This is a genomic window from Zhengella mangrovi (assembly GCF_002727065.1).
In the GTDB taxonomy this organism is placed as follows: domain Bacteria; phylum Pseudomonadota; class Alphaproteobacteria; order Rhizobiales; family Rhizobiaceae; genus Zhengella; species Zhengella mangrovi.
This window is the reverse complement of record NZ_PDVP01000021.1, coordinates 1-55,554: the sequence shown is the minus strand read 5'-3', so window position 1 is coordinate 55,554 and position 55,554 is coordinate 1. Positions and strand designations below refer to the sequence as shown.

General features: G+C 67.1%; 54 protein-coding genes and 1 tRNA gene. 23 read left to right on the top strand and 32 right to left on the bottom strand.

Annotation, left to right across the window (positions count from 1 at the left end):
• Nucleotide 1: 1 nt before the first annotated feature.
• Nucleotides 2–78: transfer RNA gene (locus tag CSC94_RS22190), tRNA-Ile, on the bottom strand.
• A gap of 107 nt (nt 79–185) precedes the next feature.
• Between CSC94_RS22190 and CSC94_RS22185 the strand changes: the two genes are divergently transcribed.
• On the top strand, nt 186–920 hold the full coding sequence (locus CSC94_RS22185) for an SIMPL domain-containing protein (protein WP_099308569.1): 735 nt from the start codon (nt 186–188) through the stop codon (nt 918–920).
• 75 nt (nt 921–995) lie between these two features.
• Here the strand turns inward: CSC94_RS22185 and CSC94_RS22180 are convergent, their stop codons facing one another.
• The 5 genes from CSC94_RS22180 to CSC94_RS22160 all read right to left on the bottom strand — a co-directional run bounded on the left by CSC94_RS22180 (nt 996) and on the right by CSC94_RS22160 (nt 3,666).
• Nucleotides 996–1,343, bottom strand: coding sequence for a hypothetical protein (locus CSC94_RS22180; protein ID WP_099308568.1), 348 nt, complete (start codon nt 1,341–1,343; stop codon nt 996–998).
• Between the two features lie 277 nt (nt 1,344–1,620).
• Nucleotides 1,621–1,968, bottom strand: a complete 348-nt coding sequence (locus CSC94_RS22175; RefSeq protein ID WP_099308568.1) for a hypothetical protein — start codon at nt 1,966–1,968, stop codon at nt 1,621–1,623.
• Nucleotides 1,969–2,129: 161 nt separating this feature from the next.
• On the bottom strand, nt 2,130–2,720 hold the full coding sequence (locus CSC94_RS22170) for a GNAT family N-acetyltransferase (RefSeq protein WP_099308567.1): 591 nt from the start codon (nt 2,718–2,720) through the stop codon (nt 2,130–2,132).
• The gene (locus tag CSC94_RS22165; RefSeq protein ID WP_099308566.1) at nt 2,710–3,126 is read right to left on the bottom strand and encodes a ketosteroid isomerase-related protein; all 417 of its coding nucleotides are present in this window, start codon (nt 3,124–3,126) and stop codon (nt 2,710–2,712) included. Before CSC94_RS22165 ends, CSC94_RS22170 begins: the two co-directional genes overlap by 11 nt.
• 90 nt (nt 3,127–3,216) lie before the next feature.
• On the bottom strand, nt 3,217–3,666 hold the full coding sequence (locus CSC94_RS22160) for a YcgN family cysteine cluster protein (protein WP_165784554.1): 450 nt from the start codon (nt 3,664–3,666) through the stop codon (nt 3,217–3,219).
• 181 nt (nt 3,667–3,847) lie between these two features.
• Between CSC94_RS22160 and CSC94_RS22155 the strand changes: the two genes are divergently transcribed.
• Nucleotides 3,848–5,707 (top strand): OmpA family protein, encoded by a 1,860-nt coding sequence (locus tag CSC94_RS22155; protein WP_099308565.1) that lies wholly within the window; start codon nt 3,848–3,850, stop codon nt 5,705–5,707.
• A 348-nt stretch (nt 5,708–6,055) separates the two neighbouring features.
• A complete protein-coding gene (locus CSC94_RS25095; protein ID WP_099308564.1) occupies nt 6,056–6,424 on the top strand; it encodes a hypothetical protein in 369 nt (122 codons plus the stop codon).
• Between the two features lie 97 nt (nt 6,425–6,521).
• Here the strand turns inward: CSC94_RS25095 and CSC94_RS22145 are convergent, their stop codons facing one another.
• The 6 genes from CSC94_RS22145 to CSC94_RS22120 all read right to left on the bottom strand — a co-directional run bounded on the left by CSC94_RS22145 (nt 6,522) and on the right by CSC94_RS22120 (nt 12,932).
• Nucleotides 6,522–6,848, bottom strand: a complete 327-nt coding sequence (locus tag CSC94_RS22145) for a hypothetical protein (RefSeq protein ID WP_099308563.1) — start codon at nt 6,846–6,848, stop codon at nt 6,522–6,524.
• 59 nt (nt 6,849–6,907) lie between these two features.
• Nucleotides 6,908–7,330 carry a secondary thiamine-phosphate synthase enzyme YjbQ gene (locus CSC94_RS22140; protein WP_099308562.1) on the bottom strand — a complete coding sequence of 141 codons (423 nt, stop codon included), beginning with the start codon at nt 7,328–7,330 and terminating at the stop codon, nt 6,908–6,910.
• A 1-nt stretch (nt 7,331) separates the two neighbouring features.
• Nucleotides 7,332–7,607, bottom strand: a complete 276-nt coding sequence (locus CSC94_RS22135; protein WP_099308561.1) for an HlyU family transcriptional regulator — start codon at nt 7,605–7,607, stop codon at nt 7,332–7,334.
• Between the two features lie 159 nt (nt 7,608–7,766).
• Nucleotides 7,767–9,797, bottom strand: a complete 2,031-nt coding sequence (gene rpoD, locus CSC94_RS22130; protein ID WP_099308560.1) for an RNA polymerase sigma factor RpoD — start codon at nt 9,795–9,797, stop codon at nt 7,767–7,769.
• A 330-nt stretch (nt 9,798–10,127) separates the two neighbouring features.
• Nucleotides 10,128–12,056 carry a DNA primase gene (dnaG, locus tag CSC94_RS22125; protein ID WP_099308559.1) on the bottom strand — a complete coding sequence of 643 codons (1,929 nt, stop codon included), beginning with the start codon at nt 12,054–12,056 and terminating at the stop codon, nt 10,128–10,130.
• A gap of 105 nt (nt 12,057–12,161) precedes the next feature.
• On the bottom strand, nt 12,162–12,932 hold the full coding sequence (locus tag CSC94_RS22120; RefSeq protein ID WP_133123003.1) for a hypothetical protein: 771 nt from the start codon (nt 12,930–12,932) through the stop codon (nt 12,162–12,164).
• A 453-nt stretch (nt 12,933–13,385) separates the two neighbouring features.
• Between CSC94_RS22120 and CSC94_RS22115 the strand changes: the two genes are divergently transcribed.
• The 3 genes from CSC94_RS22115 to CSC94_RS22105 all read left to right on the top strand — a co-directional run bounded on the left by CSC94_RS22115 (nt 13,386) and on the right by CSC94_RS22105 (nt 15,430).
• Complete coding sequence (locus tag CSC94_RS22115; protein ID WP_099308557.1) at nt 13,386–13,589, top strand: DUF2061 domain-containing protein; 204 nt, start codon at nt 13,386–13,388, stop codon at nt 13,587–13,589.
• A 75-nt stretch (nt 13,590–13,664) separates the two neighbouring features.
• On the top strand, nt 13,665–14,966 hold the full coding sequence (locus CSC94_RS22110; protein WP_245408458.1) for an SDR family oxidoreductase: 1,302 nt from the start codon (nt 13,665–13,667) through the stop codon (nt 14,964–14,966).
• The gene (locus tag CSC94_RS22105; RefSeq protein ID WP_099308556.1) at nt 14,963–15,430 is read left to right on the top strand and encodes a DUF2269 family protein; all 468 of its coding nucleotides are present in this window, start codon (nt 14,963–14,965) and stop codon (nt 15,428–15,430) included. Before CSC94_RS22110 ends, CSC94_RS22105 begins: the two co-directional genes overlap by 4 nt.
• Nucleotides 15,431–15,497: 67 nt before the next feature.
• Here CSC94_RS22105 and CSC94_RS22100 read toward each other — a convergent pair whose 3' ends face one another.
• Nucleotides 15,498–15,947, bottom strand: a complete 450-nt coding sequence (locus CSC94_RS22100; protein ID WP_099308555.1) for a GatB/YqeY domain-containing protein — start codon at nt 15,945–15,947, stop codon at nt 15,498–15,500.
• A 326-nt stretch (nt 15,948–16,273) separates the two neighbouring features.
• On the opposite strand from CSC94_RS22100, the gene carA reads away from it, so the two are divergent.
• Nucleotides 16,274–17,476 carry a glutamine-hydrolyzing carbamoyl-phosphate synthase small subunit gene (carA, locus tag CSC94_RS22095; RefSeq protein ID WP_099308554.1) on the top strand — a complete coding sequence of 401 codons (1,203 nt, stop codon included), beginning with the start codon at nt 16,274–16,276 and terminating at the stop codon, nt 17,474–17,476.
• Between the two features lie 98 nt (nt 17,477–17,574).
• On the opposite strand, the gene ypfJ is transcribed toward carA, so the two are convergent.
• Nucleotides 17,575–18,507, bottom strand: coding sequence for a KPN_02809 family neutral zinc metallopeptidase (gene ypfJ, locus CSC94_RS22090; protein WP_099308553.1), 933 nt, complete (start codon nt 18,505–18,507; stop codon nt 17,575–17,577).
• 103 nt (nt 18,508–18,610) lie between these two features.
• Nucleotides 18,611–19,660: a DUF2306 domain-containing protein gene (locus CSC94_RS25230; RefSeq protein WP_205853388.1), complete on the bottom strand. Its 1,050-nt coding sequence runs from the start codon at nt 19,658–19,660 to the stop codon at nt 18,611–18,613.
• Nucleotides 19,661–19,768: 108 nt separating this feature from the next.
• Here CSC94_RS25230 and CSC94_RS22080 point away from each other — a divergent pair, with 108 nt between their 5' ends.
• Both CSC94_RS22080 and carB read left to right on the top strand, forming a co-directional pair.
• A complete protein-coding gene (locus tag CSC94_RS22080) occupies nt 19,769–20,614 on the top strand; it encodes a LytTR family DNA-binding domain-containing protein (protein ID WP_099308552.1) in 846 nt (281 codons plus the stop codon).
• 210 nt (nt 20,615–20,824) lie between these two features.
• A complete protein-coding gene (carB, locus tag CSC94_RS22075; protein ID WP_099308551.1) occupies nt 20,825–24,310 on the top strand; it encodes a carbamoyl-phosphate synthase large subunit in 3,486 nt (1,161 codons plus the stop codon).
• A gap of 49 nt (nt 24,311–24,359) precedes the next feature.
• Here the strand turns inward: carB and CSC94_RS22070 are convergent, their stop codons facing one another.
• From CSC94_RS22070 to CSC94_RS22055, 4 genes are all read right to left on the bottom strand, one after another.
• Nucleotides 24,360–24,770 (bottom strand): hypothetical protein, encoded by a 411-nt coding sequence (locus tag CSC94_RS22070; protein ID WP_099308550.1) that lies wholly within the window; start codon nt 24,768–24,770, stop codon nt 24,360–24,362.
• A gap of 103 nt (nt 24,771–24,873) precedes the next feature.
• Entirely contained in the window at nt 24,874–25,500 is a 627-nt protein-coding gene (locus CSC94_RS22065; RefSeq protein WP_099308577.1) for a glutathione S-transferase family protein, read from the bottom strand.
• 76 nt (nt 25,501–25,576) lie between these two features.
• Nucleotides 25,577–26,431 carry a hypothetical protein gene (locus CSC94_RS22060; protein WP_099308549.1) on the bottom strand — a complete coding sequence of 285 codons (855 nt, stop codon included), beginning with the start codon at nt 26,429–26,431 and terminating at the stop codon, nt 25,577–25,579.
• A gap of 30 nt (nt 26,432–26,461) precedes the next feature.
• Nucleotides 26,462–27,472 carry an EAL domain-containing protein gene (locus CSC94_RS22055; RefSeq protein ID WP_099308548.1) on the bottom strand — a complete coding sequence of 337 codons (1,011 nt, stop codon included), beginning with the start codon at nt 27,470–27,472 and terminating at the stop codon, nt 26,462–26,464.
• 214 nt (nt 27,473–27,686) lie between these two features.
• Between CSC94_RS22055 and CSC94_RS22050 the strand changes: the two genes are divergently transcribed.
• A complete protein-coding gene (locus CSC94_RS22050; RefSeq protein ID WP_099308547.1) occupies nt 27,687–28,889 on the top strand; it encodes a pyridoxal phosphate-dependent aminotransferase in 1,203 nt (400 codons plus the stop codon).
• Between the two features lie 585 nt (nt 28,890–29,474).
• Nucleotides 29,475–31,535: an elongation factor G gene (locus CSC94_RS22045; RefSeq protein ID WP_099308546.1), complete on the top strand. Its 2,061-nt coding sequence runs from the start codon at nt 29,475–29,477 to the stop codon at nt 31,533–31,535.
• Between the two features lie 765 nt (nt 31,536–32,300).
• Here CSC94_RS22045 and CSC94_RS22040 read toward each other — a convergent pair.
• Nucleotides 32,301–33,200: a LysR family transcriptional regulator gene (locus tag CSC94_RS22040; RefSeq protein ID WP_099308545.1), complete on the bottom strand. Its 900-nt coding sequence runs from the start codon at nt 33,198–33,200 to the stop codon at nt 32,301–32,303.
• 114 nt (nt 33,201–33,314) lie between these two features.
• Complete coding sequence (gene trxB / locus CSC94_RS22035) at nt 33,315–34,289, bottom strand: thioredoxin-disulfide reductase (RefSeq protein ID WP_099308544.1); 975 nt, start codon at nt 34,287–34,289, stop codon at nt 33,315–33,317.
• Between the two features lie 228 nt (nt 34,290–34,517).
• Here trxB and CSC94_RS22030 point away from each other — a divergent pair, with 228 nt between their 5' ends.
• Nucleotides 34,518–34,994 (top strand): Lrp/AsnC family transcriptional regulator, encoded by a 477-nt coding sequence (locus tag CSC94_RS22030; protein WP_099308543.1) that lies wholly within the window; start codon nt 34,518–34,520, stop codon nt 34,992–34,994.
• A gap of 33 nt (nt 34,995–35,027) precedes the next feature.
• On the opposite strand, the gene CSC94_RS22025 is transcribed toward CSC94_RS22030, so the two are convergent.
• Nucleotides 35,028–35,882, bottom strand: coding sequence for a glycosyltransferase family 17 protein (locus tag CSC94_RS22025; RefSeq protein WP_099308542.1), 855 nt, complete (start codon nt 35,880–35,882; stop codon nt 35,028–35,030).
• Entirely contained in the window at nt 35,879–36,688 is an 810-nt protein-coding gene (locus CSC94_RS22020) for a glycosyltransferase family 25 protein (protein WP_133123000.1), read from the bottom strand. Before CSC94_RS22020 ends, CSC94_RS22025 begins: the two co-directional genes overlap by 4 nt.
• Before the next feature lie 405 nt (nt 36,689–37,093).
• Between CSC94_RS22020 and CSC94_RS22015 the strand changes: the two genes are divergently transcribed.
• Nucleotides 37,094–37,942 carry an FkbM family methyltransferase gene (locus CSC94_RS22015; RefSeq protein WP_114647874.1) on the top strand — a complete coding sequence of 283 codons (849 nt, stop codon included), beginning with the start codon at nt 37,094–37,096 and terminating at the stop codon, nt 37,940–37,942.
• An 11-nt stretch (nt 37,943–37,953) separates the two neighbouring features.
• On the opposite strand, the gene CSC94_RS22010 is transcribed toward CSC94_RS22015, so the two are convergent.
• The 6 genes from CSC94_RS22010 to CSC94_RS21985 all read right to left on the bottom strand — a co-directional run bounded on the left by CSC94_RS22010 (nt 37,954) and on the right by CSC94_RS21985 (nt 42,470).
• Nucleotides 37,954–38,592 carry a sulfotransferase family 2 domain-containing protein gene (locus CSC94_RS22010; protein WP_099308539.1) on the bottom strand — a complete coding sequence of 213 codons (639 nt, stop codon included), beginning with the start codon at nt 38,590–38,592 and terminating at the stop codon, nt 37,954–37,956.
• Nucleotides 38,576–39,337 (bottom strand): class I SAM-dependent methyltransferase, encoded by a 762-nt coding sequence (locus CSC94_RS22005; RefSeq protein WP_099308538.1) that lies wholly within the window; start codon nt 39,335–39,337, stop codon nt 38,576–38,578. Before CSC94_RS22005 ends, CSC94_RS22010 begins: the two co-directional genes overlap by 17 nt.
• Nucleotides 39,334–40,191 carry a glycosyltransferase family 2 protein gene (locus CSC94_RS22000; protein ID WP_099308576.1) on the bottom strand — a complete coding sequence of 286 codons (858 nt, stop codon included), beginning with the start codon at nt 40,189–40,191 and terminating at the stop codon, nt 39,334–39,336. Before CSC94_RS22000 ends, CSC94_RS22005 begins: the two co-directional genes overlap by 4 nt.
• A complete protein-coding gene (locus CSC94_RS21995; RefSeq protein ID WP_099308537.1) occupies nt 40,188–41,246 on the bottom strand; it encodes a glycosyltransferase family 4 protein in 1,059 nt (352 codons plus the stop codon). Before CSC94_RS21995 ends, CSC94_RS22000 begins: the two co-directional genes overlap by 4 nt.
• A 25-nt stretch (nt 41,247–41,271) precedes the next feature.
• On the bottom strand, nt 41,272–41,745 hold the full coding sequence (gene greA / locus CSC94_RS21990) for a transcription elongation factor GreA (RefSeq protein ID WP_099308536.1): 474 nt from the start codon (nt 41,743–41,745) through the stop codon (nt 41,272–41,274).
• Nucleotides 41,746–41,921: 176 nt separating this feature from the next.
• A complete protein-coding gene (locus CSC94_RS21985; protein ID WP_099308535.1) occupies nt 41,922–42,470 on the bottom strand; it encodes a PH domain-containing protein in 549 nt (182 codons plus the stop codon).
• Between the two features lie 157 nt (nt 42,471–42,627).
• On the opposite strand from CSC94_RS21985, the gene CSC94_RS21980 reads away from it, so the two are divergent.
• From CSC94_RS21980 to CSC94_RS21965, 4 genes are all read left to right on the top strand, one after another.
• Entirely contained in the window at nt 42,628–43,761 is a 1,134-nt protein-coding gene (locus CSC94_RS21980; RefSeq protein WP_099308534.1) for a PQQ-dependent sugar dehydrogenase, read from the top strand.
• Nucleotides 43,762–44,102: 341 nt separating this feature from the next.
• The gene (locus CSC94_RS21975) at nt 44,103–44,588 is read left to right on the top strand and encodes a DUF1499 domain-containing protein (protein WP_165784553.1); all 486 of its coding nucleotides are present in this window, start codon (nt 44,103–44,105) and stop codon (nt 44,586–44,588) included.
• Between the two features lie 411 nt (nt 44,589–44,999).
• The gene (locus tag CSC94_RS21970) at nt 45,000–45,884 is read left to right on the top strand and encodes a DMT family transporter (protein WP_099308575.1); all 885 of its coding nucleotides are present in this window, start codon (nt 45,000–45,002) and stop codon (nt 45,882–45,884) included.
• 112 nt (nt 45,885–45,996) lie between these two features.
• A complete protein-coding gene (locus tag CSC94_RS21965; protein ID WP_099308532.1) occupies nt 45,997–46,746 on the top strand; it encodes an extensin-like domain-containing protein in 750 nt (249 codons plus the stop codon).
• 34 nt (nt 46,747–46,780) lie between these two features.
• On the opposite strand, the gene CSC94_RS21960 is transcribed toward CSC94_RS21965, so the two are convergent.
• The gene (locus CSC94_RS21960; protein WP_099308531.1) at nt 46,781–47,161 is read right to left on the bottom strand and encodes an acyl-CoA thioesterase; all 381 of its coding nucleotides are present in this window, start codon (nt 47,159–47,161) and stop codon (nt 46,781–46,783) included.
• 296 nt (nt 47,162–47,457) lie between these two features.
• Nucleotides 47,458–47,844, bottom strand: a complete 387-nt coding sequence (locus CSC94_RS21955; RefSeq protein WP_205853387.1) for a c-type cytochrome — start codon at nt 47,842–47,844, stop codon at nt 47,458–47,460.
• A gap of 587 nt (nt 47,845–48,431) precedes the next feature.
• On the opposite strand from CSC94_RS21955, the gene CSC94_RS21950 reads away from it, so the two are divergent.
• Nucleotides 48,432–48,659 carry an EF-hand domain-containing protein gene (locus CSC94_RS21950; RefSeq protein WP_099308529.1) on the top strand — a complete coding sequence of 76 codons (228 nt, stop codon included), beginning with the start codon at nt 48,432–48,434 and terminating at the stop codon, nt 48,657–48,659.
• A 117-nt stretch (nt 48,660–48,776) separates the two neighbouring features.
• On the opposite strand, the gene msrA is transcribed toward CSC94_RS21950, so the two are convergent.
• Entirely contained in the window at nt 48,777–49,289 is a 513-nt protein-coding gene (msrA, locus tag CSC94_RS21945; RefSeq protein WP_099308528.1) for a peptide-methionine (S)-S-oxide reductase MsrA, read from the bottom strand.
• Nucleotides 49,290–49,408: 119 nt separating this feature from the next.
• Between msrA and CSC94_RS21940 the strand changes: the two genes are divergently transcribed.
• The 5 genes from CSC94_RS21940 (at nt 49,409) to CSC94_RS21920 (ending at nt 55,251) form a co-directional block, all read left to right on the top strand.
• Nucleotides 49,409–50,209, top strand: coding sequence for a bestrophin-like domain (locus CSC94_RS21940; RefSeq protein ID WP_099308527.1), 801 nt, complete (start codon nt 49,409–49,411; stop codon nt 50,207–50,209).
• Nucleotides 50,210–50,377: 168 nt separating this feature from the next.
• Entirely contained in the window at nt 50,378–51,232 is an 855-nt protein-coding gene (locus CSC94_RS21935; RefSeq protein WP_099308526.1) for a TadE/TadG family type IV pilus assembly protein, read from the top strand.
• A 107-nt stretch (nt 51,233–51,339) separates the two neighbouring features.
• Nucleotides 51,340–54,246, top strand: coding sequence for an excinuclease ABC subunit UvrB (gene uvrB / locus CSC94_RS21930; protein WP_099308525.1), 2,907 nt, complete (start codon nt 51,340–51,342; stop codon nt 54,244–54,246).
• A gap of 7 nt (nt 54,247–54,253) precedes the next feature.
• On the top strand, nt 54,254–54,589 hold the full coding sequence (locus CSC94_RS21925) for a hypothetical protein (protein WP_099308524.1): 336 nt from the start codon (nt 54,254–54,256) through the stop codon (nt 54,587–54,589).
• A complete protein-coding gene (locus tag CSC94_RS21920; protein ID WP_099308523.1) occupies nt 54,586–55,251 on the top strand; it encodes a DUF922 domain-containing protein in 666 nt (221 codons plus the stop codon). Before CSC94_RS21925 ends, CSC94_RS21920 begins: the two co-directional genes overlap by 4 nt.
• Nucleotides 55,252–55,554 lie beyond the last annotated feature (303 nt).

Genomic DNA, 55,554 nt, shown 5'->3' with positions numbered 1-55,554 from the left:
GTGGTGGGCCCGGAGGGACTCGAACCCCCAACCAAGCGGTTATGAGCCGCCGGCTCTGACCAATTGAGCTACAGGCCCGCCGGCTCGCTGATTAGTGGCTTTTTCAGGTCGGCACAAGGCGCGTGTGCCGCAATCGCGCTGCAATTGAATGCAGCATGGCCGGATGATTCAGCGAGGAGGCTTCCATGTCCGCATTGGCTACACGTCACCGAATTGCCCGCGCCCTGGCCGCGGGGATGATCCTGGCACTTCCGGCAGGCGCCATGGCCGCCGAGCCCTCCCCCAGGATCGTCGTCAACGGCGAAGGCGAGGTGGCCGTTGCACCGGACATGGCGACCATCACGATGACCGTGCTGCGCGAGGCCGACACCGCGCGCGCCGCCCTGGATGCCAACAACGAGGCCATGGCGGGCGTCCTGGAGGCCATGAAGAACCAGGGAATCGAGGACCGCGACCTGCAGACGTCGGGCTTTTCCATCCAGCCGCGCTATGTCTACCCGAAGCAGTCCTCCACCGGTGAAAGCGAACCGCCGCGCATCGTCGGCTACCAGGTCTCCAACAGCCTGACCGTGCGCATTCGCGACATGGTCCGCGTCGGCGCCATTCTCGATGCCTCGGTCTCGCTCGGCGTCAACCAGGGCGGCTCGGTGTCCTTCGCCAACGCCGATCCGTCCGCCGCACTCGACGACGCACGGCGCAAGGCGGTGCAAAACGCCGTCGCCAAGGCGCGCATCATGGCCGAAGCCGCGGGCGTCAGTGTCGGCCCGATCCTGGAAATGTCAGAATCCTCCTGGCAGCCGGGGCCGCAGCCGATGATGGCGCCCATGGCTCGCGGCGCGGCCGCCGATGCCGTCCCGATGGCCGCCGGCGAAAACACCTACCGCGTCAACATCGCTGTCACGTTCGCCATCAAGCAGTAGCCCGCTTCCACAACGGCAAGGCGCCGGGGTGAAAACCCCGGCGCCACCGTGAAGTCTGGGAGGAGGAAAGCGCTGTCAGCGGATGCGCGGGCAGTGGCGCGTGTTGGCGAACACCATCGTCTCGCGGCCGTCCCACGTGCGGCCCGAAACGGCGATCACGCGGCGGTTGGAGAACCTCACATGCGCCCGGTGCAGGCCCATGCGGCGGGCCTTGTGCAGGGCCTTGCGCGGGCTGCAGAAGCCGCGGTGGTCGCGCCAGCCGTGGTCGCGGCCGCCGCCGAAGCGGATCTCGATCTGGCCGCCGGGGCCGCCGAGCGACAGCGAAGCGGCGTCCGCTGCGGTGGCGCTCATGGTCGAGGCGCCGGCCAGCGTGCCGAGGCCGACGAGGGTGGAAAGGGCGATGGTGCGGATAGTCTTGAACATGGGGTCTCTCCGGGGTTTGTCTGGTCTTCTCTGGGTGGCATGTCCGGTTCGTTCCGGCCATGTTTGGAGACTAGAGCCCCGCGGCTGAACCCGGTCCGAACCCGCCATTCATAAGATGTTCATGTGCTGAAAAAGCTTGGCGCGGACGTTTCGCCGGCTGCCCGCAGCAGCTGGACCCGACCGGTTTGACCGGCCGCCAGGCAAAGACCCCACAACGGCATGGCGCCGGGGTGAAAACCCCGGCGCCGCCGTGAAGTCTGGGAGGAGGAACGCGCTGTCAGCGGATACGCGGGCAGTGGCGCGTGTTGGCGAACACCATCGTCTCGCGGCCGTCCCACGTGCGGCCCGAAACGGCGATCACGCGGCGGTTGGAGAACCTCACATGCGCCCGGTGCAGGCCCATGCGGCGGGCCTTGTGAAGGGCCTTGCGCGGGCTGCAGAAGCCGCGGTGGTCGCGCCAGCCGTGGTCGCGGCCGCCGCCGAAGCGGATCTCGATCTGGCCGCCGGGGCCGCCGAGCGACAGCGAAGCGGCGTCCGCTGCGGTGGCGCTCATGGTTGAGGCGCCGGCCAGCGTGCCGAGGCCGACGAGGGTGGAAAGGGCGATGGTGCGGATGGTCTTGAACATGGGGTCTCTCCGGGGCTTGTCTGGTCTTCTCTGGGTGGCATGTCCGGTTCGTTCCGGCCATGTTTGGAGACTAGAGCCCCGCGGCTGAACCCGGTCCGAACCCGCCATTCACACATCGTTCATGTTTGGGAAATGCCGCCGGAAGCGCCGCCGGTCCCGGGTCATGGCAGGATTTTCCGCCAGTATTCCATGGACTTGGCCGTTTCTCCGGCATCCCCGATATCCCGCCAGGAAAACTGCGTCCGAAGCCCCTCGACACGCTGGTAGCCCCGGTTGCGCCAGAAATCGTCGAGCGGAACGTGGCCGGGCGGACGCATCGGGTGGTCCGGCGGGCGCACCACGGCGGAAAACACGCAGGCCGGAAACCCCTGCTCGCGCGCCGCCGTCTCGCGCGCCTCGAAGAAGCGGACGCCGACGCCCTGGCCGCGATAGGCCGGCAGCAGCACGGATTCGCCGAAATAGAAATGGTCGCCAGGCGAAAGCCCGGCCTTCAGGAACGGGGCGGCGAAGGCTTCGAAGTGATCGGCGAGCAGCGAGGCCGTGGCCGCGCCGACCAGCCTGTCCCGGTCGAACGCGCCGACGATGACCGCGCCCGGCGAATCGAGATAGATCTGGAGATAACGCCGCTCGTAGGCCGCGTCGCCGTCGTAGAGATACGGAAAGGCGCGGAACACCGCGATGCGCAGGTCTGCCAGGGCATCGAAGCGGGCCTCGGCCTCGCCGTGATCCAGCCGCCGGACCTCAACGGTCACCCGACACCTGCGCGGTCCAGTCGGTGAGATTGTAATAGGTGGACACGCGGCTGATCTTTCCCTCGTCGACCTCGAAGAGGATCGCCGCCGGCAGCGAGTAATGCTGCCCCGTCGCCGGCGGCAGGCCGTCGGCGGTTTCGAGATACGTGCCGCGCACGGTGAACTCGGCCGCCGCATGGCGCCCCGACGGGTCGGTCATGATCACGATGTCGCCGAGCGTCTCGTCGTAGTGCTTGCCCATCATGGCGTTGAACCAGCGGAACTTCTCCCGGCCGATCTCGCGTCCGCCCTGGTTGATGTCATGCACCACGTCCTCAGCCAGCAGCGACAGCATGGCGTCGTGATCGGAGGCGTTGAAGGCTTCGAGATAGCGCTCGACCAGCGCGCGGGTGTCCTCGGGGCTCATGGGGTCGTCCTCCTGGGTTGGCGTTGCGGGCAGACAATGCGCAAGCCCGCCCTGCGGTTCAACGGCCTGGCACCTCCACCGGGCCAGGGGTCACGGTTCCTCGTCCAGCATGTGGGCCAGGTAGTCCTCGGCCTCGGCAAGATCGGTCTCCATGGCGCTGATCCGCCCGCGCATCGAGATGCCGGCCTCGTGAACCGTCTCCGCCGAGCCGGAAACCAGCGGATGCCACCATTCAAGGTCCCTGCCTTCGGCAACCAGCCGGTAGGCGCAGGTCGATGGCAGCCAGGGAATGGTGCGCACGTTTTCCGGCGTCAGTTGAACGCAGTCGGCCACACGCGCCGCGCGGTGCGCGTAGTCGGAACACCGGCAGCGCGCCGCATCGAACAGGCGGCAGCCCACGGACGTCCAGTAGATCTCGCCGGTATCCTCGTCTTCCAGCTTGGCGAGGCAGCACTTGCCACAGCCGTCGCAGAGGCTTTCCCACTCCGCGAGGCTGAGCGATTCCAGCGATTTCGACTTCCAGAAAGGCATATCGGTCATGGCCTCTGTGTGACCATGCGAAGCGGTTTCGTCAAGCGTTCCGCGAGCCCGGTCGGTGGCTGGCCCGTGCGCAAGGACGGGCCTGCCATCGCGCGGCCACCGCACCGCCATTCGCGGAACAGATTGCGCTGCCATGGGTTTTCCGCACTTGAAGGGACCCAACCTCCCGGAAGGAGAGACCATGAAACGCCTGATCCTGCTGGCGACCGCCAGCACCTTGACCCTCGCGACCCCTGCGCTTGCAGGCTCGCCGGCAGATACGCTGCGCGACTCCGCCGCGCCCTTGCTGCTCGCGCAGAACAACGCCATCGAGATCAGGAATCCCGATCTCGTCGACGAAAAGCAGAAGCCGGACGAGAAAGCGCCGAAACGTGCGAAGGACGAGGCGAAACAGGAAAAGCAGGCCGAACAGGCCAGACAGCCCGACCGGTCCGGTGACACCGCCGACGTTCGCGCAAAGGACACGCCGAAGAAGACCGACGACGCTGGCCAGCAGGCGGAAGAGAAGCGCCAGAAAGCCGAGGACCGCGCCGACCGGAAGGCCGAGGATGCCCGCCAGAAGGCGGAAGAGAAGCGCCAGCGCGCCGAGGACCGTGCCGAGCGCAAGGCCGACGACGCTCGCCAGCAGGCGGAAGAGAAGCGCCAGCAGGCGGAGAAGAGCGCCGAACAGAAGCGCCAGCGCGCCGAGGATCGCGCCGAGCGCAAGGCCGACGACGCTCGCCAGCAGGCGGAAGAGAAGCGCCAGCGGGCGGAGAAGAGTGCCGAACAGAAGCGACAGCGGGCTGAGGATCGTGCCGCCAGGCAGGAACAGGACCTTCGCCGCCAGGCCGACCGGAAGGACGAGCAGGCGGATGACCGGCGCAAGGCCGAACGGCGTGACCGCGATTCCGGCGAACGCCGCCAGCGCGCCGGGGACGACGCGGCGCCGCGAGATCGCGACGAGGCCGGCAATCGCCGTGACCGCGAGCGCGACGGACAGCGCCGCGAGGCCGGCCGCGAGGATGGCGGCGACAGGAATGCGCGGGAAGACGGCCGCCGGCGTGACCGCCGCGACGACCGTGTCCGCCTGGACGAGCCGGTTGCCCCGATCGATCGCGAGTCCGGTGAACGCGTCCGCGATGGCCGCAATTTCCACGTTCGCTCGGGCTGGCGCGATCAGCGCGGCTCGCGCGAGGTCGGCCGGTTCGAGGACCGCACGGTCATTCGCCTCGGCAATGGGCGCCTCGTCGTCGAGCGCCGCGACGGCCGCGACGAGCGCCTGCGCCGCCAGGGCGGTGAAGTGGAAATCGAGCGGCTCAAACACGGCCGCATTCGCGAGACGGTTCGCCGCGGCAGGTTCCAGATCGTGACGATCTACAGCCGCGACGGCGACATCCTGCGCCGCTCCCGCATCGGCCCCAACGGCCGCGAACGCGTTCTGCTCTACGTGCCCCGCGACCGCTGGGACGACATGCCGACCGGGCGCGATCGCTGGGATCACGACTACGGCCTGCCTCCGATCCGCGTCACCATCCCGCGTGACCGCTACATCTGGGCGCCGCGCGATGCACGGCCGCAGGCCTACTACGACTTCCTCGAGCAGCCGCCTGTGGAGCGCGCCGAACGCCTCTACTCGGTCGACGAGGTGCGCTATTCCGACCGGCTGCGCGCCAAGCTGCCGCGCATCGACCTGGAAACGGTGAATTTCGCCTTCGGTTCGGCCGAGATCCGTCGCCAGGATGTCGATGAACTGCAGTCGCTGGCCGAGGCCATGAACCGGATCCTCGAGCAGAACCCGTCGGAAACCTTCCTCATCGAGGGCCATACCGACGCGGTCGGGACCGAGACGGCGAACCTTGCCCTGTCGGACAAGCGCGCGGAGAACGTGGCCATCGCCCTGACCGATGTCTTCGAGATCCCGCCGGAGAACCTGGTCACCCAGGGTTATGGCGAGAGCGACCTGAAGGTCCAGACCGAAGAGCCTTCGGCGGCCAACCGCCGCGTCACGGTCCGGCGCATCACGCCGCTGGTGACACCGGACAACACGGCTTCCATCGAGTAGCGCAAATGTGGCAGGCGGCCCCCGGCCGCCTGCCTTCGTATTGCCCTGAAATGGTCGAAACCCGTCCATGGCAAAGCCAATCTTGATTTCTATATGAAGCTTATCCCTGCCTCATCCCGTTCAAGCAGGTTATGTCCCTTGCCTGACAACGGGATCGAAGCCCGGCCGGATCCCCCTCCCCGGCCGGGTTTTTCGTGTCCGGCGCCCCGGCTGGCTGTAACAGCCGTTCATCATACGTGACGCGCCGGCCGGAACTTCACCATCATGTCGACAGTTATCCGCACGAGCCTTGCCACTCAGGCAGCGCCACCCGCGACAGACAACAACATCTCACCAAGGAGACCTGTGATGGACGACAACATGCCTCCCCGCCGCGATTATCGCGAAACCCGTGTCGAAGCTTCTTCCGGTGGTTCCGGCTGGCTGATTGCCGGCGTGGCCATCGCCGCCCTCGTAGCCGTCGGTGCCTGGATCTATTCCGGTTCCACGCCGGAGAACACGGTCGCCAATGACGGCACCCCGACCATCACCGAGCAGGCGCCGACCGACAACACCGCGACCGGCTCCGTGAAGCAGGACGAACCCGCCCCGGCGGCCACCGAGCAGGCTCCGGCGGCTCCTGAGACCGCCCCGGCCGAAACGGCCCCGGCCGACAATGCCGCGCCGGCCGATGGTCAGCCCGCCGACGGCACCACGACAACCCCGCCCGCGCAGTAATCGCGCACCGGGCGGATCAATCCTCCCAGGCGAAAGGGCGTTGCCTCCGGGCAGCGCCCTTTTGCTTTTCTGAAACGGTCTCGGGGTGCCGAACGGATCAGTAGCGGCTGGAGGGCACGGGAACACGCCCGGCAGCGGGTGCTTCGGCCGGACGCTCGATCGATCCGGTCATCAGGCTGTCGTCGACGCCCGCGTCATTCCCGTCCGGGATGACCGCCCGGCCCGCGGCGGCCATGCCCCGGCCGGCGGCAACCACGCCGCGCCCGGCCAGCTTCGCCGTGCCGACCGTCGTTTTGACCGCCGCTTTTGTCACGCCGTATGTGGCGCCGACCACGGCGGCGGTGCCGCACCCGGCAAGGCCGGAGACGGAAAGGACGAGGACGCTGATGGTCGCGAGACGCGACAGGGAAGACCGATGTGCCATGGCATCCGGTAACACCGGATTGGCTAACCCCGCGTTAACGATAAGGGCCGCGTTCGCATTCAGGCGGAAAGGTGCAGCACGACGCTGCGCCGGTGCGGCCGGTCGCGGTGCTCCATCAGGTACAGCCCCTGCCAGGTACCGAGCAGCAGCTTTCCGCGCGAAACCGGGATCGAAACCGAGGTCTGGGTCAGCGCCGCCTTGATGTGGGCGGGCATGTCGTCCGGCCCTTCCATGGTGTGCACCACCCAGCGCATCGACGGGTCATCGGACGGCGGAACGAGACGCGCGAAGAACGCGGCCAGGTCGCGTTGCACGTCCGGGTCGGCATTTTCCTGGATCAGCAGCGAGCAGGACGTGTGCTGGACGAAGACCGTCAGCAGCCCCTCGTCCGGGGCCGCCGCGCCGACGAAGGCTTCCGCCTCGCCGGTGAACTCGTAGAGACCCTGGCCGTTCGTGGCGATGGAAAGCCGCGTCTGCGCCATCTCAGGAGAAGAGCTGTTCGCCCTGCTGGTCGATCAGCAGGCGCGCCTTGCGCAGGAAGGCATCGGCCGCATCCTCCGCCGAGGTGAACATGTCGGCGCGGATCAGCATGTGCTCGCGCCGGCCATCGCCTTCGCCCCGCGCAACCAGACCCTGCAGCCGGTACATCCCGTTCTCGGCCTTCGGCATCGGCGTCAGCACGTAGCCCTCGTAGTCGATCGCCTCGACCTTGGGTTCCGGTGCGGCACCGCCGCCAAACAGACGTTTCAGAAAGGACATCGGTCCTGCCTCCTCGTGGTGTCCGGCCAAGGCTTACAGGAATGCGCACCGATTGTGAAATGCTCGCGCCACCGGACCGCGTCCGCCAGGCCCCGGCCAACGAAAATGGCCCGGACGCGGACGTCCGGGCCACCTTGGTGTCTTCGATGAACCGAAGGCTCAGCTGTCGAGGAAGCTGCGCAGCTTGCGGCTGCGGCTGGGATGCTTGAGCTTGCGCAGCGCCTTCGCCTCGATCTGGCGGATACGCTCGCGCGTGACCGAGAACTGCTGACCGACTTCCTCCAGCGTGTGGTCGGTGTTCATGCCGATGCCGAAACGCATGCGCAGCACGCGCTCCTCGCGCGGCGTCAGCGACGCCAGCACGCGCGTGGTCGTCTCGCGCAGGTTGGCCTGGATGGCGGCATCGATGGGCAGGATAGCATTCTTGTCCTCGATGAAGTCGCCCAGGTGCGAATCCTCCTCGTCGCCCACCGGCGTCTCGAGGCTGATCGGCTCCTTGGCGATCTTGAGCACCTTGCGCACCTTCTCCAGCGGCATGGCCAGCTTCTCGGCCAGTTCCTCCGGCGTCGGTTCGCGGCCGATCTCGTGCAGCATCTGGCGCGACGTGCGGACGATCTTGTTGATCGTCTCGATCATGTGCACCGGGATGCGGATCGTGCGCGCCTGGTCGGCGATCGAACGGGTGATCGCCTGCCGGATCCACCACGTTGCGTAGGTGGAGAACTTGTAGCCGCGGCGATACTCGAACTTGTCCACTGCCTTCATCAGGCCGATGTTGCCTTCCTGGATCAGGTCGAGGAACTGCAGGCCGCGGTTGGTGTACTTCTTCGCGATCGAGATCACCAGGCGCAGGTTGGCTTCCACCATTTCCTTCTTGGCGATGGCTGCTTCGCGCTCGCCCTTCTGCACCTGGTTGACGATCTTGCGGAACTCGCCGATCGAGATGCCCGTTTCCTGGGCCAGGTTCTGGATCTCCGACCTCAGGTCGTTGATCATGCCCTTCTCGCTCTTGGCAAATTCCTTCCAGCCCTTGGCGGACAGGTTGGCGACGTGCTTCATCCAGTTCGGATCGAGCTCGTTGCCCTGGTATTCCTGCAGGAAGCTGTCGCGGCGCACGCCGTAGCTCTCGGCCAGGCGCAGCAGCCGGCCCTCGTTCTGCACCAGCCGCTTGTTGATGTCGTAGAGCTGCTCGACCAGAGCCTCGATGCGCTGGTTGTTGAGCGACAGCGACTTCACCGCGGTGATGACGGCGTCCTTGAGTTCCTTGTAGCGGCGCTGCTGCGACGGCGACAGCGTTCCGGCCGCCGCGAGGCGGTTTTCCACCTGCTGGTCCTGCAGCTTGCGCAGCTTCTTGTAGGTGTCGGCGATCAGGTCGAGCGTTTCCATGACCTGCGGCCGCAACTCGCCTTCCATGGCGGCCAGCGACAGGTTCTGCTCGTCCTCGTCCTCTTCCTCTTCCTCCTGCTGGCCTTCGCCGCCGACATTGGTGATGTCGTCGTCGCGGCGGCGCGGCTGGCGGGCCTGGCGTTCCTTTTCCTCGCGTTCCTTCTTCGCCGCCTCGATTTCCTCGGGCGTGGGAACGGCCGGTGCCTGCTTGGCTTCCGGGCCGGCATAGGTGGCCTCGAGATCGATGATCTCGCGCAGCAGGATCTTGCCTTCGTTGAGTTCGTCGCGCCAGATGATCAGCGCCTGGAAGGTCAGCGGGCTTTCGCACAGCCCGGCGATCATCGTCTCGCGACCGGCCTCGATCCGCTTGGCGATGGCGATCTCGCCCTCGCGCGACAGCAGTTCCACCGAGCCCATTTCGCGCAGGTACATCCGCACCGGGTCGTCCGTCCGGTCGGCCGGCTCGCGCTTGGTCGACGTCGCGACCGCGGTGCCCTGCTGGGTGGCGACCTCGTTGGAATCGTCGTCGTCGTCGCCGCTGTCCTTCGACGCGTCGTCTTCACCCTGCTCGTCGTCCTCGACGACCGTGATGCCCATGTCGGAGAGCATCGACATGGTGTCCTCGATCTGCTCGGAGGTCACCTCCTCGGACGGCAGGACGGCGTTCAATTCGTCCATCGTCACGTAGCCGCGCTTCTTGGCGGCCTTGATCATCTTCTTGACTGCGCTGTCGGTCAGGTCGAGCAACGGGCCGTCGGGCGCGTTGGTTTCCGTCTCAACCTCTTCCTTTTCCTTGGTCGCCATGCTTCTTTTTCTCTCCGATCGGCGTGTGTCGCGGCCACGCCGGCCTTGTCGTCGGTTGCTGTGTCATGGTTCAGGGAATGAACACGGCCCCGGTGAATGATATTAGGACGGACCTTGCAACTAGCAAGGTGCCCGTTAAAGTGGCCTTAACCCTGTTCGGCAGCGAAACAGACAATCCGCGATCCCGTGTTGCGAGCTGCGCCGATCCGGCGCGGCAATGCCTTCTGCTCTGGTCCAAACTTGTCTGATTCCGCTTTCTGTCGCCTGCGTCAACCCGGCAATGCCATGATTCGGGCATAAAATGCGAATCAGTCCTGCGTTCCCGCCCGTTCAGGACGATCCGCGAACCCGCCCGCGTCCCGAGGCCACACCGAACCCGTCGATGATCGCCTCCGTGGTGCGCGCCTGGCGCATCTGGTCCTGAATATCGAGCAGCCTGCGGTAATTGGCGTCCGTCGGTTCGCTTGCCAGTGCCAGTTCCGCCGCCTTGAGTTCCTTATGTAAGCCGCGCGCCGACCGGTGCAAGTGCAGGGCCTGCAGGAATCCTTCGCGCGCGTCCTCCGACGCCGCCTCGCCGAGCGCCGTCCACTGGCGCGCACGCCGCACCAGCCCGTCCGCCTGGTCGAGCACGTCGCCGAGGCCCGCCTCGCGTACCGCCGCCAGGGTCTCGTCGCGGTTGCCCGCCCGCCCGTGCGCCAGCGCGTCGAACAGCACGGCCAGCAGGCGGCGCAGGTCCGGGCTCTCCAGGTCGAGCTGGTCGCAATCCTCGAAATGCTGATCGAGCAGGACCGGGTGGTTGGCCAGCGACAGCACCAGCACGGCCTCGCGCAGCGGCAGGCCGCCCTGGGCGCGCCGCACCAGCGCCGACCGGGTCAGGCTTTCCGAGACCGCGAACCGGCTGCTCGCGCCGCCGCCGAAGCGCGGACCGCCGCGGTCGTTTCCCCGCCCCCGCTCGCCCGGCCCCCGCCGCGGCGGAGCGCCGAAGAAGCTCTGTGCCCGCTCGCGCATGTCCTGCAGGTAATGGTGACGGACGCTCTCGTCCTGGATCCGGAACACCGCGTCGCGCAGCCGCTTTTCCAGTTCCGCCCGCCGTTCGGGCGTATCGAACACGCCGCCGGCGGTTTCGCGCATCCAGATCAGGTCGGCCAGCGGCCGCGCCTCGTTGAGCACGGCCTGCATGGCGTCCACGCCCGAGCCCTTGATCAGGTCGTCCGGGTCCTGCCCCTCGGGCAGCAGCGCGAAACGCGCCGTGTGGCCGGGCTTGACCGATGGCAGGATCAGGTCGGCGGCCCGCCAGGCCGCCTTCAGCCCGGCCTGGTCGCCGTCGAAGCAGAGAATGGGCTCGCCGCCGATGCGCCACAGCAGGTCCATCTGCTCTTCGGTCAGGGCGGTGCCGAGCGGCGCCACCGCGTGGCGGATGCCCGCCTGCGCCAGCGCGATCACGTCCATGTAGCCTTCCACGGCAACCACGGTTCCGGCCTCCTGGGCCGCGCGGCGCGCCGGCCCGTGGTTGTAGAGCACGCGGCCCTTGTGGAAGAGCTCGGTTTCCGGCGAGTTGAGATACTTGGCCGGCACGTCGGCCGACATGGCGCGGCCGCCGAAGGCGATCACCCGCCCCCGCGTATCCGTGATCGGGAACATGATGCGGTCGCGGAAGCGGTCGTAGGACACCGGGATCTCCGGCCCGTGCACGACCAGGCCGCAGGCCTCGATCTGGTCCTTGCCGACCCCCTTGGAGGCCAGGAATTCCTTCAGCGCGTTGCGGCTGTCCGGGGCATAGCCGAGCCGGAACTCGCGCTGGATGGCCGAGCCGAGCTCGCGCCCGCGCAGGTAGGCCCGCGCCTTGGCGCCATCGGCCGACTGCAGCTTCTCCTCGAAGAAGCGGGCCGCCATGTCCATCACGTCCGTCAGCGACGCCCGCTGTTGCTCGCGCCGTTCCGCCTCGGGATCGCGCGCCGGCATCGGCACGCCGGCCATCTCCGCGATCCGTTCCACCGCCTCGGGAAACGGCATGCCATCCAGTTCGGTCAGGAAACGGAAATGGTCGCCCGACACGCCGCAGCCGAAGCAGTGATAGCGGCCCTTGCGGTCCTCGCAATGGAAGCTCGGCGTCTTTTCGCCGTGGAAGGGGCAGCAGGCCCAGTAGTCCCCCTTGCCGGGGTTGGATTTCTTGCGATCGAAGCTCACGCGCGATCCCACCACGGCCGAAATCGGCACGCGGTCCCTGATCTCGTCGAGGAAGGATTGCGGAAAACGCATCGGGGAGCCCTTGTTCGCCCTCCATATAAGGCCTTGTGCCCGTTCCTGCGAGCGCGAAGAACCGCAAGCCCCGCAATCCACAGGCCAGCCGCCGTGTCGGGCGCGTCAAAGCCCGAGGTCGAGAACGTCGTCGTAGTCGGCGTCGTCCAGCAGCGCCGCCGCGCCGAGAATGCGGGTGCTGACGCTGTCGCGCACCAGGAAGGCGCCCAGCTTGCCCGCGGCTTCCGGATATTCCTCCAGGAACGGATCGCGGTAGACCGGGTCCCCGTCCTGCCAGGCCACGTTGCGCCTGAGACTCGCCATGTGGACGGCGGCTTCAGGGTCGCCGCTGTCGTCGAATGCCGCGAGCGCCGCGTCGAAATCGCCCCCCGCCCGCGCGATCATGATCAGCACATCGTCCAGGTCGAACGCGAGCCGCAGGCCGGCCGGCCACCGGACCAGGCCGAGCTGGAACACGCAGGCCTTGAGATATTCCACGAAGAAGCGGTCGACGGCCTCGGCTTCCGCAGCCGGCCAGCGCACCCGGTAGCCGGCATGCCCGAGCCGGTCGAGACAGGGCGCGAGGTCCAGCGCCGACGGCGGGTCGCATTGCGCGATCAGGTCGAGGTAGCGTGGCAGGAAATGCTTGAACTCGTGCTCGATCCGCCCGTGGTCGTAGCCATGGGCCGAGTTGGTGTACTCGGCAAGCAGGCCCGGCGAAATCTCCTTGAGCGGCCGCACCGAGAGCGCCTGCGCCGTTTCAGCCGTCATGCAGACCGGGCAGTCGCAATGCACGATCACGCCGGAAAGCGTGTAGCGCGCGAAAACGCCATAGGCCGCCTCGACCGCCGCCGCGAGCGGTTCGGGGATGAAGGCATCGATCTCCTTCCAGAACATGGGCCGGTCCTCGTCGTCGGTGACCTGGAGCAATTCCAGCGAAAGTGGTTGCCGGTTTCGCGTCCGGAATTGCGCACCAGGAAGCACGATTCCAGCGAAAGTGGTTGCCGGTTTCGCGTCCGGAATTGCGCACCAGGGAGCACGATTCCAGCGAAAGTGGCTGCCGGTTTCGCGTCCGGAATTGCGCACCAGGGAGCACAATTACAGCGAAAGTGGTTGCCGGTTTCGCGTCCGGTATTTCGGAAGTACTGAAGCATAGAGCATTGAAGCGTTTCAATGGAGGGCGGCCATGCCCGGACAAGATGCGTGGCCACGGGCGCGCGAAACGCTTCTCCACGGACCGGGCAATCCGGAAAACCGTTCTCCTTTTTGCCCCTCCCGCGAGCGCCGGCTCTGCTCCGCAAACCGCGCCGGCATGGTAGCGTCCGGGCATCATTCGGAGAATTCAGGGACATGGAAACCCACACCCGCAGCCTGGCCAAGGCCATATCCTGGCGAACCCTCGGCACGATCGACACGATGCTCATCTCGCTCGTCATGACCGGCAGCATCCGGCTTGCCGCCGCCATCGGCATGACCGAGGTGGTCACCAAGTCCCTGCTCTACTACGCCCACGAACGGGCCTGGCTGAAAGTGCCCCACGGCCGCCGGATTTGACGCGCCGGCGGGACCGGGGTCGCCAAACCAACCCTTTGACGGCAGGATGGACCGCAGCAAGTCGAGGGGGTGACGGTGTCAGGAACGAAGGCGATTGTTCTGGGTGGATACGGGCTGATCGGTTCCGCCTGCATGCGGGCGCTTGCCCGCGCCGGCTTCGCCGTCACCGGCGTCGGGCGCTCGCGCGCCTCGGCCATGGCCTGCGATCCCGCGGCGGACTGGGTGATCCGCGACATCCCGGCAATGACCGTCGATGAATGGCGCGACCTGCTCGCCGGCGCCGACGTCCTCGTCAATGCCTCCGGCGCGCTGCAGGACGGCGCGCGCGACAGCCTGGAAGCCATCCACGTCACGGCCGTTGCCCGCCTCGTCGACGCCGCTGCGCCATTGCCGCTGCGCGTGGTCCAGATCTCGGCGGCCGGCGTCAGCGATACCGCGTCCACGGCTTTCTTCCGCACCAAGGCGCGCGGCGATGCGCTGCTGGCGTCCGGGCTGGAGGACTGGGTGATCCTGCGCCCGACCCTGGTCCTCTCGTCCGAGGCCTACGGCGGAACCGCGCTGTTGCGTGCAGCCGCCGCCCTCCCGCTCGTCCAGCCGGTCATCCTGCCCGAAGCCCCGGTACAGACGGTCTGGGTCGGTGACGTCGCCGCCGCCGTCACCGCCGCCGCCCGGCGCGACATCCCCGCCGGCACCATCGCCGACCTGACGGAAGCCGAAACGCGCAGCTTCCCCGATCTCGTTGCCGCCGTGCGGCGATGGCAGGGCTGGCCGCCGCCGGCCTGGCGCCCGGCCATGCCGGGTATGCTTCTCACGCTCGCCGGCCGCGTCGCCGATGCCCTTGGCCACCTTGGCTGGCGCTCGCCCTTCCGGACAACGGCACTGACGGCGCTGGGCGATGGCATCCGCGGCGACCCGGGGCCCTGGCAGGCTGCCGGCGGCGCCCCCTGCCGGTCGCTGGACGAGACCCTCCGCCTGCTGCCGGCCACCCGGCAGGAGCGCCTCTACGCCCGCGCCTTCCTCGCCGTGCCGCTGGCCATCGCCGTGCTTGCCCTCTTCTGGTGTTTCTCCGGCCTCGTCACGCTGCTCGACCCGGCCCGGGCCATGGCCGTGCTCCAGGATCGCGCGGTCCCGGCATGGATCAGCGGCCCGGCCGTCTTCGGCGGCGCGCTGGCCGATATCGCGCTCGGACTGGCGATCCTCTGGCGGCCCTGGGCCAAGCGCGCGGCGCTTGGAATGCTGGTCCTCTCCGCCGCCTATCTCGCCGCCAGCCTGCCGGCCGCACCCGGTCTCTGGGCCGATCCGCTCGGGCCAATGGTCAAGGTCTTTCCCGCGATGATGCTGGCCGCCATGGTCTGGCTGCTCATGGAGGACCGATGACCGAGGATCTCGTCCGCTTCGCCCATGTCGTCGGCGCGACGGTCCTGCTCGGGACCGGCGCCGGCATCGCCTTTTTCATGATGATCTCGAACCGCACGCGCGATGCGCGCCTGGTCGCCCATGTCGCGGGCATCGTCGTGCTCGCCGATACCGTCTTCACGGCCACGGCCGTGGTTCTCCAGCCGGTCACCGGCTATCTGCTGGCACGCCAGGTCGGCTGGCCCGTCCTGCAAGGCTGGGTCGGCTGGTCGCTCGCCCTCTATGTCCTTGTCGGCCTGTTCTGGCTTCCCGTCGTCTGGATGCAGGTCCGCATGCGCGACCTCGCGGTGGAAGCGCGCGATGCCGGCCGGCCGCTGCCGGATGCGTATCACCGGCTGTACCGCTGGTGGTTCGCCTTCGGTTTTCCCGCCTTCGCCGCGGTGCTGGTCATCGTCTGGCTCATGCTCACGCGGCCATCCCTATGACCCGCAACTAAAAAGCCCCGGCGTCGAACGCCGGGGCCTGAACCGTTTCCGTGATGCGGCCGGACCGCTATTGCAGCATCGTCTTGGCGAAGCCGTTGGCCTTGGCGAAATCCATCTGCCCCGGGTAGCGCTCCTTGAGCGCCGCCATGCAGCGGCCCATGTCGCGCAGGCCTTCCGCACCGATGTCGTCGATGACCTGGCGCACGGCGGCCCGCGTATCGTCCTCGCAGAGCTGGCGCGGCAGGAACTCGCGGATGACAGCGATTTCCTGGCGCTCCTGGTCGGCCATGTCCAGCCGCGCGCCGTCCTCGAACGCTTTCGCCGATTCCTCGCGCTGCTTCACCATCTTCGCCAGGATCAGCAGGATATCCTCGTCGGAGACCGGATCCTTGCCCGCACCCCGGTTGGCGATGTCCCGGTCCGTGACCGCGGCATGGATGAGCCGGAGCGTGCAGACGCGGCGTTTGTCCTTGGCCTTGAGCGCCTCTTTGAGCGCCGCGGCGATTGCATCGCGCATGATGGATTGCCTCCTTTAAAGCGCTGTGAATTTACCGCCGAGCAGCGCATGATGCAAATCGTTTCGAAAACAAGCAAGTATTTGAAAAATTTGTGCTTTCAATTTTTCAACAGCTAGTTTTCGGTTGACGATGCGTCAAATGCGCCGTTGATTCCGGCGGACGGGCACGATCCTGCGCCGGCTTTGTGCCGGGCCGCAGGCGTCCGTTTTTGTGCATGCGCAGCATATGGCACTGGTCCTTTCCGGTTTCAAGGTGTATGGGTCCGCAGCCGAAACGCCCAGAAATCCCGAAATTGCCCGCCGGCGCACGACGACGGAGTTCAGCCATGACCGCATCCACCGCCCCCTGGACCATTGTCCGCCCCACCGCCCTGCTCGTTCTGGCCGATGGCACCGTCATCGAGGGCCGCGGCCTCGGCGCCACCGGCGCCGTGCAGGCGGAGGTCTGCTTCAACACCGCGTTGACCGGCTACGAGGAAATCCTCACCGACCCGTCCTACGCCGGCCAGATCGTCACCTTCACCTTCCCGCACATCGGCAATGTCGGCACCAATGACGAGGACATCGAGGACCTGGCCCCGGCCGCGCGCCACGGCGCCGTCGGCGCGGTGTTCAAGGCCGATGTCACCAACCCGTCCAACTACCGGGCCGCCTCCCACCTCGACGCCTGGCTGAAGCAGCGCGGCATCATCGCCATGGCCGGCGTCGATACGCGCGCGCTCACCACGCTGATCCGCGAGAAGGGCATGGCCAACGGCGTCATCGCCCACGATCCGGACGGTCGCTTCGACATCGACGACCTCAAGGCACGCGCCAAGGCCTGGCACGGCCTCGTCGGGCTCGACCTTGCCAAAGAGGTCACCTCCGGCCAGTCGGCCGCCTGGTCCGAGACCCCCTGGGTCTGGGACGAGGGCTTCGGCGCCGGCGCCGGCGACCGCATGCACATCGTCGCCGTCGATTTCGGCGTCAAGCGCAACATCCTGCGCCTGCTCGCGGGCCTCGGCGCGAAGGTCACCATCGTGCCGGCGCGCACCTCCGCCGAGGACATCCTTGCGCTGAAGCCGGATGGCATCTTCCTGTCCAACGGTCCCGGCGACCCGGAGGCGACCGGCGAATATGCCGTGCCGATGATCCGCGAGCTGCTGAAGACCGACATCCCGGTCTTCGGCATCTGCCTCGGCCACCAGATGCTGGCGCTGGCGCTGGGCGCGAAGACGTCCAAGATGCACCAGGGCCATCACGGCGCCAATCACCCGGTCAAGGACCACACCACCGGCAAGGTCGAGATCGTGTCGATGAACCACGGCTTCGCGGTCGACAGCGACAGCCTGCCGGAAGGCGTGCAGGAAACGCACGTGTCGCTGTTCGACGGCTCCAACTGCGGCCTGACCCTCACCGGACGCCCGGTGTTCTCGGTCCAGCACCACCCGGAAGCCTCGCCGGGCCCGCAGGACAGCCACTACCTGTTCCAGCGCTTCGCCAACATGATCCGCGCCCGCAAGGGCGAGCCGGCCCTGGCCGAACGCTGAGCGCTTCCGGCCTGCTGCGAGAACAATCGAAGGGCGGCCCGCCATCGCAGACCGCCCTTTTTCTCGTTTGCCGCTGATCGCTGGCGGTTTCCGACCGCTCAGATCGGGTTGTTGAACGTGTCGCAGGCCGAGAGCTTGCCGCTCTTCAGGCCGGTGGCGAACCAAGTCGCCCGCTGCTGCGACGTGCCGTGGTTGAAGCTGTCCGGCACGACATAGCCCTGGCTGCGCTTCTGCAGCGTGTCGTCGCCGATCTGGTGCGCCGCGTTCAATGCCTCCTCGATGTCGCCCTTTTCCAGCAGGCCCTTCTGCGCCGTGTAATGCGCCCAGATGCCAGCGAAGCAGTCGGCCTGCAGCTCGACGCGCACCGACATGTGGTTGGCTTCCACCTCGCTCATCGACTGGCGCATCTTGTTGAACTTCGGCAGCACGCCGATCAGGTTCTGCACGTGATGGCCCACCTCGTGCGCCACGACATAGGCCTGGGCGAAGTCACCCGATGCCTTGAACTGGCGGGCAAGCTGGTCGAAGAACGAGGTGTCGAGGTAGAGTTTCCGGTCGCCCGGGCAGTAGAACGGGCCGGAGGCCGACGAGGCGAAGCCGCAGGCCGAGCGCACCTGGCCGGAAAACAGCACCATGGTCGGCTCTGTATAATTCAGCCCTTCCGCCTGGAAGATGCCGTTCCACACGTCTTCGGTCTCGGCCAGCACCGTGCGCATGAACTGCGTGGTCTCGTCCTGCGCCGGCGCGTTTGCGCGCCCGCTGGTCTGCGTCTGCGGCGTCGTCACCTGGTCCAGGCCGCCGCCGGCCAGGATCTGCAGCGGGTCGATGCCGCAGGCCTTGAGCACGAAGAACAGGATGACGAGCATGACGATGCCGGAAAGGCCGCCGCCGCGCGCGCCGCCCATGCCGCCACGCCCGCCCATGGGAATGCGGATGCGTCCGCCGCCGCGCTCGATCCCGCGGTTGTAGCCGCCGCTCTGGCCGCGAAGATCCTCGACATTGTCCGACTGCCTTCGGCCCTTCCAGCGCATCGTGCTCACTCCGTGGATGATCGATGACCTTTAATGCAGCAAACCCCGTCCGGGTTCAACTGGACCCGGACGGGGCATGCCGGCATGAAACGGTATCGGGGCGTTACCGGGTCGACTGCACGATGGCCCGCATGGCCGTCAGGCCGATGGAAAAACCGGAAACGAGGGCCAGCGGGACGGCGATGACCAGCGCATGGTCGAGGTCGGGGTTGATACCCCTCGCCGCGCCGGCGGCGAACCGGGCCACGAAGATCGCCAGGATCAGCGCCATGGACACCCATTCGCCCGGCAGGTGCACCATGTCGTTCTCGTCCACGAAGGAAGGGCCGCGCCGCGCCAGCATCTGCCCGGCCATGGACCCGGCGGCAATGGCCGCGACCAGCGCCGCGCCCGCGGCAAGCGAGGCGCCGTTGCTGAAGAAGGACCATGCGCCGAGGCCGGCGAACACGAAGGGCAGGATCATCACCTGCACCCGGTGGACGACCCGCGGCCGCGACCGCAGCCACCCCAGCGCGAGGAGCGCGGCGAGCAGCGGCCAGACCCAGACCGGCGCGCCGGTGACGATCTGCGCGGCACCCGGTGCGGCATGGGCATCCTGGTGGGACGCGAGCAGCAAGACCGGGCTGGCGGCGGCCGCCAGGGCCGTGCCCGCTGTCTTGCGCCGTGCCGTCCACGTGAACCGGCCGCCGCGGTAGACATGGGCGAGAACCCCCGCGCAGACAACCGCGGCGGCGATGGCCAGCGGCCAGGCATTGGCGCCGCCGAGCACCACCTGGTTCATGATCCGCCCCCGCACGATGGTGAAGGCGCCATCCAGCCCGATGCCGCCCCAGTAGAGCGCCAGGACGGCCTGGCGGTGGGCTTTCAGCCGTCGCGTCCGCGCCGACCAGATGATGTAGCAGCAGGAAAAGAGCGTCAGGACCGAGAGCAGGTGGATCGGCGAGAACGGCCCGATCATGCGGATGGTGTGGATGAAGAAGGAGGACAGCGCCGTCGCCGCCATGAGGAACACCCACACCCGGCCAAGCAGCCTGTGCAGCGGGGTGCCCTTGCGGCCGTAGAGGACCCAGGCACCCAGAACGGCGGCGGGAACGACGGTGAAGACGTGGATCTGGATGGCCAGCGGCGCAGTCAGGACCGGGTCGAGCGTCATGGCGAAAACTCCGTTGAAAGGGCGATTGCCCGTTGCGATTTCGACGCCACGACGCCATGGTCGGCCCTGCTTCTCAACGGACCATGCGCCGACCCGCCGGAGAAATTCGTGAAAGAGACCATTCTGCAATCCACGCTTCGCGAATTGCAGTCGATCCTCGCCAATCCCCGCATCTGGCTGGTGTTCGGCGCCGTGGTCGTTCTCTTCACGTCGGTCGGCCCGTTCGGCACGCTGGAGGGCCTCGCCCTGCCCGCCCGCCTGGGTTACTGGCTGATCGTGCAGGCCTTTGCCTGGATGCTCGCGCTTGTCTTCGTCGCCTTCTTTGACGCTGCGCTGGCGGGCTGGATCGGCCACGTGCTGCCGCGCATGCTCGTCGGCGCCGCGCTCGCCGTGCTGCCGATGGCGCTGATGCTGCTGCTCGTCAACGCCGCGTTCCGGGGCGCCCCGATCAGCCTGGCGGAATATGCCTCCGATGCCGCGACCGCCCTGCCCATCGCGCTCGTCATGTGCCTGTTGTCGTGGATGGCGCTGGACGGCACGAAGACGGCGGATGATCTGGCGTCGGCGCCCGATGCGGTCACGGCCCGCGAGAGCAGCGATGAACCCGAAGCACCGGCCGGCCGTTCACAGCCGCCCCGCCCTGCCCTGCTGGACCGCCTGGCCACCGGCAAGCGCGGCGCCCTGGTGCGCCTGGAGGTGCAGGACCACTACGTGCTGGTCGTCACCGCGCGCGGCCGCGAGATGGTGCTGATGCGCCTGGCCGATGCCATCCGCGAGGCCTCCCCCGTGGACGGACTGCAGGTCCACCGCTCCCACTGGGTGGCGAGGGACGGCGTGGCCGGGGTCATCCGCGAACCGGGCAGGAACGGCCGCACGCTGATCCGCACCACCGACGGCGCGGACGTGCCCGTCAGCCGCGGCAACATGGCGGATGTGAAAGCCTGGCTCGGATAGCGGGGTTCCAGCGCCGGCCGGCCCTGTTTTCCACTGCTGTGCCACCCGGCGCGCGATGCCGTCGATTCCCGGTGCACATTCGCCATTTCCGGGGTTCCCTCGCGTGATCCTCTCCCCTATAAGGCCCACCTAGCCTTGAACGAACGAGTCCCGCCGCCGGCCGGTTTTCCGAGCCGGCCTTTGCGCGCGAACGAGAGCCGGAAGACACCCATGCCAAAGCGTACAGATATCAAGTCGATCCTCGTCATCGGAGCCGGCCCCATCATCATCGGCCAGGCCTGCGAATTCGACTATTCCGGCACCCAGGCCTGCAAGGCGCTCAAGGCCGAGGGCTACCGCATCATCCTGGTCAATTCCAACCCGGCCACCATCATGACCGACCCGGAACTGGCCGACGCCACCTACGTCGAGCCGATCACCCCGGAAGTCGTCGCCAAGATCATCGCCAAGGAGCGCCCGGACGCCCTGCTGCCAACCATGGGCGGACAGACGGCGCTCAACACCGCGCTGTCGCTGCGCCGCATGGGCATCCTCGAGCGCTACGGCGTGGAGATGATCGGCGCCAACGCCGAGGCGATCGACAAGGCCGAGGACCGCGCCCTCTTCCGCGAGGCCATGGCCAAGATCGGGCTGGAGACGCCCAAGTCGATGCTGGCCAATGCCACCGACGTCAAGGATGCCGACCGCAAGGCCCACGAGACCAAGCGCGCCGAGATCAAGGCCCGGCTTTCCGGCGACGATCTCGACAAGGCGCTCGACGACCTGGAAACCGAGTGGAACCTCGGAGAGGGCGACCGCAAGCAGCGCTACATGCGCCATGCCATGGGCATTGCCGCCACCGCGCTCGACGAGGTCGGCCTGCCCGCCATCATCCGTCCGTCCTTCACGCTCGGCGGCACCGGAGGCGGCATCGCCTACAACGAGGCGGAGTTCTTCCAGATCATCCAGTCTGGCCTCGACGCCTCGCCGACGACCGAGGTCCTCATCGAGGAAAGCGTGCTCGGCTGGAAGGAATACGAGATGGAAGTGGTCCGCGACAGGGCGGACAACTGCATCATCATCTGCTCCATCGAGAACATCGACCCGATGGGTGTGCACACGGGCGATTCCATCACCGTCGCGCCGGCGCTGACGCTGACCGACAAGGAATACCAGGTCATGCGCAACGCCTCCATCGCGGTGCTGCGCGAGATCGGCGTCGAGACCGGCGGCTCGAACGTGCAGTTCGCCGTCAACCCGGAGAACGGCCGCCTCGTCGTCATCGAGATGAACCCGCGCGTCTCGCGCTCTTCGGCTCTCGCCTCCAAGGCCACCGGCTTCCCGATCGCCAAGGTCGCCGCCCGCCTCGCCGTCGGCTACACGCTCGACGAGCTGGAGAACGACATCACCGGCGGCGCCACGCCGGCCTCCTTCGAGCCGTCGATCGACTATGTCGTCACCAAGATCCCGCGTTTCGCCTTCGAGAAGTTCCCCGGCTCCCAGCCCGTCCTGACCACGGCCATGAAGTCGGTCGGCGAGGTCATGGCCATCGGCCGCACCTTCGCCGAGTCCCTGCAGAAGGCCCTGCGCGGTCTCGAGACCGGCCTGACCGGCCTTGACGAGATCGAGATCCCGGGCCTCGGCGGCGAAGACAACCGCAACGCCATTCGCGCCGCCATCGGCACGCCGACGCCCGACCGCCTGCGCATGGTCGCCCAGGCCATGCGGCTTGGCACCACGCTCGCCGATATCCACGAGATGTGCCGCATCGACATGTGGTTCCTCGAACAGCTCAAGGCCATCGTCGACATGGAGGCCCGCATCCGCGAGCATGGCCTGCCCGGCGACGCGCAGAACCTGCGCATGCTCAAGGCCATGGGCTTCTCCGACTCCCGCCTCGCCTCGCTGACCCGGCAGGAGGAGGCCGCCGTCAAGGCGCACCGCCAGAAGCTCGACGTTCATCCGGTCTTCAAACGCATCGATACCTGCGCGGCCGAGTTCGCCTCGCCGACCGCCTACATGTACTCCACCTACGAAACGCCCTTCGCCGGCGCGCTGGCCGACGAGGCCGGGGTGTCCGACCGCAAGAAGGTCGTCATCCTCGGCGGCGGCCCGAACCGCATCGGCCAGGGCATCGAGTTCGACTACTGCTGCTGTCATGCCGCCTTCGCGCTGGCCGACGCCGGCTATGAATCGATCATGATCAACTGCAACCCGGAGACCGTGTCGACCGACTACGACACCTCCGACCGGCTCTACTTCGAGCCGCTGACCGCCGAGGACGTGCTGGAGATCCTGCGCGCCGAGCAGGCCCGCGGCACGCTGCACGGTGTCATCGTCCAGTTCGGCGGCCAGACCCCGCTGAAGCTCGCCGACGCGCTGGAAAAGGCCGGCATTCCCATTCTCGGCACCTCGCCGGATGCCATCGACCTGGCCGAGGACCGTGACCGTTTCCAGAAGCTGCTGATGAAGCTGGACCTGACCCAGCCGAAGAACGGCATCGCCTACTCGGTGGAGCAGGCGCGCCTGGTGGCCGGCGAACTGGGCTTCCCGCTGGTCGTGCGCCCGTCCTACGTGCTCGGCGGTCGCGCCATGCAGATCATCCACGACGACACCATGCTGTCCAACTACCTGCTCGGCACGGTGCCGGAACTGGTGCCCGAGGACATCAAGGCGCGCTATCCCAACGACAAGACCGGCCAGATCAACACCCTGCTCGGCCGCAACCCGCTGCTCTTCGACACCTACCTGACCGGCGCCATCGAGGTCGACGTCGACTGCCTGTGCGACGGCGAGAACACCTTCGTCTCCGGCATCATGGAACACATCGAGGAAGCCGGCATCCACTCCGGCGACAGCGCCTGCTCGCTGCCCGTCCATTCGCTCGACAAGGCGATGGTCGCCGAACTGGAGGCCCAGACCGTGGCGCTTGCCCGCGCCCTCAAGGTCGGCGGCCTGATGAACGTGCAATATGCCATCAAGGACGGCACGGTCTACATCCTGGAAGTCAACCCGCGCGCCTCGCGCACCGTGCCCTTCGTCGCCAAGACCATCGGCCGTCCGATCGCCAAGATCGCCGCGCGCATCATGGCCGGCGAGAAGCTGGACCCGGCCTTCGACCACTATGGCGACAAGCCCGACGTGAACAACATGGGCCACATCGCGGTCAAGGAAGCGGTCTTCCCCTTCGCCCGCTTCCCCGGCGTCGACACGCTGCTCGGGCCGGAAATGCGCTCGACCGGCGAGGTGATGGGCCTTGACCGCGACTATCACCTGGCCTTCGCCAAGGCGCAGCTCGGCGCCGGCGTCGACCTGCCGCGCACCGGCACGCTCTTCGTCTCGGTTCGCGACGAGGACAAGGCCGCCGTCCTGCCCGCCGTCCGTCGCCTTGCCGGCGCAGGCTTCCGGGTGATGGCGACCGGCGGAACCCAGCGCTTCCTGGCCGAGAACGGCGTCGAGGCGGAAAAGATCAACAAGGTGCTGGAAGGCCGTCCGCACGTCGAGGATGCCATCCGCAACCGCCAGGTCCAGATCGTGTTCAACACGACCGACAGCCAGAAGGCGGTCTCGGATTCCAAGTCGCTGCGCCGCGCCGCGCTGATGCAGAAGGTGCCCTATTACACCACGATTGCCGGCGCCGATGCGGTGGCCCATGCCATCGTCGCGCTGAAGGCGGGCAACCTCGAGGTCCGTCCGCTGCAGGCCTATTTCGCCTAGGCCGGGACACGGAAAACGGCGGCCGGTTGTCCGGCCGCCCGAAACCGCCTCAGTCGTTTTCCTGCCAGACCGGGTCCTTGCAGGCAAGAACCGGGCACGACCGCGTGCCGGCGACCGGGATATAGACCGGCGTCGCCACCTGCCCGGTCGGGCAGTAGCCGCCGTGCCGGACGAACCGGTCGTACAGCGTCATCCCGGACCCCGACGGCGAGGTGTAGCGCAGGATGGCGGCGCCATCGTCGTCGATGATGTCATGCACGTCGTCGCAACTGCGATGGTCGACGTTGTAGCGGTTGATCGCCTGCGCCGGCGTGGCCGCGGCCAGGCTGGCAACAAGTGCCAGGGCAATTCCGGCGAAAGTGGATGCCGGTCTGGCGTCCGCAATTGCGTCAGGATAACGATAAAGAGCATTGGAGCGACAGGCCGCAAAGCGGAAATGCTCTCGAACAGGCTTTTGCATCGGGGTACTCCTTGGCTCCCCAAGCGGGGACAATCCCTTCCCTTTCATGATGGCGCGGACGCGCGGGAAGGCAAGCCGGGATTGCATGCCGCGACGAAAAGGATCACGCCGGATTGTCACCGAGCCAGGACAGCGGCACGTGCGGCGCATCGGCCTCCACCCGGGCCAGCCATGCCGACACCGCCGGGAACCGCGACAGGTCGAAGCCGCCGCGCGTCTCCGCACTATGGGTATAGGCATAGAGGCAGAGATCGGCCGCGCTCAGACTGTTCCCCGCCAGGAACGGCGTCTTTGCCAGTTGCACGTCCATCGTCGCGAGGTTGCGATGCCCCGCGTCCAGCAGCGGGTCGAGGATCTCGGGCCGGCGCTCGCCTGCCCGGTGCTCGTAGCTGAGGATCGCAGCCCGCACCGCGATGGTCGCCTCATGCGAGTTCTGCTCCCAGAACATCCATTGGTGCACCTTGGCCTGGTCGAACCGGTCCTCCGGCAGGAACCGCGTTCCTTCCGCGAAATAGAGGAGGATGGCATTGGATTCCGACAGCACGCGCCCGTCCTCGAACCGGACCAGCGGGACGCGGCCATGCGGGTTGAGCGCCCGGAATTCCGCGCTGGTGGTCACGCCGGACCCGTACTCGGCGGCGACGTGGCGGAACGGAATGCCCAGCTTGGCGAACAGCAGCCGGACCTTGTAGCTGTTTCCGGAACTGGGCATGGAATAGAGCGTGAGCATGATCTGGCTTCCCGTGGCTGCGCCGATCATGCCGCGCGGCCCGGGCCGCGACCAGTCAAAAGACCGCACCCGTCGATCAATATTGCTGATGCCTCGGCGGTTGCGGCGGCCGGATCAGGGTGACCTTGTGTTCGGCCTTGCGCAGGGCCTGGCCATTCAGCGGCTTCCAGCCCGTCGCCCGCCCGGCGCCGATCGCGGCAGCCAGGTAGCCGCCCTGCACCCATTCGACACCGGCTGCCAGCGCGGCATCCAGTTGCGCCGCCGAGGTCAGGCCGGTCATCGAGACGCCGCAGCCGGCATCGACCAGCCGCTGCACCATGGCCGCCAGCAGCGTGCGCGCCGCCGCGACGTTTTCCAGCCAGGCGCCCGACCATTCGACGCCGAGATGAACCATCTCCGCGCCGTGTTCGCGAGCCGCCGCGATGGCCATGGCCGGATCTTCCTGCGTGATCCTGAGCGCGATGCGCACGCCCGCCTCCCTCGCCCGCGCGATCTCGGCGCCGGCCTTGCCGGCAACCGGCAGCGACAGGCGCCACACGATCTGGTCCGGCATCATGAAGGCATCGCCGGCGGCCGCGAGAAGCTGGTCCAGCGCGCCCCCGGCCAGCGAATCCGGCAGCAGGTGATCCTCGCAGAAACACAAGGAGTCCGGATCGAGAAATCCGAGGTTGGACCGCGCCAGGGCATTGGCCTGGCCGGCGCCCGGGCCGGAGGTCAGGCGCCGCAGCACGGCCCGCGCGTTCACGTTGCCATAGGGGCGGATCCGCGCGGTGGCGAAATCGGGAACCAGTTGCGTGCCACGCACGCGGAACGCCGGCTGGAAGACGGTTTCGAAGAAGATCTCGCCAAGCTTCAGCCGCGCACGGCCGGTGCCGTCGCGAACCAGTTCCGCGACCGGTCCGGCCCCTTCCGAAAACGGCGTATCGGTCACGACGGCGTGCCTCCTGCCAGCGACGGCCTGTCAGACATGGCGGCCCCTGCGTCCGAAGACGCGGGCAGGCTGCCCCCAGCCGCCCTTGAGCGATGACCGCCGATCAACGGCTGGCATCTTAGCGGCATCCGCGCCCGCGGAAAAGTCCACCACCTGCGTTGGCGCTTCGGCGGGCGCATCGGCCGGTTCGGCAAACGGCGGTTCAGGCTGCGCCGCTGCTTCGGCCTCCGGCGTTCCGCCAGCCTGTTGCGGACCGGAGAAGACGGCGAATTCGGTCGGCGCCAGTTGCGGCCTGGCCAGCACGAAGCCCTGGATCAGGTTGACCTGGCAGCTTTCCGCCAGTTCCAGCTGCCAGGGCTCCTCGATGCCTTCGAAGAGCGTCGTGATCCCCCACGACCGGAACGTCGAGACCATGCTCTTGAGCAGTTCGAACCCCGGATCGCTGTCCATCAGCTGCACGATCCAGGCGGCATCGAACTTGACGATCTCCGGCCTCAGGTCACGGATCCGGCCGATGTCGGAATCGTCGGCACCGTAGTCGTCCACGGCGATCCGGAAACCGTTGTCGCGCAGCGCCGCGGCGAAGTCGAGCAGGCCGGCCTGCGAGTCGACGCTGTGCTCGGTGATCTCGCAGACGATGCGGGCCGGGTCGATGTCGGCCTCGTGCAGCGTCAGGCGCATTTCCCTCAGCACCCGGTCGGCAATCTCCCGGTCGGTGAAGACGGAGGGATCGAAGTTGATGAACAGGTCTGTACGCTTGTCGAGGCAGCGGCCGGCGTTGAGCAGGTGGAGCGTGCGCGTCAGCGTTTCCACTTCCAGCTGGTCCTGCTCGGGTATGGACCGGAAGAAGGCGAAGGGCGAGACCGGTTCGCCATCGCGAAACGGCCGCACCAGTCCCTCGAAGGCCGCGATGACGAGCTTCCCCTCGGTGAACCGGAAAATCGGCTGGAAGGCGGAGCAGAGCACATAGGTTCCCCACACCCCTTCCGAGGTGCCATTGTCCTTGCGGATCACGTGTGCCAGGCCGATGCTTCGCGTCATGTCCTGCCCTGCCGTGCTGCCATGGCAGCCTTGGCTATTCCGGGAAAACGGACCGCCAGTGTGCCGGACAAGCTTTCAATTTCGGTTAATGTGCAACAGGGACACGCGAAATGGGCGGCCATCCCCGGCAAGCCTTGCAGTGCGATGCCCATGACGCTAAGAGCTAGCCGCGCTGAAACCAGCATCCCCGAGGCACAATCACTGGAGCCCTGCCATGGCCTTTCTTGCCGACGCCCTTTCCCGCGTGAAGCCCTCCGCGACCATCGCCGTCGCCCAGAAGGCCCGCGAACTGAAAGCCAAGGGCCGCGATGTCATTTCGCTCGGCGCAGGCGAGCCGGACTTCGACACGCCGGACAACATCAAGAATGCTGCCATCGAGGCGATCCGCCGCGGCGAGACCAAGTACACGCCGGTTTCCGGCATCCCTGAACTGCGCCAGGCCATCGCCGCCAAGTTCAAGCGCGAGAACGGTCTCGACTACGACTGGACCCAGACCATCGTCGGCACCGGCGGCAAGCAGATCCTCTTCAACGCCTTCATGGCCACCCTGAACCCCGGCGACGAGGTGGTCATCCCGGCCCCGTTCTGGGTCTCCTACCCGGAGATGGTTCTGCTGTGCGGCGGCACGCCCGTGCCGGCCGCCACGACGCTGGAAAACCAGTTCAAGCTGACGCCGGAAGCCCTTGAAGCAGCCATCACGCCGAAGACCAAGTGGTTCATCTTCAACTCGCCGTCCAACCCGTCCGGCGCCGCCTACAGCCATGACGAACTGAAGGCGCTGACCGACGTGCTGATGCGTCATCCGCAGGTCTGGATCCTGACCGACGACATGTACGAGCACCTCGTCTACGGCGACTTCACCTTCGTCACCCCGGCCCAGGTCGAACCCGGCCTGAAGGACCGGACGCTGACCATGAACGGAGTCTCCAAGGCCTATGCCATGACCGGCTGGCGCATCGGCTACGCCGCCGGCCCGATGGAACTCGTCAAGGCCATGGACATGATCCAGAGCCAGCAGACCTCCGGTGCCTGCTCCATCGCGCAGTGGGCCTCCGTGGAAGCGCTGAACGGCCCGCAGGATTTCATCGAGACCAACAAGGGCATCTTCCAGAAGCGGCGCGACCTCGTCGTCTCCATGCTGAACCAGGCGACCGGCATCAACTGCCCGACGCCGGAAGGCGCCTTCTACGTCTATCCCTCCTGCGCCGGCCTCATCGGCAAGACCGCGCCGTCGGGCAAGGTCATCGCCAACGACCAGGATTTCGTCACCGAGCTGCTGGAAACCGAGGGCGTCGCCGTGGTCCATGGCGAACCCTTCGGCCTCGGACCGAATTTCCGCATTTCCTATGCCACCTCCGACACGCTGCTGGAGGAAAGCTGCAACCGCATCCAGCGTTTCTGCGGCAACTGCCGCTGATCGCCAACGGACGGATCCGGACCTGTATCAGCGCCGCCCTCCGGGGCGGCGTTTTCCGTTTCAGCACCGGTCGAAGAAACGCGGATCGGCGCCGGCCCGTGGCCGCACCGCGATCGCCGATAGCTTGATACCCATGAATGATACACGCATTGGTTGATTTCCCTGATCAGGCAGTTCATGTGCAACCTGAAGGCCCGATGCTGGAACCGAACATTTCCATGGGTCCACGGCATCGCTCCTCATCCTCGACCTTAACCTGAAGTTGTATTTCCCTTCGGGAGCAGCCCCATGACGCCGCTCTTTCGTGCGCCGTGGCAAGACCCGTGACCCTCGTCTTCTGCCGCGCACCGCTGCGCCGAATGGCCGCCCTCGCCCGAACACGGCGCAATCGCTCTTGCGCCGGCAATCCTTTGGTGGAACCATGGCTTCACGCCGGCGACTGCCGGCGCACGCAGCGGCGGCCGGAAACCCTGGTTCCGGGAGCGAAGCGGAGGCGCCTCCGGGCGCTCACCCTTCCCGAAACCGCTGCATCCCAGACCCGGTCCTCCGCTCGCGTCCAGACGCGTGGAAAAGGAGGATTGTGCCATGGGTGAACGCGCCGGAAGCAGACGCAAGGGGCCGAAATGCATTGCCATTTGCGGTCCCTTCGCAAGCGGAAAGACGACTCTTCTGGAATCGATCCTGGAACGGACCGGCGCTATCCAGCGCGCCGCCGAGACGGGATCCGGCCACACCGTTTCGGATCATAGCGCCGAAGCGCAGGCCCATGCCATGAGCGTGGAGGCCGTGGCGGCCACGACCACGTTCATGGACGAGGATATCACCTTCATCGACTGTCCGGGCTCGGTCGAATTCGCCAGCGAGGCCGAGGCGGTGCTCGCCGGCTGCGATGCCGCCGTGGTCGTCGCGGAAGCCGATGAGAAGAAGATCCCCGCCCTCCAGCTCGTGCTCAAGCGGCTGGATGAACTGGGTGTGCCGCGCATCCTGTTCCTCAACAAGATCGACACCGCGACCATGCGCGTCCGCGACACCGTCGCCCTGCTGCAGCCCGCCTCGAACCGGCCTCTGCTGCTGCGCCAGATCCCGATCTGGAAGAACGGCATCGCCATCGGCGCGATCGACCTCGCGCTGGAGCGCGCCTATGTCTGGCGCGAACATGCCGTCAGCGAGCAGACCGACATTCCCACCGAGGAGAAGTCGCGTGAGATCGACGCCCGCTTCTCCATGCTCGAAACCCTGGCCGATCACGACGACGCGCTGATGGAGCAGTTGCTCGAGGAGATCGAGCCGCCCACTGACGAGGTCTTCGACGACCTGACGGCGGACCTGCGCTCCGGCCATGTCGTGCCGGTGCTGATCGGCTCGGCAGCCCACGGCAACGGCGTTCACCGCCTGCTCAAGGCCCTGCGCCACGACGCGCCCGACGTGTCCGACACCTGCCAGCGCCTCGGCATCGAACCCGACGGCCCCGCGCTCGCCCATGTGATGAAGACCGTCCACACGCCACACGGCGGCAAGCTGTCCGTGGCCCGCATCCTGCGCGGTACGCTCAACGACGGCGCCGAGGTGACGGCCAGCAGCGGCAGGGATGCGAGGGTGTCCGGCATCTACCGCATGCTTGGCAAGAACCAGGGCAAGGTGTCCTCCACGGCGCTGGGCGACACCGTCGCGCTCGGCAAGCTGGAGGGTGTCGCCACCGGCGAAGCGCTGCTGGCCGGCAAGCAGGCTCCCGCCGCCCTCGCCCTGCCCGGCCGCCCGCAGCCGGTCCACGCCATCGCCATCCGGGCCCGCGATCACAAGGACGACGTCAAGCTGTCGACCGCGCTCGCCAAGCTGGCCGAGGAGGATCCGTCGCTGGATATCGCCCAGAGCCCGGGTACGGGCGAAACCATCCTCGGCGGCCAGGGCGAGATGCACCTGCGCGTCACGCTGGAGCGGCTGGCCGGCAAGTACCAGGCCCAGGTGGAATCGGCCGAACCGCCCGTGCCCTACCAGGAGACGATCCGCAAGCCGGTGCAGGAGCGCGGCCGCCACAAGAAGCAGTCCGGCGGCCATGGCCAGTTCGGTGACGTCGTGCTGGAAATCAAGCCGCTGCCGCGCGGCTCCGGGTTCCAGTTCACCGACACCATTTCCGGCGGCGTCGTGCCCAAGCAGTACATCCCGTCCGTCGAAACCGGCATCCGGGATTACGTGACCTGCGGCCCTCTGGGCCTGCCGGTCGTGGACCTGGCGGTGAACCTCTCCGACGGCTCCTATCACTCCGTCGATTCCTCCGACATGGCCTTCCAGATGGCCGCGAAACTGGCCATGCGCGAAGCCATGCCCAAGGCCTCGCCCGTGCTCCTGGAACCGGTGATGAAGGTCCGGATCTTCACACCCTCTGACGCCACGGCGAAGATCACCGCGATCATCCCGCAGCGGCGCGGCCAGATCCTCGGCTACGATGCCAGGCCCGACTGGGACGGCTGGGATGTGGTGGAGGCGACCATGCCGCAATCCGGCCTGACCGGCCTCATCATCGAGTTGCGCTCGCTGACCTCGGGCGTCGCCTCCTACGAGGCGGAGTTCGATCACATGGCGGAACTGACCGGCCGCGCGGCCGATGAGGCGCTTGCCACCATCCGCGACCGGTCGAAGGCAGCCTGACCGGCACGCAGGCCACGACAACCTGGCGCAGTCCATGCGCCAGGTTGCTCAGGTCCGCCGTGGTCCTGTCCGGATCGTCCGATCCGGCCTCGTCATGTCTCGGGAGCTTGTCAGGAGTGGACACGGCGATGCCCCACAAGTGGTTCGGAAAATGCCCCCAGATCCCGAACCGTGCACCGCCGTGTCCATGAGTATTCGATAACGGATCCCGCGCCGCTGCACACGTTACAGCGGGTTACATGACCGTAACCCGCCCGTTAAAGCGTGAAGAACATCACGGCCAGGCCGTGGCAGGCCGCATTGCGGCGCCGGCTTGAGAGGGACCGTCCGGGCAGAGGGCAAAAAAAATGGCCGGATGAAAATCCGGCCACGAAAAGTGGAGTTGCCACTTGGACAAACCTCCAGAGGGGAACACTCGAGGGCGCCAATGGGAGGAGGAATGCGCCCTGAGATGATGAACATATGCACCGTCGCGGTGCCTATTACAATATCACATTGTGCATTGCACATATGCACTTGATGCATAGCTTTGCAGCCAGTGAACAATTTTTCAACGACTTAGCCGGCGCTCCGTTTCGGGATGCCAAGAAAACCGGCAGGCGCACGATGTTTGTCCCCGCGGATTGCCCGCCTTCGGGATCAGAATGGACAGGCGAAACCGGCCGCCCGGCGGATCAACCGCAGGCATCGGGAAACGGGTCGTGTCCTGGATTGTCCGGCCAGCCAACCGCCGGTGTCAGCGCACGGGGCCGGCGCAGGAGCGGATCAGTAGCTCCACTTGCGGGCCTTCGACAGCATGAAGTCGCGGAAGACGTTCAGCTTGGCCTGGTTCTTCATCGCTTCCGGGTAGCAGAAATAGGTGTCGAAGGACGGCACTTCGGTCTTCGGCAGCAGCTGCACCAGCCCGCTGTCCTTGTCGACGATATAGTCGGGCAGCATGGCGATGCCGGCCCCGCGCTGCACGGCCCGCTTGATGGAGTGCAGGTCGTTCATCTGAAGCACCGCCTCGAGCGGCTGCCCGTCCGGCCCGCGCAGGGTCTCCAGCCAGTTGAGGTTCTTCAGGTAGGCGATGACCGGCTCGCCGAAGGTGATCAGGCGGTGCTGGTGCAACTCGTCGAGCGACTGCGGCTTGCCGTACCGGTTGACGTAGTCCGGCGATGCCCAGAGATGGAAATGCACCGTGAACAGCTTGCGCTGGATGAGGTCGGGCTGCGATGGCGCCCGCAGGCGGATCGCGCAGTCGGCCTCGCGCATCGTCAGGTCCAGTTCCTCGTTGGAGAAGATGAGCTGCAGCCGGATGTCCGGGTAGAGTTCGAGGAACTCGTCGACGCGGTTGGAAAGCCAGCCGGTGCCGAGACCCACCGTCGTCGTCACGCGCAGCAGGCCGGAGGGCTTGTCGGTTGTTTCGCTGAGCCGGTTGCGGACGCTGTCAAGCTTCAGCATCACGTCCTGCGCCGTGGCGTAGAGCAGTTCGCCCTGTTCCGTCAGCACGAGGCCCCGCGCATGGCGGTTGAACAGCGTGACGCCGAGATCCTGCTCCAGGGCGCTGACCTGGCGCGAGATCGCCGATTGCGACAGGTTCAGCGTATCGGCCGCATGCGTGAACGACCCGGCCTGGGCGGCAGCGTGAAAAACCCTGAGCTTGTCCCAGTCAACAGCAGGCATGCCGCCCCTCTATCCCCCGTTCAATCCTGTTTCCGCGATACAGGTTTTCCTGTTTTCGCGCGGGGCGCAAGTCCCCGCCCGCCACCAGGAATTGAAAACGGCGGGTTTTCCCGTCTATTCGGCGGCTTCCAGCGCCACGTCCTGCGTCGCCAGCCAGCGTTCGGCCTCCAGCGCCGCCATGCAGCCCAGCCCGGCGGCCGTCACCGCCTGGCGGAACACGTCGTCGGTCACATCGCCTGCAGCGAACACGCCTTCCACGCTGGTCCGCGTGGAATCGGCCTCGGTCCACAGGTAGCCGTTCGGCTTCTGCTTCAGCTTGCCTTCGAAAAGCGACACGGCCGGCGCATGGCCGATGGCCACGAACACGCCGTGCACCGGCATCTCCGTCGCCTCGCCGGTCTTCACGTTCTTCAGCCGCACGCCGGTCACCGAGGGCGGCATCGGCGGCTTCGGCTTCTCGCCGACGATCTCGTCGATCACCGTGTCCCAGACCACCGTGACGTTTTCCTTGGCGAACAGCCGCTCCTGGAGAATGCGCTCGGCACGGAACTCGTCGCGGCGATGCACCACCGTCACGTGGTTGGCGATGTTGGAGAGGTAAAGCGCCTCCTCCACGGCCGAATTCCCGCCGCCGACGACGATCACGTCGCGGCCGCGGTAGAAGAACCCGTCGCAGGTGGCACAGGCCGAAACGCCGAAGCCCTTGAAAGCCTCTTCGCTGTCCATGCCCAGCCACTTGGCCTGCGCGCCGGTGGCGATGATCAGCGCATCGGCGGTCCAGTCCTGGCCCGAGTCGGTCGTCAGCCGGAACGGCCGGCTGTCGAAATCCACCGCGGTGACGAGGTCGTTGACGATCTCGGCGCCGACGTTCTCGGCCTGCTTGAGCATGGCCGCCATCAGGTCCGGGCCCATGATCGGGTCGGCGAAACCCGGGTAGTTTTCCACGTCGGTGGTGATCATCAGCTGCCCGCCCTGCTCCATGCCGGCGATCAGCACGGGCTTGAGCAGCGCGCGGGCGGCATAGATGGCGGCGGTGTAACCGGCGGGGCCGGAACCGATGACAAGGACGTGAGCGTGACGAGCTGCCATGGCGGCCCCCTTCGTTGTGCGGCCCCTTCCCGTCTGCCCGGCGGACCGCTCCTGATCTGGAATGCGTGGTTTGAGCGACATCTAAGGGTTGGGCGCCCCTGCTTTCAAGACCCGGCCGCCGCCTTGCCCACTGCTTTCGCGTCCTGCCGGCCTTCCGGCGGTTGGCGCAAGGCAGGTTTTGCCGTAGGAAAGAGGCAGTTGCATCCTTTTCCCAGGCAGCCCCCGCCCATGACCACCACGGCAGACCTCGACCTGACGGACTGGAAGATCCTCAAGATCCTCCAGGATGACGGCCGCATCACCAACGTGGAACTGGCGCGAAGGGTCGGCATATCCGCCCCGCCCTGCCTGCGCCGCGTCAAGCGGCTGGAGGAAAGCGGCATCATCCGCAGCTATCGCGCCCTGCTCGATGCCAAGGCGCTGGGCCAGCAGGTCGTCGGCTTCTGCCTGGTCGGCCTGCAGCACCAGACCGAGGCGGGAATCAAGGAATTCGCCGCCCGCGTGAAGGACTGGCCGATGGTCCGCCGCGCCTGGACCATGTCCGGCGAGACCGACTTCCTGCTTCACTGCGTCGCGCCCGACCTCACCGCTTTCCAGGATTTCGTCATCGAGACGCTGACCGCTGCGCCCAATGTCGATACCGTGCGGACCGCGCTGACCATCCGCCAGGTCAAGGACGAGGGCCTCGTCAGCATCGACATCTGACCGGACGGCGCGCCTGCCGGCAGCGCCCGTGCATCAGGCGTCCGGCATCCGGTAGCGGTCGAAGAGGTCCATGCGTTCGCGCATCCATCCGGGATGGCGCTCGTCGATCGCCACGACGTCATAGCGTGCCTCCCGCGACAGCAGGTCTCCGATCCGCCGCTCCGCCCAGGCGGCATCCTTCTGGCCTGTCGAAACGTCCCGGTGTTCGCTGAGCGCGCTTCCTTTCCGCGCCACGGCTGCCAGCCCGCCGAGCCAGGAGAAATGCCAGCCGCCATCGCGAACGAGCCGCCGCCGGACCAGCCGCTTCATCCGCAGGCAGGCCTTGACCCAGCGCACGGCGTCGCGGGGTCCGGGATGGCGCGGCGCGTAAACCCCGCGCAAGCCGTTGATCGTGGCGAGGCTGGAAACCCGCACCATGCGCGGGCCGAGCCGGCTCCACTTCTCCCGCAGCCGCAGGTCGAGGAAGAAATTGTACCAGTCCAGTTCGAAGCAGTAGACGTCGCGCGCGCCGATCCCGCCGGCCATGACCTCGCGCACGCGCTCGGCCCGCGGAATCTCGTCGATGTCCGACATCAGCAGCACGTCGCCCGGCCCCGCATCCGAAAGCGCCGTCCGGATCTGCTCGCGCTGGTGGATTTCCCGCTCCCAGCTCGATCGGAAATCCTTCCGCCCGTCGACGACGACATGGCGGATCTTGGGCAGGAAGGCGGCGAAGCGCTCCTTGTTCTCCGCGAAGACCAGCGGCTTTTCCCGGCCCTGGTAGGTCGCCGTCGATTCGCAGACGATGAAACAGTCCACCACCGGGTCGAGTTCGTGCAGGCGCAGGTCCAGCAGGTCCAGTTCGTTGAAGAAGTTGAAGCCGTCGTACAGGCGGGGTCTCGCGGTCATGGGCCGGCCTTGCAACTGGTGGAAACGGGATCGAAATCGCGGGCGGCAACCGCGATGTGCCGCCACTCGCCGTCGCCGGCATGGCGCAACCGGCGTCCCAGGTAGGACGCCTGCGCGAAACCGCGCCGCAGCAGGTAGGGCCAGCTCGCCGGACCCGCCTTCTCCGCCAGGCTCCGGCTGCTGCCATTGCTGATCGAGGTCCGGACCTCGAGGGGCGACGGGACGCCGTAGCGGCCGGCCATGTCCGCCTGGAAGGCAGGCGCGGGCTCCACCTGGCAGGCAGCTAGCCCGGGAACGCTCCACAGGAACGCGTCGGCCAGGCCGCAGCGCCGGCGGGCCGCTTCCACGAGCCGCGCCGCAGCGGACGGCCAGAGCACGTAGGCTGCCGCGCCGCAGCGGTCCTGGAACAGGTCCGTCAGGCTCCAGCCGCCAAACCGCGCCCGGACGGTCCGGCCAACCAGCTTGCGCCGCCCCCGGGCCTCCAGCACCACCAGGTCGACGGCCTCGAGACCGGCAAGACCGGCGAGCACCTCCGGCACTGTCCGCGACAGGATGGCGTCGTCCTCCAGCACCAGGACCGGCACCCGCCCGGCCGCGATCATGGCCCAGGCGCGCCGGTGGCTGTGGAAGCACGCCTTCTCCGTGTCGCTCAGCGGCCGTTCCCAGCTTCGCCAGTAGCGGTCGTCGCGGGGCGGATCGATATCGCCTGGCGTGCTCGCCTCCAGCCGTTGCAGGGCAAGGCCAAGGCGGGAAAGCTGCCGCTGCTGGAAGTCCATCCGCTCCGGCGCGCCAGCAAGATTGATCACCAGCGCGGATATATTATTATATTTCTCTAATATATTTATATACACGACGATTCACATCAAAAAAAGAACGCTGATCTGCGTTATCACAATATTAATGATTTCAAAATCAAATATAGCATAAGTATTTTTTGCTCTTCTTATATGCGCAAACCACAAAATGATCTGCCGCCCGGACGGAAGACGCCTGCCGCGGCAGCGCATCCCGTCCTGTCCCTCGTGCCGGGTTGCGGCGCGTTACCGTTGCGGCGACGACGGGGACCGGCTTCGCCCCGGCTGTCACAGACCGGCAGGGCGACGGCGCAACCGGGCGATTCAATGAAGGCCTGGACGGCGCCAGCCGTTGACAAATCCCGGCGATGGCGTCAGTCACCGGACAAGTTAGAAATAGCTTGTTTAGGAACCACCTTGACCTGGACCGACTACGAGGCCGATGACGGCGTCGGCGGGATCGCGACCGCCCCCTTCGGGACCTTCGCGCCCAACGCCTGGCAGCGTGCCCTCATCGCCGCGGCGCGCGGCAGCTTCCTGCATCGCGGCACGTTCCGCCGCACCATGTTCCGGCTGATCCAGGGTGGTGCGAAAAACCCGGTCGATATCGCCTTTCGCGATTGCGCCTTCCGCCTGCACGGCCAGGACAACCTGATCGAATACGGCATCCTGCTGCACCCGGCCTACAACAGCCGCGACATCGACTTCCTTCTCGAGGGCGCCTCCGGCGGCGACAGTTTCGTCGACATCGGCTCCAACATCGGCCTCTACAGCCTGCCCATGGCGCGCCGCGCCGGCGCCGGGGGCAAGGTCGTGGCCATCGATGCGAACACGCAGGTCTGCCGCCAGCTCGCCTTCAATGCCAGAGCGTCGGGCCTCGCCAACGTGCAGGTCTTCGCCGAGGGCGTGAGCGACCACGAGACCCGGGCGCGGCTGCGGCGCCGCAACGACGACATCGCCATCGTCTCCATCCAGGAGGACGACGCGGGCGGCATTCCGGTCCGCCGCCTGGCATCCATCCTCGATGAAGCCGGCGTCGAGCGCATCCATGGCCTGAAGATCGACATCGAGGGTCACGAGGACAAGGCGCTCGTTCCCTTCTTCGACACCGAGCCGGAAAGCCGTTGGCCCTCGCGCATCGTCATCGAGACGGCCGGCAACGGCGAGGACTACCCGGGCTGTGCCGCCGCCTTCGCCCGCTGCGGCTATGAACTCGCCGGCCGCACCCGGCAGAACTCCCTCTACCGGCTGAAGACAAGGGCCTGATCGCGTCCGCCCTAGAGCGGATCGTAGCCGAACAGCGTCAGGTCGCGCAGGAACAGCTCGGTCGCCATGCGCCGCGTCTCGTCGTCGTAATAGGCGCGGAAGTCCTTGCGCTCCGTCGTGTTGACATGCGGCAGCGCCGACGGCGCCTCGATGCCGAGTTCCTCCAGCAGCGCCGGGAATTCCTCGTCCAGCCGCTCGAAATGCAGGATCCGGTCGACGATGATGCGCCCGGACCGGTCCGTCACCCAGGCCGCCTGGCGAATGCCCTTGATCCGGTTCTTTCGTTCCATGCGCCTGAGGAAGGCCGGAAAATCCTCGCCCTGCGCCTTCTCGTAGCGCGTGCTGGCCGGGTTGCTGCGCTGGAATTCGAAGTAGGACACCGCGTAGTCGTAGGGATTGCGCACGACGGCGAACTTGAGGCTGCGCTCGAACACGTCGCGCGGCAGCTTCATCCGCGCCCACAGCGCCGTGTCATGGGTGCGCAGCCACGCCTTCTCCGGGTCTTCCGGTACCGGCAGGTGCGAGAGCAGGCGGCGCAACTGGGTCTTCTCCGGCTTCAGGCAATGGGGCTCCAGCACGCGCCGGATGGAACTGCCCGCCGTCTTCGGAATGTGGATGAACAGGAACGACTTCTCAAGCGAGAGCAGCATCCGCGCTCCTCGCCAGCACCACCGTGTCATCCATGCGGTCGATCTCGACCAGGCCATGCGCCCGTGCCACGGCCAGCAGCGCCGCTTCCGACGTTCCCTGCCCGCGATAGGCATCCGGGTGCATCTCGGCGATCACCAGGCCGACATGGTCGAGCATGGCCGGCTCCTGCAGGAACAGCGCCGTCTCGCCGCCCTCGATGTCGCTGACCAGCGTGAACCCCTCGGTCCGGCCGATGCGCGACCAGAGGCTGTCCAGCGAGACCGCCGGCACGCTCACCCGCCGCCCGGCGCCGCTTCCGTCGTCCAGCGCGTTGGCGTGAACCTCCGCGCCGAGCAGCAGCGTCGCCTCGCCGCCGCCCGGGAAATAGGCCGCATGCACCAGCTCGGTCTCGTCGGTCCCGGCACCGCGGCGCGCGTTCGATCCGCATATGTCGAGGATGTCCGGGTTGGCCTCGACGACGACGTGGCGCATGCCCGGATCCAGCCGCGAGCGGATCAGCGCCGAGACGACGCCCAGCGAGCCGCCGAGTTCGATCACCGGGCGCCCGGCCGGCAGGTGGCGGGCGATCATCGCCGCTTCGGCGCGCTCGTACTTGCCGCGCAGAAGCGCGCTCGCCGCCCCGATGCCCGCCGACGCCGGCACGGTGACCTGGATGCCATGGTAATCGTAGCGGTCGCCATGGCGGGCGACGTGGCGGCGGACCCGCCGGGTCCGGAAGAAGTCGCGAAAGGCGTTTCGTTTCATCGGAATGCACCGCCATCCTTGCGCGCCGACCAGATGCCGGCAACCTGACCAATATGCTTGGCGCGCCGCCGCGCCGAAAGCAGGTTGTGCGGCGCCAGCAGCCCGCCGACCGCCCCGGCGAGGCTGATCAGCCAGGGCTTGCCGACCCCGTGCCGGCCCTGGGCATACACCCGCGAGCGCGCCATGTGATAGCCCTTGAACCGCGACACCGCCGCGTTTCGGCCCGCCGAATGCCCGGCCTGGTGGCGCACGTGCGCCCCGGCGACGAAGCGCAGCCGCCCGCAGTCGCGCGCCAGCCGCAGCGACAGGTCGTCGTCCTCATGGTAGAGGAAAATCGCCGGATCGAAACCGCCGACCGCCTCGAAGGCGGACCGGCGGCAGAACAGCGCCGCGCCCGACAGCACCGGCACGTCGGCATCGCCCTCCGGCACGCCGCGCTCCATCCATCGGTCCGGCGGCAGCAGCACCGAGCGCCGCTTGAACTCCGACGACCCGCTCGGCACCGTGATCCTCGGATTGAAGGCGCAGGCGCCGGGCGCCGCATCGGCGGCCGCTTCCAGTGCGTCCAGGGCGCCGGGCTCGAGCGCAGCGTCGGGATTGAGAAAGAACAGGAACTCCGTTTCCGCCACCGCCGCGCCGGCATTGCAACCGCGTCCGAAGCCCTCGTTCCTGTCCAGCCGGACCACGGTCGCGCCGGCCTCGCGCGCGATCCGCCCGCTGTCATCGGCGCTGGCATTGTCGACCACCACCACCGGCACGCCCGCCGGAATGGAGGACAGCATCGCCGGCAGCACCGCCGCGCTTTTGTAGGCCACGGTGACGATGGTCGTCCGCGCTGCGCCGGCCGGCGTCATGGCGCCGCCTGCCCGGCCCACAGCCGCTCGTAGACCGCCTGGAGACCCGCCGCCTCGCGGGCCAGCGCGAAATGCGCCCGCACATGCGCCAGCGCCGCCGCGCCGTGGGCCGCCGCCATGGCCGGATCGTCGAGGTATGGCCGGATGGCGTCGCGCAGCGCCTCCCCGTCGCCGGCCGGCACGACCGACCCGGTCTCGCCCTCGACGATCATCTCGGCATAGGCGCCGGCATCGCTGGCCACCACCGCCGTCCGGGACGCCATCGCCTCCAGCGGCGTCAGGCCGAAGCCCTCGTTGCGCGACGGCGCGACGTAGAGGCTGACCCGGCGGTACCAGGCGCGGATGTCGTCGACTTCGCCGAGGAAGCGGATCCGCTCGCCAAGGCCCGCCGCGTCGATCCTGGCCTGCAGGCCATCGGCAAAGGCGCGATGCTCCGGGGTCACCCGGCCGGTGATCACCGCCGTCCAGTCCGGGCGGCCCGGAAGCAGCGCGATCATCGCCTCGACGAAGAGGTCGGTCCCCTTCTGCGCGCGCACCCGGCCGAAACAGCCCACCGCGTAGCGACCGGGCAGGCCGGTGGCGGAAAAATCGTCCTCCGGCCCGGCCGGCGGATGGAACCGCTCCAGGTCGATGCCGTGCATGTTCACCGTGTGCGGCACCTCCAGGTAGGAACCGGAGCGCCCGCTCGTGGCGACCACCGCGTCCATGCGCCGGATCAGCCACTTGGTGAAGGGCTTGTGATGGCGTTGCGCCGCCGATGTGAAGAGCAGTTTCAGCGGCATGCGCAGGATGTCGCGCAGCAGCACGCCGGCGATCATCTCCACGTTGCGGCGCGCGTGCCAGATGCGTACGCTTCGCCGCGCCGGACGGCGCCAGAGCGCCGGCACCTGCCACCATGCCATGCGCGGCATGTCGTCCGGCAGGCCGGGGCCGAGCGTGACGATGGCCAGGCCCGTGCGGACCTGCTCCGGCACGAGTTGCACCACCGTCGACGTCACGCCGGAAAGGCGCCGCTTGAAATGCGGCGCGATCACCTCAACGTCGCTGATCTTCATGACACCGGCCGTCCCGCGGGACGTCTCAGACGTATCGGACTTCGAGGATCTCGTAGGAACGGGCACCGCCCGGCGCGTTGACCTCGATGGTATCGCCGGCTTCCTTGCCGATCAGCGCCCGCGCGATCGGCGACGAGATGGAGATGCGCCCTTCCTTCACGTCGGCTTCCTGGTCGCCGACGATCTGGTAGGTCTTTTCGTCCTCGGTGTCCTCGTCGACGAGCTGGACCGTGGCGCCGAACTTGATCGAGCTGCCCGTCAGCTTCGCCACGTCGATCACCTCGGCGCGCGCCACGTAGTCTTCCAGCTCGCCGATCCGGCCCTCGTTCAGGCTCTGCGCTTCCTTGGCAGCATGGTACTCGGCGTTCTCCGACAGGTCGCCATGGGCGCGGGCCTCGGCGATGGCCTCGATGATGCGGGGACGCTCCTCCTGCTGGCGCCAGCGCAACTCCTCCTTCAGCGCCTCGAAGCCACGTTGCGTCATCGGTACCTTGTTCATGGTCTCACCTGTGCTTCACGCGGGCCGGACCCGGCCCGCAGTCGTGTCCTGTTGTGGATGCACCCGCCCCTCTCGAGCGGGCAAAAAAGAAAAACGGTCTCCGGTATCAGCCGGCAAACCGTTCATGCACTGCGCCGGAATATAGCATCGAATTGGGCATTTTCACGCGAAAAATGTCATGCCGCGCCAGCGGTCAACCGTTTCTCTGCGGGCGCCGCCGGTTCATGGCGGATCGCTCCGCCGGCCTGCCTTTTCCGCATGGCTTCGAGGATCACCTGCCGGGCCTCCCCGGCATGCTTCAGGCCGGAAAGAACCAGCCGCCCGCCGTCGTGGAGGTCAAGCACCAGGCTCGCCGTTCCGGTCAGCCGCCCGTTCAGGCTCGTCCGGCGCGAGATGTCGCGGATGCCGCCGTAGCTGAGCGTATCGCGCCGCGGCGACGTCACGCCCTGTTCGACGATCAACGCGTAGGGCAGCACCTGCACGCGCAGCGCCAGGGCTGCCAGCAGCCCGTGCGCGGCCAGCACCGGCGCGACCACGAAAACGCCGACCAGCGCGAGCCGTGCCAGCGGCGTCGCCCCGGCCCCGGCCAGCCACATCGCCGCCCAGCCCGCCAGGAACAGCAGGGCAACGGCCAGCGCAGCCAGGAGATGGGCCGCGAACGAAACGGCGAAGGCGCGTCGCACGCGGTCGCCCTGTTCACGCGGATTGTCGTTGACCCCCTGCATCCCTGATTCTCCGCCTCCAACGCCATCAGGGTACACCCGATGGACGTGCAAAGACAGCCGACATCCCGCAAAGGCTGATCCGCTCCGCCCATTCACCTTGCCGTGAAGCGCCCGCTTGCCGCTTGCCACTCGATCGGCCTTGTCTAATTCTTGTCCGATGAAACAGATCAGCCCCTGGCTCGCGGCAGCCCTGACCGCCGCCCTGTACGCCACCACGGCCCTGGCGCAGACCACCCGCCACGAAACCTCCATCGGCACGGTCACCGCCACCGTGATGACCGACGGCCTTGTCCATCCCTGGGGCATGGCCTTCCTGCCCGATGGCGCGCTGCTCGTTACCGAACGCGACGGCGACCTGCGCCTGTTTGAAGACGGCCGCCTGTCGGAGCCGGTCGATGGCGTGCCGGACGTGGCGGCATCGGGCCAGGGCGGCCTGCTGGACGTCGCGCTCGCCAACGACTTCGCCGATACCGGCACCATCTTCCTGTCATTCTCCGAACCCGGCCGCGGCGGCCAGGGCACGGCCATTGCCCGCGCCCGCCTGGTGCGCGAGGCAGGCGCACCAAGGCTGGAAGATGCGACGGTCATCTTCTCCATGGCGAAAAAGACCTCCACCAGCCACCATTTCGGCTCGCGCATCGTGCCCGCACCCGACGGAACGCTTTTCTTCACCATCGGCGACAGAGGCGACGGCAACCGCGCGCAGGATCTGTCAGACCATGCCGGCGCCGTGCTCCGCATCAACCCGGACGGTTCGGTTCCATCCGGCAATCCCTGGGTCTCGACGCAGGGCGCCCGGCCCGAGCTCTGGTCCAAGGGGCATCGCAACCCGCAAGGGGCGACTTGGGACCCCGTGACCGGCGCGCTCTGGACCGTCGAGCACGGGGCGCGCGGCGGCGACGAGGTGAACCGCCCGGAGCCGGGCAGGAACTACGGCTGGCCCGTCATCTCCTACGGCCGCCACTACTCCGGCCAGAAGATCGGCGTCGGCACCGAGGCTGCCGGCTATGAACAGCCCGAATGGTACTGGGATCCCTCGATCGCTCCGTCGGGCATGACCGTTTACGATGGACCGATGTTCACCGAATGGCAGGGCGATTTCCTGGTCGGCGCGCTGAAAGACCAGCTCGTCGCCCGTCTCGACCGCGACGCCGGCGGCGCCATCGGCCGGGAAGAGCGCCTGTTCCAGGATGCGTTCGGGCGCATCCGCGACATCGAGGTCGCCGAAGACGGTGCGATCTGGCTGATCACCGACGATGATCCGGGCCGGATCATCCGTGTTTCGCGCTAAAGCAATGCCAGCGAAAGTGGGCTCCGGTTTCGCGTCCGGCATTGCGGCAGGCAAAGAGCAATGCCAGCGAAAGTGGGCACCGGTTTCGCGTCCGGCATTGCGGCAGGCAAGGAGCAATGCCAGCGAAAGTGGGCACCGGTTTCGCGTCCGGCATTGCGGGAAAGAAACAGGCAATGCCAGCGAAAGTGGGCTCCGGTTTCGCGTCCGGCATTGCGGGAAAGAAACAGGCAATGCCAGCGAATGTGGGTACCGGTTTCGCGTCCGGCATTGCGGCGACCGATGCGGAGGAGCATGGGAATGAAGACCGTGTGGGACCGGCCCGGACAAGGATGAAAACCGCCATGACCATTCTCTATGTCCTGATTGCGATTGCCGTCGTCGTCGGCCTCATCTTCGCTTTCGACCGCGACGGCTTCTGGGAGCGCATCGCCGGGCCGGCGGATCTCGGCCGCTACGACTTCGACCACGCCCCGCGCAGCCGCACGCCGAACGATGCGCTCGCCTGCACGCCGGGCCTGTGCGGCAGCGAGCCGGATATCGTGCTGGGCGAAAGCGAGGACCCGCCCGCGGCCATCGTCGCGGCTGTCATTCGCCGCGTGACGGAAGGACCGCGGCCGGCGCTGCGCGTCGATGACCGGACGGATCCGGCCTATGCGCGCTTCGTGGTCCGCTCGCCGCTGATGCGCTTTCCGGACACGGTGGAGGTGGAAGCGCTGGAACTGTCCAACGGCAGCACCGGCATCCGCGCCTATGCCCGAGCGCAGCTCGGAAAGTCGGATTTCGGCGCCAACCGGGCCTATCTCAAGGCCATCCTGCCGTCGGGCTGACACGACCGGTCACGGATAGTCGACACGTTTGACTCACCCGCACGCCGGGAAGCTTCTACCATATGTTGCAAGCCGTCATTTTTCCTGTAATGTAACAGGGCGGGTGAATCATAGTGCGTTCGGCCATGCGTGGCGAAGGTGGTAACGGCCTTCCACCCGCAATTTTCAACAAGGCAAGTTCCCCTTGTATAATGTGCTGGGGGTCCAGTTGCATTGGCTTCCGTTAATTCTCGAGTTGTGCGATAGGCGCGTGCAAGGGAAGGCACGGCCATCACCACGCAGACCAAATACGACATTCAATACAGCAACCGGTCACGGAAACTGATGCGATCCATCGACGGATTTTGATTGACCGCGCGGGCACTCTGCGGGACACCCGGCGCCGATGACGACAACCCGGACCGCCCGCCCATGACCCGCATCCAGGCCAACCTGCTGCTGCTGACCTCCGGCGCGATCTGGGGCATGGGCTTCGTCGCCCAGTCGACCGCCATGGCCAGCATCGGGCCATGGCAGTTCATCGGCCTGCGCTTCGCCATCGCCACGCTCGTCATGCTGCCGCTCAGCCTGCGAGAAGCGCGCCGTGCGGAGGCCGCACTGACCGCCGCCGACTGGCGCGGCTTCATCCTCACCGGCCTTTTCTTCTTCGCCGGCATGGGCGCCCAGCAACTGGGCCTGCTGACCACCTCGGTCACCAATTCCGGCTTCCTGACCGGCCTCTACGTCGTCTTCACGCCCTTCCTCGCCATCGCCCTGTTCCGGCAATGGCCGCACCCGGTCATCTGGCCCGCGGCCACCCTCGCCATGACCGGCATCTGGTACCTCTCCGGCGGGCGGCTCGACGGCCTGACGCCGGGCGACTGGCTGACGGTGCTCTGCGCCCTGCTCTGGGCCATGCAGGTCACGCTGACCGGCCGTTTCGTCGCCAGTTCCGGCCGCCCGGTGTCGCTGGCGGTCACGCAGTTCGCCCTCACCGCCGTCCTCGCCCTGGCCCTGTCGCTGGCCACCGAGGCCTGGAGCCCGGCCTCCATCCTGGTCGCGGCCCCGGAAATCCTCTACGCCGGCATCTTTTCCGGCGGCATCGCGTTTACCATACAGGCCGTGGCCCAGCGCCACACGACGGCGCCGCAGGCCGCCATCTTCCTCTCCTCCGAGGCCGTGTTCGCCGCTCTCTTCGGCGCCCTTTTCCTCGGCGAACGCCTCGGCATGCAGGGTTATCTCGGCTGCGCCCTCATGCTTGCCGCCATGCTTGCCGTCGAAGTGGTCCCGGCCCTCAAGGCGCGCCGCGCGGCCTGACCCCGGCGGGTCGCTGCCCCGAAATGACCGCAGGGGTTAACGCGGCGCGAAAGGCTTCCTTTACCCCGCCCCATTAGCCTTTTCGGGGATAAGCAGACGGCGGAGTAACTTCATGCAAGGCATCGGCACACGGCGGCCCGTCCGCCGCCTGATGATGCGCGGCCTCGCGCTGGCCGCCACGGCCGTCGCGCTGACGGCCTGTTTCGGCGACTATGACGGCCTGCGCCCGACGGCCGGCGTCGATACGCAGACGCGCACCGCCTCGCTCTTCGGCGGCATGTTCACCCGCCGGACCTTCTCCGAACCCACGACCATGCCGGCGGAGGAAGTCGCCTGCCGCAGGCGGCTGAAACGGCTCGACGTGACCTTCGAGGACATCCCCCGCATCGATGACGGCGGCGGCTGCGGCATCGCCTGGCCGGTGAAGGTCTCTGGCCTGCCGCGCGGCGTGAAGCTGAGCCCGGAAGGCACCTTCACCTGCGCCATGGCCGAGGCGCTGGCCAAGTGGACCGACGACGAGCTCGTCCCCGCCGCGCGCCTGCGCTACCTCAGCGGTGTCGACACGATCCGCCAGGGCTCGTCCTATTCCTGCCGCAGCATTCGCGGCGAAGGCAAGCTGTCGGCACATGCCACAGGCGATGCCATCGACATCATGGACATCACCCTCAACAGCGGCCGCAGCATCGACGTGCACAAGCCGGGCTTCTTTTCCTTCCGCGAAAAGAGCCTGCTGTCGACGGTGCGCGAGGACGCCTGCCCCTATTTCTCGACGGTCCTTGGGCCGGGCTACAACCGCGACCACCGCAATCACTTCCACTTCGACATGATGAAGCGGTCCTCTGGCTACCGCGTCTGCAAGTAGCCAGACGTCCGTCCCGGCCGGCTGTTGGCCGCGCTCAGCCTTCCGCCGGCACCGGCTTCGGCCGGCCGCTGTCGTCCAGCGCCACCATGATGAAGTCGGCGTGGGTCACCCGCTCCATGATGTCGGTCAGGTAGCGTTGCGCCCAGGCTTCCACCGCCAGCACCATGGACGTGCGCCCGACATGCGTGATGTCGATGTAGATGGCCAGCGTGTCGCCGACCTTCATCGGGCTGGCAAACGACATTTCCTTCACCGCCGCCGTGACGACGCGCCCGCGTGCGCGCTCCGCCGCCCGGATGCCGCAGGCAAGGTCCATCTGCGCCATGACCCAGCCGCCGAAAATGTCGCCGGCGGCATTCGCGTCGGCCGGCATGGCAAGCGTGCGCAGTGTCAGTTCACCCTTCGGCGCGGTCATCGGTCCCTCTCCCGTGGTCCTGGGCAATTCCGGCGAAAGCGACAACCGGTTTCGCGTCCGGAACTGCATCGAAACAACGACATGGAGCATTGTGGCGATTCAGGGAATTGCGGAAATGCTCTGCCTCCGGTTCTGGGGTAGGCAAGTCCGCGGGGTCCGTCAACCAAGACGATGGCGCCAAAAGGAAAAGCGGCGCGCCGCACGGCACGCCGCTCCCGCTCCGGCTGCGGGCTGGACCGGTTCCCCATGTATCGGTCCGCGCGCCGGAGCCCCCCCCCTCGCAACCGGGTGCCGGCCTACTGGGCCAGCGATTTCAGGTAGGCGACGATCATCTCCTGTTCGGCCGGGTCTTCCACGCCGACATGGCGCATGCGCGTTCCCGGCAGCATGCCGTCATTGTCGGCCATCCACGCCTTCAGCGAGGCCTCGGTCCACACGATACCGGAATTCTTCAGCGCGTCGGAATAGGCAAAACCTTCCACGCTGCCAGCCTTGCGCCCGACGACGCCGGCGAGCGGCGGTCCGTAGGTCTTTCCGCCGGAGGCATTCGGATTGTGGCAGATCTGGCAGCGCTGCCCGAAGAACAGCTTGCCGGCCGCCGTCGCGGCATCTTCGGCCGAAGCCGGCTGGGCGGCCGCAAGGCCGGCTATGGCGGCCAGCACGGCCACGATTGGACGTTTCATGCTCATTTCGGTCCCCTCCCTTTCGGGATCGTGATCAGGCCCCGCATTTACCGGGGCGGCCCTGTCTCAAGGCCAGCGGCATGCTGCGCCCGCGCCCCTTTGCACGGTTTGATCACGGTCAATCCGACCGGTGTACTTTGGTGCAAGGCCTCTCGCGGGCGGATCATCGCGCGCACCACTGTAACTGGCAGAATTGAGCACCGCCGGAGCGCCGGCGTCCAAGTCCAGCGACAGATCATCGGCTCCCGGCCGGTCCCGGGCCCGGCCTCCGGCCAGGTCATCGCATCGGCCCGAATGCCAGCAGATCTGGCCGATGCTGGGCGTTTCCGGCGGGTCGGTCCGACGAGTGCTGACGATGATCTGGCGGCATGGCAGACGGGCCGGTTTCACGGCCTCGATTTTCGTTCCATCAACTGGCTTAAATAACTGAAATATTACAACAAAAAATGTTTCTCACGTGGTGTTTGAAGTGACATTCCGGCCGCGAATTCGCCGCAATCAGATGGCGAATTCCACCCCGTACGCAACGGCGCTCCCGGCCTTGCGGAACGGATTTTCCCGAAGACGGGAGGACAAGGAGAATTCCCATGAAGAAGCTCATTCTGGCCCTCGGCCTGACCGCCCTCACCTTCTCGCCGGCGCTGGCGCAGGACGCCGATTTCGCGGCCACCGACGCCAATGGCGACGGCATGGTGACGATGGAAGAGGCCGCCGCTGCCGGCTACGACTGGAGCCAGGAGGATTTCAACGCGGCCGATACCGATGGCTCCGGCGCCCTGTCGCAGGAAGAGTTCGACGCGGCGACCGCCGGCTGATCCCGCCGGTGACGGAAACGGGCACCGGCGCCCGGTCCCCCCAAGATCCGCGGCCCGGTGACCGCATGCGAGCCCCGGCGGTTTCCGCCGGGGTTTCGTTTTGGCCGGAGGCGTGAATCAGCTCGCGGCCCGCCTGGGCAACACCCAGCCGGCACGCGGGAAATGGCAGGTGTAGCCGTTCGGATAGCGCTCCAGGTAATCCTGGTGCTCCGGCTCGGCTTCCCAGAAGTCGCCGGCCGGTTCCACCTCGGTCACCACCTTGCCGGGCCAGAGTCCGGAGGCCTCGACATCGGCGATCGTGTCGCGCGCCAGGGCCTCCTGCTCGGGCGACAGGAAATAGATCGCCGACCGGTAGGACCGGCCCAGGTCGTTGCCCTGCCGGTTGAGCGTGGTGGGATCATGGATCTGGAAGAAGAACTCCAGCAGGTCGCGGTAGCTGATGCGAGCCGGGTCGAAGACGATCTCGATGCCCTCGGCATGGTCGCCGTGGTTGCGGTAGGTCGCGTTGGGCACGTCGCCGCCGGTGTAGCCGACGCGGGTCGAGATCACGCCCGGCAGCTTGCGGATGAGATCCTGCATGCCCCAGAAACACCCGCCCGCCAGGATGGCCTTGTCCGTCGTTGCACTCATGGCTCTGTCCTCCTGTAGAACACATGCTGGCAATGTGGCCCTCCGCCCCGCCTGCGGCAAGGGGACCGCTTGATTCTGTCGCTGGTTGTGGGCCACATGCGGCAAACGGAAGGCGGGCAATGTTCACGCGCAAGACCTGGAAGACCTATGACCACTACGCGTTCGGTGGCATCGCGGTGATCGGCACCATCGCGGCCATCGGCCTGATCGAGGGTCTGATGATGACGCCGCACTGGAGCGTCTGGGAAGCGGAACTGGGGCGCGTGTCCGGTCCCTTCATGAACGTGCTGGGCGTGCTTTTCGGCCTGACGCTGGCCTTCCTGGCAAACGATACCTGGACAGCCCACGACCGCGCGCGCGGCGCGGTTCTGCGCGAGGCAGACGCCATCCGCCGGATGGACATCCTCGCCGAAACGATGCCATCCGCCAGCCGGCATGCGCTGCAGGATGCCATCCGCGCCTACGTGGCGGCGGCGACGGCGGAGTGGCCGGCACTGGCGCGCTGCGAGATATCGCCGGCGGCGGTCGAGGCGGCGGATGACCTGTTGCGCCGGGCCGCCTTCGCCCCCGCCGATGGTCCGGTCGACCCGCCGGTTCGCCAGGCCCTGATCGGTGCCGTCACCGAGACCCGCGAGAACAGGGATATCCGGATCGGCTTGAGCCGGACGCACGTGAACCCGCTGAAATGGTTCGGCATGGCCTTTCTCGGCTTCCTGACCCTGCTGGCCATCGCCGCCATCCACGCCACCGACCCGACAGCCGCCCTCACCGCGATGACGCTGTTTGGTCTGGCCGCCGCACCGACGGCCGCCATCGTGCTGGTCCATGGAAACCCGTTCCAGCAGCCGTCCGCCGTCTCGCCGTCGCAATTGTCCGCCGCCTTGACCGGCCGCACGGTATCGCATGGCGGCAAAGTCTGAAAGGCCGTACGGCCACCCGGCCGAGACGGGTGAAGTGAAGCATCCGGGGTGATTATCCTTGTAATATTTGTACTTCGTGATTCTCTAATGTAATATTGAACAGTTGCATTTGCGTGATTTTGAAGAATCAAGACTAGAAGCGAAACGACATGGATTGGAGTCGTTTCGATGAAAAGTATTGTTCTGGATTTTCTGAAGGCGAGGAGCGGCAACTACGCGATCCTTTTCGCGCTGGCCCTCATGCCGCTTGCGATTGCAATCGGCGTGGGGATCGACGTGACCCGTGCAACATCCCGGAAAGACGCCAACCAGAATGCCCTCGACGCGGCGGTTCTGGCTGTGACCGGCGCCAAGAACAACGGGGAAGCCGCCCGGATGCTGCGTGAAGTCTATGAAGCCAACAAGGGCATGGGCACGCCGGTGCTGAAGGATTTCAGCAAGACCGAGACCTCGATCCATGTTCTCGCCGACGCGAGCTTCGACAACCCGAATGTCTTCGCCCCGATCCTCCGCTATGACACGACCCGGGTGAAGGTCACCTCCGAGGCTGCGCGCAAGACCAGTCTGGCGAGCCTCCAGATTCGCCCCACGGGTGCGACCGGCGCTTGGAGCAAGTGGGTCACGCTCCACGTGATCGATCAGGCCGACACGGATACGGAACTGGGCTACATCGAATACAAGTACAGCGGACGCACCGGGGACTGGACCGGAACCATCACGAGCAACTTGAGTTTCACCAGGCCGGTCACCGTCAAGAACGCCAAGAACATCTACTTCAAGATGTTCAGCCGCGAGTTCGGGACCATGCGCACCGACGACCCCGACACCGCCCACTATCTGTTCATCGACGGACGGCAACTGCCGCGCGGAACGGTCGTCAACCTCGCCGACCGGATCGGCTGCGGCGTTACCCGGCGCTTCGACTGGGAAGACGGCGGCGGCTGGTCGGTTCAGGATTTCCATTTCACGGTCACAGGCGGCTGCGATGTGACCGACGAGATGCCGGCGCACCTGGTGCGGTGAACGGTCCCGGCGGAGGCGCCTGCTCCTGACACAGCGCTGTCAGGAGCCCTTGTCCACGGGGCCGCCCGCCCCTTCCCTTTCGGCCGGACTCTGCCCATATTGCGGCCATGGCCAGAACATCGAAAAAGACAGGCAAGCCCTCCGGCTTCGAGGAAGCCCCGCAGGCGCCCTTCGAGGGTGCGCCGCTCACCGGCGATATCGCGGGTTGGGCAGCGGAAATCGCACGTGAAGCGGAGCAGAGCGGAGCGCCGCGCAAGATTTCCGCCACTGAAACAAACGAAATCGCACGTCGGGCGAAGCGAAGCGAACCGGCGCGCAAGGTTTCCGCCACTGAAATAAGCCAGATTGAGCGCGAGGCCGAGGAAGCCGCCCTGCGCGAGGCGAAGCAGGCGCGCAAGGAAGAGATGCGCGAGATTCGCAGCAAGGCGGGCACACATCGCGTCAAGGCGGCCAACAAGCCTGCCACCGAGAAGACAACGCCCACGGGCCGCAAGACGACGGAAAAGCGCACCGGTGGCGGCACGCTGATCGGCGGCACCAACGATCCGAAGGCCCGCGCCGCGGCCGGCCTCAACCCCGTCGCCGGCGTAGACATCAGCCTTGAGGACGCCGGCAGCCTGTCCGCCTCCGGCGTCACCGCCACGGTGGCCGCGCTCTCCCGCCTGATCGAGACCGGCGACCCGAACCTGCGCGAGAAGGCCTGGGTGCCGCACCGCCCGGCCCGGCCGGAAAAATCCGAAGGCGGCATCCCGCTGCGCATGGTCACCGACTTCGCGCCCTCGGGCGACCAGCCGACGGCCATCGCCGACCTCGTCGAGGGGGCCAACGAGAATGAACGGACCCAGGTCCTGCTCGGCGTCACCGGCTCCGGCAAGACCTTCACCATGGCCAAGGTGATCGAGGAGACGCAGCGCCCGGCGGTCATCCTGGCGCCCAACAAGACGCTGGCCGCCCAGCTCTACGGCGAGTTCAGGAAGTTCTTCCCCGACAACGCGGTGGAGTATTTCGTCTCCTACTACGACTACTACCAGCCGGAAGCCTACGTCCCGCGCTCGGACACCTACATCGAGAAGGAATCCTCGATCAACGAGCAGATCGACCGCATGCGCCACGCCGCCACGCGCGCCCTGCTGGAGCGCGATGACGTCATCATCGTCGCCTCGGTCTCCTGCATCTACGGCATCGGCTCGGTGGAGACCTATACCGCCATGGCCTTCCAGATGTCGGTCGGCGACCGCATCGACCAGCGCGGGCTTCTCGCCGACCTGGTGGCGCAGCAGTACAAGCGCCAGGACATCAACTTCGTGCGCGGCTCGTTCCGGGTGCGCGGCGACACCATCGAGATTTTCCCCGCCCACCTGGAGGACCAGGCCTGGCGCATCTCACTGTTCGGCGACGAGATCGATTCCATCACCGAGTTCGACCCGCTGACCGGCCAGAAGACCGGCGACCTGAAGAGCGTGAAGATCTACGCCAACTCGCACTACGTGACGCCCAAGCCGACGTTGAATCAGGCTGTGAAGGCCATCAAGGAAGAGCTCAGGTGGCGCCTGGAAGAGCTTGAAAAGGCTGGGCGTTTGCTGGAGGCCCAGCGGCTGGAGCAACGCACCCGCTTCGACCTGGAGATGCTGGAGGCGACCGGCTCCTGCCAGGGCATCGAGAACTATTCGCGCTACCTGACCGGCCGCGCGCCCGGCGAGCCGCCGCCCACCCTTTTCGAATACATCCCCGACAACGCCATCCTCTTCATCGACGAGAGCCACGTCACCATCCCGCAGATCGGCGGCATGTACCGGGGCGACTTCCGCCGCAAGGCGACGCTGGCGGAATACGGTTTCCGCCTGCCCTCCTGCATGGACAACCGCCCGCTTCGCTTCGAGGAATGGGACGCCATGCGCCCGGCCACGGTGGCCGTCTCGGCCACGCCCGGCGGCTGGGAGATGGAGGAGGCCGGCGGCGTCTTCGCCGAGCAGGTGATCCGCCCGACCGGCCTGATCGACCCGCCGGTGGAGGTGCGCGAGGCGCGCAGCCAGGTGGACGACGTGCTGGGCGAGATCCGCGCCACCGCGGCCGCCGGCTACCGCACGCTGTGCACCGTGCTGACCAAGCGCATGGCCGAGGACCTGACCGAGTACCTGCACGAGCAGGGCGTGCGCGTGCGCTACATGCACTCCGACATCGACACGCTGGAGCGCATCGAGATCATCCGCGACCTGCGCCTCGGCGCCTTCGACGTGCTGGTCGGCATCAACCTGCTGCGCGAGGGCCTCGACATTCCCGAGTGCGGCTTCGTCGCCATCCTCGACGCCGACAAGGAGGGCTTCCTGCGCTCCGAGACCTCGCTGATCCAGACCATCGGCCGCGCCGCGCGCAACGTCGACGGCAAGGTCATCCTCTACGCCGACCGCATCACCGGCTCCATGCAGCGCGCCATGGACGAGACCAGCCGCCGCCGCGAGAAGCAGCTGGCCTGGAACGCCGAGCACGGCATCACGCCGGAAAGCGTGCGCTCGCAGATCTCCGACATCCTCGACAGCGTCTACGAGGCCGACCACGTGCGCGCCTCCATCGCCGGCCCCGGCGGCCACGCGAAGAGCGAGGGCGCGCTCATGGGCAACAACCTGCAGGCCCATATCGAGGCGCTGGAAAAGCAGATGCGCGACGCCGCCGCCGATCTCGACTTCGAGGCCGCCGCCCGCTTGCGCGACGAGATCAAGCGCCTCAAGGCCACCGAGTTGGAGATGATGGACGACCCGATGGCGCGCGACACCGGGATCGAGAACACCCGCGAGAGCCGCAGGCGTGCCGCGACCGGAAATCGCACGTCGCCGAAGGAAGGCGGCCTGTTCCGCAAGCCGACGCTGGACGAGATGACCGTCGGCCGCACGGAAGAGCCGGTCCACAGCGTCAAGCCGGTGAAGCGCGAGAAGATCGGCGCCGGCTCCTACGAGGATGCGGGCGAGGAGAAGCGCCGCAAGCGCCGCCCCGGCAAGACCGGCCGGCCCGGACGGTGACGCGCCGGTGCGCCGCGTCGTCATGATGTCCGCCGTCACCCGCGTGAACCGGCTCGCCGTCATGCCGCTGGTCAACGACGCGGTGATGGAACTGGGCGGCTGGATCACCGGCCATGAACTCTACGGCAACATCTCTGCCGTGTTCCGCTTCGAATTGCCGGAGAACCGCCTGCCGGCATTCGCCGCCCGCATGAATGGCGCCGGCATCCGGCTGGACTCGGCCGGCCTCGACGCCGCTGCGGGCAACGGGGACGCGACAGACGAGGCGCCCTGTTCCCTCGCCGTCACCTTCATTCACGACGAACCGGACGTGAAGCGGACCGTCCCGGCGGTGCCGGGATGAGACCGGCGCCGCGCGATCCGGCACGGGCAGGCCATGCGGCGCGGATCGAGCGCCGGAGAAGGCGAACCGGCCTGCGTCCTCTGCTGGCAAACAGCATCGCCGCCCTCGCCCTGATCGCCCTGCCCGCCCGTGCCGCCGACTGGAAGGCCACCGAGCGCGTCGCCACCTACTCCGTGTCGGGTGAAACCGGCCTGGCGCTCTACCGCTCCATCGGCGAGAACGGCCCGCGCCTGGGCCCCGGCGCCAGCGCCATTGCCCACACCAGCTTCGAGCTGAAATGGCGCCGCGACTACCGGCCGGACGGCACCGCCTGTCAATTGCGCAGCGCCCTGCCCTTCCTGACCATCACCACCACGCTGCCGAAACCGTCCGCCCCGCCAACGGGCGCCACCGCCCGCCGCTGGAAAACCTTCATCGACGGCATAACGGCGCACGAGGCGATCCATTCGGCCATGATCCACGACCTGGTCCGCGCCATCATCGCCGGGACGGTGGGCACGCGCACGGAAAACGACCCGCGCTGCACGAAAATCCGCCCGCTGATCCTGCAGAAGGTGAAGGCGGCCTATGCCCGCCACCAGGCCCGCTCCCGCGCCTTCGACAAGGACGAGATGGGCCGCGGCGGCAATGTGGAAGGACTGGTGCGGGGGCTGGTGGAGTGAGGGGTGACGAACAGATGGAAGGGCGGGAATGCTGGCTGGGGCCTGACGGGCAGGTGTTTGAATGGCCAAGCGGAAAAGCAGACATTGACCTACATTGCGTGCTGCTGCGCTTTCGGCCCTAAGCTGACGTTCGACCGACACTTAGTTAGCCGCGGTGCAACCCATCGAATCTGCCCTTCGCCGCTGACCTGCTCCCCTGAATGTACTCATTCATAGGCTAGCCCTGTTCACGTTGTGGTCCCTTGCGGACCGGGTTGCGAATTCGTTCGGTGTGAGCCCATTGAGGCTCGTGTGTGGGCGGTG

Excerpts from the sequence above, each read along its gene's own strand:
- CSC94_RS21985 (WP_099308535.1), bottom strand. The coding sequence starts at position 42,470 with ATGCAGGGGGTCAACGACAATCCGCGTGAACAGGGCGACCGCGTGCGA.
- CSC94_RS22030 (WP_099308543.1), top strand. The coding sequence starts at position 34,518 with ATGACCACCACGGCAGACCTCGACCTGACGGACTGGAAGATCCTCAAG.
- carB (WP_099308551.1), top strand. The coding sequence starts at position 20,825 with ATGCCAAAGCGTACAGATATCAAGTCGATCCTCGTCATCGGAGCCGGC.
- CSC94_RS22105 (WP_099308556.1), top strand. The coding sequence starts at position 14,963 with ATGACCGAGGATCTCGTCCGCTTCGCCCATGTCGTCGGCGCGACGGTC.
- CSC94_RS22140 (WP_099308562.1), bottom strand. The coding sequence starts at position 7,330 with ATGGCGCAGACGCGGCTTTCCATCGCCACGAACGGCCAGGGTCTCTAC.
- CSC94_RS22145 (WP_099308563.1), bottom strand. The coding sequence starts at position 6,848 with ATGGCACATCGGTCTTCCCTGTCGCGTCTCGCGACCATCAGCGTCCTC.
- CSC94_RS21955 (WP_205853387.1), bottom strand. The coding sequence starts at position 47,844 with ATGAAACGTCCAATCGTGGCCGTGCTGGCCGCCATAGCCGGCCTTGCG.
- CSC94_RS21975 (WP_165784553.1), top strand. The coding sequence starts at position 44,103 with ATGACCATTCTCTATGTCCTGATTGCGATTGCCGTCGTCGTCGGCCTC.
- CSC94_RS22155 (WP_099308565.1), top strand. The coding sequence starts at position 3,848 with ATGAAACGCCTGATCCTGCTGGCGACCGCCAGCACCTTGACCCTCGCG.
- dnaG (WP_099308559.1), bottom strand. The coding sequence starts at position 12,056 with ATGCGTTTTCCGCAATCCTTCCTCGACGAGATCAGGGACCGCGTGCCG.
- CSC94_RS22055 (WP_099308548.1), bottom strand. The coding sequence starts at position 27,472 with ATGACGCGAAGCATCGGCCTGGCACACGTGATCCGCAAGGACAATGGC.
- uvrB (WP_099308525.1), top strand. The coding sequence starts at position 51,340 with ATGGCCAGAACATCGAAAAAGACAGGCAAGCCCTCCGGCTTCGAGGAA.
- CSC94_RS22185 (WP_099308569.1), top strand. The coding sequence starts at position 186 with ATGTCCGCATTGGCTACACGTCACCGAATTGCCCGCGCCCTGGCCGCG.
- CSC94_RS22065 (WP_099308577.1), bottom strand. The coding sequence starts at position 25,500 with ATGCTCACGCTCTATTCCATGCCCAGTTCCGGAAACAGCTACAAGGTC.
- trxB (WP_099308544.1), bottom strand. The coding sequence starts at position 34,289 with ATGGCAGCTCGTCACGCTCACGTCCTTGTCATCGGTTCCGGCCCCGCC.
- CSC94_RS22000 (WP_099308576.1), bottom strand. The coding sequence starts at position 40,191 with ATGACGCCGGCCGGCGCAGCGCGGACGACCATCGTCACCGTGGCCTAC.
- CSC94_RS21965 (WP_099308532.1), top strand. The coding sequence starts at position 45,997 with ATGCAAGGCATCGGCACACGGCGGCCCGTCCGCCGCCTGATGATGCGC.
- CSC94_RS22070 (WP_099308550.1), bottom strand. The coding sequence starts at position 24,770 with ATGCAAAAGCCTGTTCGAGAGCATTTCCGCTTTGCGGCCTGTCGCTCC.
- CSC94_RS21950 (WP_099308529.1), top strand. The coding sequence starts at position 48,432 with ATGAAGAAGCTCATTCTGGCCCTCGGCCTGACCGCCCTCACCTTCTCG.
- greA (WP_099308536.1), bottom strand. The coding sequence starts at position 41,745 with ATGAACAAGGTACCGATGACGCAACGTGGCTTCGAGGCGCTGAAGGAG.
- msrA (WP_099308528.1), bottom strand. The coding sequence starts at position 49,289 with ATGAGTGCAACGACGGACAAGGCCATCCTGGCGGGCGGGTGTTTCTGG.
- CSC94_RS22160 (WP_165784554.1), bottom strand. The coding sequence starts at position 3,666 with ATGACCGATATGCCTTTCTGGAAGTCGAAATCGCTGGAATCGCTCAGC.
- CSC94_RS22005 (WP_099308538.1), bottom strand. The coding sequence starts at position 39,337 with ATGAAACGAAACGCCTTTCGCGACTTCTTCCGGACCCGGCGGGTCCGC.
- CSC94_RS22045 (WP_099308546.1), top strand. The coding sequence starts at position 29,475 with ATGGGTGAACGCGCCGGAAGCAGACGCAAGGGGCCGAAATGCATTGCC.
- CSC94_RS21995 (WP_099308537.1), bottom strand. The coding sequence starts at position 41,246 with ATGAAGATCAGCGACGTTGAGGTGATCGCGCCGCATTTCAAGCGGCGC.
- CSC94_RS21935 (WP_099308526.1), top strand. The coding sequence starts at position 50,378 with ATGAAAAGTATTGTTCTGGATTTTCTGAAGGCGAGGAGCGGCAACTAC.
- CSC94_RS22175 (WP_099308568.1), bottom strand. The coding sequence starts at position 1,968 with ATGTTCAAGACCATCCGCACCATCGCCCTTTCCACCCTCGTCGGCCTC.
- CSC94_RS22165 (WP_099308566.1), bottom strand. The coding sequence starts at position 3,126 with ATGAGCCCCGAGGACACCCGCGCGCTGGTCGAGCGCTATCTCGAAGCC.
- ypfJ (WP_099308553.1), bottom strand. The coding sequence starts at position 18,507 with ATGCGCTGGAAGGGCCGAAGGCAGTCGGACAATGTCGAGGATCTTCGC.
- CSC94_RS22100 (WP_099308555.1), bottom strand. The coding sequence starts at position 15,947 with ATGCGCGATGCAATCGCCGCGGCGCTCAAAGAGGCGCTCAAGGCCAAG.
- CSC94_RS22120 (WP_133123003.1), bottom strand. The coding sequence starts at position 12,932 with ATGTTCTGGAAGGAGATCGATGCCTTCATCCCCGAACCGCTCGCGGCG.
- CSC94_RS21970 (WP_099308575.1), top strand. The coding sequence starts at position 45,000 with ATGACCCGCATCCAGGCCAACCTGCTGCTGCTGACCTCCGGCGCGATC.
- CSC94_RS22010 (WP_099308539.1), bottom strand. The coding sequence starts at position 38,592 with ATGCTGCTCTCGCTTGAGAAGTCGTTCCTGTTCATCCACATTCCGAAG.
- CSC94_RS22040 (WP_099308545.1), bottom strand. The coding sequence starts at position 33,200 with ATGCCTGCTGTTGACTGGGACAAGCTCAGGGTTTTTCACGCTGCCGCC.
- CSC94_RS21960 (WP_099308531.1), bottom strand. The coding sequence starts at position 47,161 with ATGACCGCGCCGAAGGGTGAACTGACACTGCGCACGCTTGCCATGCCG.
- CSC94_RS22135 (WP_099308561.1), bottom strand. The coding sequence starts at position 7,607 with ATGTCCTTTCTGAAACGTCTGTTTGGCGGCGGTGCCGCACCGGAACCC.
- rpoD (WP_099308560.1), bottom strand. The coding sequence starts at position 9,797 with ATGGCGACCAAGGAAAAGGAAGAGGTTGAGACGGAAACCAACGCGCCC.
- CSC94_RS25095 (WP_099308564.1), top strand. The coding sequence starts at position 6,056 with ATGGACGACAACATGCCTCCCCGCCGCGATTATCGCGAAACCCGTGTC.
- CSC94_RS22115 (WP_099308557.1), top strand. The coding sequence starts at position 13,386 with ATGGAAACCCACACCCGCAGCCTGGCCAAGGCCATATCCTGGCGAACC.
- CSC94_RS22050 (WP_099308547.1), top strand. The coding sequence starts at position 27,687 with ATGGCCTTTCTTGCCGACGCCCTTTCCCGCGTGAAGCCCTCCGCGACC.
- CSC94_RS22180 (WP_099308568.1), bottom strand. The coding sequence starts at position 1,343 with ATGTTCAAGACTATCCGCACCATCGCCCTTTCCACCCTCGTCGGCCTC.
- CSC94_RS22025 (WP_099308542.1), bottom strand. The coding sequence starts at position 35,882 with ATGACCGCGAGACCCCGCCTGTACGACGGCTTCAACTTCTTCAACGAA.
- CSC94_RS21980 (WP_099308534.1), top strand. The coding sequence starts at position 42,628 with ATGAAACAGATCAGCCCCTGGCTCGCGGCAGCCCTGACCGCCGCCCTG.
- carA (WP_099308554.1), top strand. The coding sequence starts at position 16,274 with ATGACCGCATCCACCGCCCCCTGGACCATTGTCCGCCCCACCGCCCTG.
- CSC94_RS25230 (WP_205853388.1), bottom strand. The coding sequence starts at position 19,660 with ATGACGCTCGACCCGGTCCTGACTGCGCCGCTGGCCATCCAGATCCAC.
- CSC94_RS21920 (WP_099308523.1), top strand. The coding sequence starts at position 54,586 with ATGAGACCGGCGCCGCGCGATCCGGCACGGGCAGGCCATGCGGCGCGG.
- CSC94_RS21940 (WP_099308527.1), top strand. The coding sequence starts at position 49,409 with ATGTTCACGCGCAAGACCTGGAAGACCTATGACCACTACGCGTTCGGT.